This window comes from Paracoccus bogoriensis (assembly GCF_019431455.1).
Taxonomy (GTDB): domain Bacteria; phylum Pseudomonadota; class Alphaproteobacteria; order Rhodobacterales; family Rhodobacteraceae; genus Paracoccus; species Paracoccus bogoriensis.
This window is the reverse complement of record NZ_JAHYSR010000014.1, coordinates 1-55,356: the sequence shown is the minus strand read 5'-3', so window position 1 is coordinate 55,356 and position 55,356 is coordinate 1. Positions and strand designations below refer to the sequence as shown.

The window sequence follows — 55,356 nt, the reverse complement described above, 5'->3', positions numbered from 1 at the left end:
CCCTGGCGATGCGGCTGTTCCATCTGGGGCTGGACACGCATGTGGTAGGAGACATGACCGTTCCACCAATTGGCCCGGGGGATCTGCTGCTGGTCAGCGCAGGACCCGGGCATTTCGGCACCGTGGCCTCGCTGGCAGCGACAGCGCGCGAGGCAGGGGCGCAGGTCGCCTGCCTGACCGCGCAACCACAAGGCACGGTGCCGCGTGCCGCAGATCTGGTCGTGCATCTACCCGCACAGACCATGGCCGATGATGCGGGCGCGGGTTCGATCCTGCCGATGGGTTCGCTCTACGAGGTGCTGATGCTGCTCTTTTCCGAACTTCTGGTTCTGGACCTGCGCGACCGTCTTGGCATCACCCCTGATGCCATGCGCGCGCGCCACACGAATCTGGAGTGACCATGCCCGACTGGACCCGACGCTTCAGCCTGACCGGTAAGCGCGCCCTGATCACAGGCGCATCCTCGGGGATCGGCCGCGCCATTGCCGAGGTCTTTGCCGATGCAGGGGCCGATATCGTGGCCCAGGGCCGCGACGCCGCCCGGCTGGAGGATCTGGCCAGGACCATCCGCCGCGCGGGCCGATCCTGCGATCTGGTGACGGGCGATCTGGCCGATGATGCGGCGGGCGTGGCGCATCGCGCGCTGGCCACGGGACGGATCGACATTCTGGTCAACAGCGCGGGCATCGCGCTGACCGGCCCCGTGATCGGCTATGACGCGGCCGATTGGCAGCGCACGCTGGCCGTGAACCTGACCGCGCCCTTCATCCTGTCGCAAGCTGTGCTTCCCGGGATGATCGAAAGGCGCATGGGCAAGATCATCAACATTTCCAGCCAGACCGGGGTGATCGCCCTGCCCGATCATGCGGCCTATGCGGCCTCGAAAGGGGGGCTGAATGCGCTGACCAAGGCGCTGATGACCGAGGCCGCGCCCTATAACGTGCAGGTCAATGCGATCTGCCCGACCGTCGTGCTGACCGAGATGGGCGAGGCGCTGTGGTCCGCGCCCGAACGGCGAGACCCGTTCATCGCACGCACGCCGCTTGGCCGCTTCGGCCAGCCGGTCGAGATCGCGGACATGGCCCTGTATCTGGCCTCTGGCGCGTCCGATCTGGTGAACGGCGCAGTGATGATGATCGAGGGCGGCTATTCCAGCATCTAGAACGGGGGGAATGATGAACGCACTGGGCGGAAAGACCGTGGCCATCACCGGGGCGGCCTCGGGGATCGGGCTGGCCTGCGCGCGCGCCTGCCTTGCGGCGGGGGCCGAGGTGGCGCTGATCGACCGGGCGGGCGACAGGCTGGCGGCGCTTTGCGACGAACTGGGTCCGGGCGCGCATGGGGTAGTCACCGATGTGACCGACCCCGCCAGCGTCGATGCGATGCTGCCGCAGATTCTGGCCGCGACCGGGCGGCTGGACGTGTTCCACGCCAATGCGGGCGCCTATGTGGGCGGCGCGGTGCTGACCGGCGATCCCGATGCCTGGGACCGGGTGCTGAACCTCAACATCAACGCGGCCTTCCGAACGATCCGCGCGGTGCTGCCGCATATGGTGGTGCAAGGGTCGGGCGACGTGATCCTGACCAGCTCCATCGCGGGCGTCGTGCCGGTGGTGTGGGAGCCGGTCTATACCGCCTCGAAACACGCGATCCAGGCCTTCACGCATACGCTGCGGCGACAGATGTCGAGCCACGGCGTCAGGGTGGGCGCGGTGCTGCCCGGCCCGGTCGTGACCGCGCTTCTGGACGACTGGCCCAAGGCCAAGATGGATCAGGCCCTGGCCGAGGGCAGCCTGATGCAGCCCGAAGAGGTCGCCGATTGCGTCGTCTTCATGCTGACGCGGCCGCGCAACGTGGTGATCCGCGATCTGGTGATCCTGCCCAACGCGGTGGATCTGTGATGGCCGGGCCTCTGTTCATCGGCGTCGATGTCGGCACCGGCAGCGCGCGGGCGGGGCTGTTCGACCAGACCGGCACGCTGCTGGCCAGCCACAAGACCCCCTTTCCCATCTGGCGCGAGGGCGGCGATATCGTCGAGCAGTCCAGCGCCGCGATCTGGACCGCCGTTTGCGCCAGCGTCCGGCAGACCGTGGCGGGAACCGACCCGGCGCGCGTCGCGGGGATCGGCTTCGACGCGGCCTGCTCGCTGGTGGTGCTGGACCGCGCCGGGCAGCCCATGGCCATCGGCCCCTCGGGCGATCCGGCGCGTAACGTGATCGTCTGGATGGATCACCGCGCGACCGACCAGGCCGAGCGGATCAACGCGACCGGCCATCCGGTGCTGGACTATGTCGGCGGGCGCATCTCGCCCGAGATGCAGACGCCGAAACTTCTGTGGCTGGCCGAAACCATGCCAGAGGCATTTGCACGCGCCGGGCATTTCCTGGACCTGGCCGATTTTCTGACCTGGGCCGCAACGGGCAGTCTGGCCCGCTCGGCCTGCACGGTGACGTGCAAGTGGACCTATCTGGCCCATGAGCAGCGTTGGGACGCAAGCTACTTCCACCAGATCGGGCTGGGCGCGCTGGCCAGCGAGGATTTCGCCCGCATCGGCCAGACGATTGTGCAGCCCGGCACGCCGCTTGGCGCAGGCCTGACCCCCGAGGCCGCAGCGGAAATGGGGCTGCGGCCCGGCACGCCGGTCGGCGCGGGACTGATCGACGCTCATGCGGGCGGCATCGCAACCGTGGGGGCGGCACGCGATGCCGGCCCCGAGGCCGTGATGGCCTATGTCTTCGGCACCTCGGCCTGCACGATGGCGTCGTCGCCGCAGCCGCATTTCGTGCCGGGCATCTGGGGGCCCTATCATTCCGCGATGATCCCCGGCCTCTGGCTGTCCGAGGGCGGCCAGTCCGCGGCGGGCGAGGCCATCGCCCAGATCATCGCGACCCACCCCGCAAGCGCACAGATCAGGACCGGAGGCGGCTCGATCCAGGACCACCTTCTGTCGCGGCTTCAGGCGCTGTGTCCCGATGTCAGCCAGGCAGTCGATCTGGCGGGCAGCCGCATGGTCGTGCCGGATTTCCTGGGCAACCGCGCGCCTCATGCCGATCCCCATGCCGGCGCGGTCCTGTCCGGCCTGGGCATGGATCGGGGCCAAGGCGATCTGCTGGGGTTTTACGTCGCGGGGCTCTACGGCATCGGCTACGGGCTGCGCCAGATCATCGAGGCGCAGGCCGCACAGGGCGTGACGCCCCACCTTGTCGCCATCAGCGGCGGTGCAGGGGCAAGCGACGCGGTCAAGCAATTGCTGGCCGACGCCAGCGGCCTGCCGGTCATGGATACGGACTGCCCCGAGCCGGTGCTGCTGGGCGCCGCGATGCTGGGGGCGGTCACGTCGGGCCATGCCGCGACGCTTGGTGACGCGATGGCCGCGATGTCGCGCGAAAGGGCGCGCTTTCACCCCGCCGGGGGGCGGATCGCGGCGCTTCACGACCGCCGCGCGCGCGCCTTCGCCTTGCTGCAACAGGCCGACCGTGTGGCTCGCGGCCTGACCGGGGCCGCGCCCGCGTGATCGCGATTGCAAGAACAGGGATCAATGGCCGTCGCCAGTTTCACAGCAAGACGCAAAACGGCATGACGCAGCGCCACCAAAGCGGGTGATTGCCTGAACGCGCGGTCGGATGGTCGCAAGCACCGCGCCCTTGGCTTGCACCCTTCCGACGACCACAGGGCCAGAAGGACCGAAGCCCCCCGCAAGACCGGGAAAGGCGACCTGTCTGACGGGCGGGTCCAGCCGGCGCTTGGCCAAGGGCCATCCGCTTGCGGTCGGCGGGCGGCTCTCTGCCCCGCTGCCGGATCATCTGCGACCGCGTGCGGTCTTTCAGATCGCAGCCCTCTCACCCAAAGGCTCCGGCCGCGACGCTGGAACCATCTGACAGGATCTGGCAGAACCGATCAGAACACGTAAACCGGGGTGCCGATGGGAACGCGGTCATAGAGGCTCATGACCGCCTCGTTCCGCATTCTGAGACAGCCATTCGAGACTGCACGCCCGATCGAGCCCGGCTCGGTCGTGCCGTGGATGCGGATGGCGGTGTCCTGCCCGCGGTCGTTATAGAGATACAGCGCCCGCGCGCCCAACGGGTTCTGCGGCCCGCCCGGCATACCATCCTTGTATTTCTCGTAGGCGGCGGGGTTGCGGGCGATCATCTCGGGCGTGGGACGCCAGCTGGGCCATTCGACCTTGCGCCCGATCGTGGCCTTGCCCTTCCAGACCAGTTCGTCACGGCCTACGGCAACACCGTAGCGAATCGCCCGGCCCGGCGCGATCACGTGATACAGAAAGAAGTCCCGACTGACGACGACAATGCTGCCCACCTCGAAATCGTCGCGGATGGCGACCTCGGTCGGGGCATAGGGGTCGGCTGCCTGCGCCCATGCGACCGAAGGCAGGGCCAGCAGGGGCAGAGTGGACAACAACATCTGACGGCGGTTCATGGCGGTATCCCGTATCATTCCCTGCGGTCAGGATAACCGCTAAAGGGCGACGCGCGCAACTTGTGGCGCTGATGGCGCTTGACGCGAAGCCATCCGAGGCACATCTCAGGGTGATGTGTTGTGCAGCCCCCCGGAACGCGCACCGCAACGCGCCCCGCCGCGAGGCGCCGCGCCCCCGGCATCTGTGCCGCGGGTGCGGTGATCGCGCCTGCCGCTGCCTGCGCCCGGCCAGCCACCCCCAGACGCAGGCGCCGCGCCGGCCCAGGCCCGACCGGCACCCGCCGCGCGCCGCCTTCCCGCCCCGCGCCGCGCCCGCGCATCCGCAGGCCCCGCCCGCCGCCTGAGAAAAACTGCCCTTCCCGGCCCTTCTCAGCGGACATCACCATGACCCAGACCGACATCATCGACCTTCCCCTGCGCGGCATCTCCTGCGGGGGCTGCGCCGCGCGCGCGACCAGGGCGTTGGCCGCCCTGCCCGGCGTGATCGAACCCAATGTGAACCCCATGACCCGGCACGCCCAGCTACGGCTGGACGGGGCGACCCTGGCGCAAGTGCAGGACGCGCTGACCCGAGCGGGCTATCCCGCCGAACTGACCACCACCCGGATCAAGATCGAGGGCATGACTTGCGGCGCCTGTGCCGCGCGCATCCAGCGCGCCCTGCAATCTCGCCCCGACATCGCCGAAGCGCAGGTGAACCTGGCCACACGCGCGGCAACGATCAGCCACGCGCCCTCGGTCGGTGCGGAGGATCTGGCCGACATGATCACGCGGCTTGGCTATCCCGCGCGCCCCGCAGGCACCGACGCGGCCAAGGCCCCCGTGCACGACACCGAGGCGCGCACCTTGCGCGCCGATGCGCTGCGGGCCGGGCTGCTGACCCTGCCGGTCTTCGTGCTGGAAATGGGCGGCCATGCGGTCCCGGCCTTCCACCACTGGCTGCACGGGCTTGTCGGCCACCAAAAACTGTGGCTGGTCCAGATGGCGCTGACGGCTGCTGTTCTGGCGGGGCCGGGACGACGCTTCTTCACCACGGGTATCCCGGCCCTGCTGCGCGGCGCGCCCGAGATGAACAGCCTGGTGGCACTTGGTGCGGGCACGGCGTTCCTGTTCTCGTCGGTCGTGACACTGGCGCCGGGGCTGGTGCCCGAAGCCTCGCGCCATGTCTGGTTCGAGGCCGCCGCCGTCATCGCCACGCTGATCCTGACCGGCCGCTACCTGGAGGCCCGCGCGCGCGGCAAGGCGGGCGAGGCGATCCGCCGCCTGATCGCACTGGCACCTGATCAGGCCCGCCTGATCCGCGACGGCAAGTCGGTTCTGGTGCCGACCGCATCCCTGCGGCCCGGCGATCTGGTCTTGCTGCAACCGGGCGAACGTGTGGCGCTGGACGGAACCGTGACCGAGGGTCAGGGCCATATCGACGAATCCATGCTGACCGGCGAGCCTCTGCCCGTGCTGAAATCGCCCGGCGACAAGGTCACGGGCGGCACGCTGAACGGCGGCTCGGCCCTGACCTACCGGGTCGAGGCGACGGGCGCCGATACGGTGCTGTCGCGGATCGTGGCGATGGTGGAATCCGCGCAGGCCACCCGCCTGCCTGTTCAGGCGCTGGTTGACCGGGTGACGCGCATCTTCGTGCCGGTCATCATCGCGCTGTCGGCGTTGACGCTGGCCTTGTGGCTGGCCTTCGGACCTGGCCTGGCCGAGGCCGTCACGGCGGCGGTCGCCGTCCTGATCATCGCCTGTCCCTGCGCGATGGGGCTGGCCGTGCCGGTCTCGGTGATGGTCGGCAGCGGGCGCGGTGCGGAACTGGGCGTCCTGTTCCGGCGCGGCGATGCGCTGCAAAAACTGGCCTCGGCCCGCGTGATCGGCTTCGACAAGACCGGCACGCTGACCTTGGGCCGCCCCTCGGTAAGCGGCATCTGGACCAGAGGCCTGACCGAGGATCACGCGCTGGCGCTGATGGCCGCAGCGGAGGCGCAATCCGAACACCCCCTCGCCCGCGCGATCCTGCACGAGGCCGAGGCGCGCGCCTTGTCCCTGCCGCGCGCCACAAGCGTCAGGGCCGAGGCCGGGCGCGGCCTGACGGCCGAAGTCGATGGCCTCTCGCTGCTGATCGGCAACGAGACGGCGCTGACCGAGGCGGGCATTGCCGCCGCCCCCGCCTTGATGGACCAGGCCGAGGCTGTAGCCCGCGCGGGCGCGACACCGGTGCACCTGGCGATCAATGGCCGCCATGTCGCCAGCCTTGCCCTGTCGGACAGGCTGCGCCCGGATGCCAAGACAACCGTCGCCGCCCTTCGCGCGATGGGCCTGCGGGTCGTGATGCTGTCAGGCGACGTGCCCGCCACCGCGCAAGCCGTGGGCGCGGAACTGGGGCTGGACGAGGTCAAGGCCGGCCTTTCGCCGCAGCAGAAGCTGCAAGAGATCCGCGCCATGGGTGCAGGCACGGTCTTTGTGGGCGACGGGATCAACGATGCCCCGGCCCTGGCCGCCGCCGAGACTGGGCTGGCCATCGGCAGCGGCACCGACATCGCCATCGAGGCGGCGGATGCCGTGCTGATCTCTGGCGAATCGGCGGGGGTGGTCCGGGCGCTTCGGCTGTCGCGGGCGGTGATGCGCAACATCCGGCAGAACCTGTTCTGGGCCTTTGCCTACAATACCGCGCTGATCCCGGTGGCGATGGGCGTTCTGGTCCCCTTCGGAGGCCCGGCTCTTTCGCCCATGCTGGGGGCGGGGGCGATGGCGCTGTCCTCGGTCAGCGTGATCGGCAACGCACTGCGCCTGCGCCGCGCGGGCTAATGGGAACAGGCGGGCCCGGCACCGGCCGGACCCGCGGGCGTGACTTCAGTGGCTCTTGTGTTCGCCCTCGGCATGGCTGTGGCCGTGATCGTGAGCCTCGCTGTCACCGTGGCCGTGACCCTGGCCATGGCCGCCACCCATGCGCTGATTATCGACGACGGCCTCGATTTCCTCGGTGCCGCATTCGCCGAAATCCAGCGAAAGGCGCACGATGTCGCCATCCGCCAGAGGCTGCGTCAAACCCAGCAGCATCACATGATCGCCGCCCCGGTCCAGCAGCCTCGTTTCGCCAGCGGGGATCAGGAATCCCTCTTCGACTTCGACCATCTTCATCACCCCATCCTCGTGCAGATGGGTGTGCAGCTCGACCCGTTCGGCCGCATCCGAAGCGGCCGAGACCAGAGTGCAATCGACCTCGCGATGATTTTCCAGTTCCATGAAGACCGCTCCGGTCATCGGATTGGCGCTGCGGGCATAGGCGTCGTTCACATGCATCCCGTCATGGGCCAGCGCGGCAAAGGGAACAAGAGCGATCGCGCCCGCGAAAAAGGCAAGTTTCGTCATGTTGGTATCCTTGATCTGTCAGGGTTTTCCGTTCGGGGCTCAAGCCCCGGCGGGCGGTCCCCTGACCCGCACCGGGCGCGTCGCGGCGGCGGCGAGGGAGCCAAGCGCGGCGGGCGGTATCGGTTGCGGCATGGCCGCGCGGTCGGGCACGGCCGCATAGGGCGGGGCGGCGGCGGCCATCAGCGACAGCGCCATGTCCGGGCAAAGATGCGCGCTGCTTCGGTCAGGATCGGCAGGCAGCCGCGTCACGACAACGTCCTGGCCGGTGCAAAGCACGACCTCACCGCCGATCCGCGCTGTCCCGCGGGCCGAACCCAGCCCAATGCTGGTCAGCGCGACAATCAGAATCAGAAATGCGGCAAGCGGACGAGACATGCGGCCGGTCTAGCGCGATGCGCGGCCCGCGTCACCAGTCATTGCGTCGCGCGAACGACAAGACCCCGCCAGGGGCGGGGTCGGGTCGGTTCAAGCCGTCGGGGTAATCAGGCCTGCGCAGTCTCGGCCTTGGCCAGTTCGCGCTTGATCTTGAGCGCGCGGTCCGACAGGTCGCTGTCCTTGGCTTTCGCCAGGTAGGCGTCCAGCCCGCCACGGTGATCGACCGAACGCAGCGCGGCGGCCGAGATGCGCAGCGAATAGCCGCGGCCCAGCTTTTCCGACATCAGCGTGACATCGTTCAGGTTCGGCAGGAACCGGCGGCGGGTCTTGTTGTTGGCATGGCTGACATTATTGCCGGTCATCGGGCCTTTGCCGGTCAGTTCGCAGACGCGCGACATGGTATTGTTCCTTCGTCTCAGCTATGCGGGAGGACCGGCGGGGTCCGTCCCAATGTGAAAGGGCGCCGCGAGGCAGCGCCCGGAATTCCGTTCGCGGGTGAATACAGCCAAGCCGGGGGCCTCGTCAACCCTTGGCGGACAGATTCGCCGCCCACTCGGCTTCCAGCGCGATCAGCCTCTGCTTGCGCCAAAGGCCCCCCGCATAGCCCTGCATCCGCCCATCCGCCCCGATCACCCGGTGGCAGGGCACGACCAGCGCCAGCCGGTTGGCGGCATTGGCCGCCGCGACCGCGCGCACCGCACGCGGGGCGCCGATGGCGCGGGCCAGATCACCGTAGCTGCGCGTCTCGCCGGGCGGGATCCGGCGCAGTTCCTGCCAGACCTTGCGTTGAAAATCAGTGCCATGCAGCTTCACCGGAAGATCGGCCGCCTCCCGGCGCCCCGACAGATAATCGACCAGAACGACCTCGGCCCGGTCGGTGAGCGGCGTCCGCCCCAGTCCGACCTGCCCGCCCAGAAGGGCCGAAATCCGCGCCAGCCCCGCCGGCAGCGCCTTGCGCTCGACGAATTCCAGAAGATGCAAGTGGGTGTCGTCGGCAATCACGATCATCGCGCCCAGGGGCGTGTCGATCCAGTCGGCCAGCGCGCCGCCCTGTTCCCGCATCTGTTGGGGGGCGTGGCCGAACAGGCGCCGGAACGCCGCCCGGAACCCCGAGGCCGATTCGAAGCCCGCATCCAGCTGCGCCTCGATCACCGGCGCGCCCTGTTTCAGCATCGTCACCCCCTGACGCAGCCTTTCCGCGCGCGCCATGGCCAGAAAGCTCTGACCGAAGCGGCGGCGGAACAGCCGCCTGACGGTCGAGGGGTCGTGCCCGCGCGCGACCAGATCGCGCTCGGACCAGCGGCGACCCGGCTCGGCCTTCAGCGCGGCCAGCAGATCGGCCACGACCGGCGCCCCCTCGTCCAACGGATCGCAGCGGCGGCAGGGGCGAAAGCCCTGCGCCAGCGCGATTGCCGGATCATCGAACCAGCGGCAATTCTCGGGGTGCGGCTTGCGCGCAGGGCAGGTCAGCCGGCACAGGATCCCGGTGGTCGCCACCCCCACCCAGACACGCCCATCATAGGCGGGATCGCGTGCCAGAAGCGCCGCATAAAGGCTGTCGTGATCGGTCAAGTCGCGCATGGTGCCTCCTGTCACTCCGATCATGGCCGATTCGGCGGGACGGCGGGCGTCAGGATCGGGCAGCGCATTCACGCGGGCACGCGCGGGCCGTCCAGCCAGTCCAGCATGGTCTGGACGGCGGCGCCGGGCAGGACGGCACCCCGCGCGACCTCCTGCCCGAGGGCCGCGATACGCGCGCGGGCCTCGGGGGTTTCGATCCGCGCCAGCAGGGCGGCGCGCAGCTCTGCCTCGAACCATTGGCGGGACTGGGCGGCGCGGTTGGCGTTGAAATGCCCCTCGGCCCGCCGCCATTCGGCCAAGGACTGCATCTGCGCCCAGGCATCGGCCAGCCCGTCGCCCGTAGCGGCCGAGACGGGCAGCGCCTTGGGAAAGCCCGGCGCATCCTGCGGGCGCTTGCGCAGCAGCCGCAGCGCGCCGGCGTAATCGGCCACCGTCCGGCGCGCGGGCGACAGAAGCTCTCCGTCCGCCTTGTTCACCAGGATCAGGTCGGCGCTTTCCATGATGCCGCGTTTGACGCCCTGCAATTCGTCGCCGCCCGCAGGTGCCAGCAGCAGAACGAACAGGTCGGTCATGTCGGCCACAAGCGTCTCGGACTGGCCGACGCCGACGGTTTCGACCAGGATCACGTCGTGACCCGCCGCCTCGCACAGCCGGATCGCCTCGCGCGTGCGCCGCCCGACCCCGCCAAGCGTCGCCCCGGATGGCGAGGGCCGGATATAGGCCGCAGGATCGCGCGACAGCAGGTCCATCCGCGTCTTGTCGCCCAGGATCGACCCGCCGGACCGGGTCGAGGACGGATCGACCGCCAGCACCGCCACGCGCAGCCCCTGCCCGGTCAGCATCAGCCCGAACCGCTCGATAAAGGTCGATTTGCCGACGCCTGGCGTCCCCGACAGCCCGATCCGCAAGGCCTGCCGTTCGGGCAGCGCCGCCAGCAGGGCCTGCGCGCGGTCGCGATGGTCGGGGCGCGTGGATTCGATCAGCGTGATCGCACGCGACAGGGCACGGCGGTCGCCCTTGCAAAGCGGGTCAAGCAGGTCGTCCGTCATCGGCCCTCTCATCGCTGGCGCCCGCCCCAGGGGCGCGATCCAAGATTGGACCAGTGGCGCGGTGCGGGCAATCCCTCGCGCCTGCCGAGACTTGCAACGAGCACGACGCATTCCCATTTCGGGGATCAATTCCGCAGGATCGCCGCGATGCCTTGTCCTGACCCTGTCCCGACGCCGAATCGCCGCGCGCTGCTTTTCGGCGCGGGGCTGATCCTGGCGGCGTGGCCCGCGCTGGCCCGTGTCGAGGCGCGTGGCGGCTTGGAACTGCTAGCCGTCACCTCGGGCGATTGCCCGGCCTCGACGGCATGGCTGGCCGAGACCGCGCCCGGTCTGGCGCGACCCAGCGCGGGGATGCCGTCCCTGCTGCTGGTCGATCTGGACGGCCCCTACCCTGATGGGCTGCTGCTGGACGCTCTGCCCCGCATGACGCCGACCTTCATCCTTCTGCGACAAGGGGCGGAATTGGGCCGGTTCGATGGTTATCAGGGAAAAGACCATTTTCACGCGACACTGAAAGCCTTACTGAAACAGACAGGCCAGACCGCGCATGGTGTGCGGCCATGACAAGGGTGATCGACATGATGGAGATATCCGGGGCGGCCGGTTCTATCGACGACGCACAGCCTGCGACGGGCGAGCGCGAGATTGCCGAGATGATGGAGCGCGCCGCAGAAGCCAGCGCCTTCATGAAGGCTCTGGCGCATGAGGGGCGCATGATGATCCTGTGCCACCTTTCAGGGGGCGAAAAGACCGTAAGCGAGCTGGAAACGCTGCTGGGCCAGCGTCAGGCTGCGGTCAGCCAGCAGCTTGCGCGGCTGCGGGCCGAGGGGCTGGTCGAGTGCCGCCGTGACGGCAAGGCGCGTTACTACTCGGTCGCGGACCCACGCGCGGCCGAGGTGGTCGGCCTGATGTATCGGCTGTTCTGCGCGCGCTGATGGCCCTGCAGACGCAGCCGCCGCGTCAATCCGGGCAGGCATCAGGGCCGGGCTTTCTGTCCGGCCCTTCATGCGCTAGGCAGGCGTCACCGATGACCCGAGCCGTAAAGGTGCCCCATGCATGACATTCGTGCGATCCGCGAAAATCCCGATGCCTTCGAACAGGCGCTGAACCGGCGCGGCCTGTCGGGCCTGACCGCGCGGATCCTGTCGCTGGATGCCGAACGCCGCGCCCGGATCAGCGCCGCCGAGACAGCCCAGGCCGACCAGAACCGCGCCAGCAAGGAAGTCGGTGCAGCAAGGGCACGCGGCGACAATGCCGAATTCGAGCGCCTCCGCGCGCTGGTCGCCGAGAAAAAGGCCGACATCGCCCGGATGAGCGCCGAGGCCGAGGCGCTTGACGCCGAGCTGCGCGATCTGTTGCTGGGTATTCCCAACCTGCCTCTGGACCATGTCCCGGACGGCGACGACGAGAACGGCAATGTCGAGCTTCGCCGTTGGGGCACCCCTCGGGCAATGGACTTCACCCCGGTCGAACATTTCGAGATCCCTGGCGCCCGCATGGGCCTGGATTTCGAGACCGGCGCCAAGCTGTCGGGCAGCCGCTTCGTCGTGCTCAAGGGCGCGGTTGCGCGCATCCACCGGGCGCTGGCGCAGTTCATGCTGGACCTGCATGTCGATCAGCACGGGCTTGAGGAGACCTGGACACCGGTTCTTGTCCTCGAAGAAATGATGATCGGCACCGGCCAGCTGCCGAAATTCGGCGAGGACAGCTATCAGACGCGCGAGGGCTTCTGGTTGATCCCGACTTCCGAGGTGACTCTGACCAATACCGTGAACGGCGATCTGCTGGATCACGCCGCCCTGCCACGCCGCATGGTCGCCCACAGCCAATGCTTCCGGTCCGAGGCCGGCAGCGCAGGCCGTGACACAACGGGCATGTTGCGTCAGCACCAGTTCGAGAAAGTCGAGATGGTCTCGATCACCGATGCCCGGTCGGGGCTGGCCGAACACGAGCGCATGACCCGCTGCGCCGAGGCCGTGCTCGAAGCCCTGGGCCTGCCTTATCGCACCGTCGTCCTGTGCACCGGCGACATGGGCGCAGGCGCGCGCATCACCCATGACATCGAGGTCTGGCTGCCCGGCCAGAACCGCTATCGCGAGATCAGCAGCGTCAGCTATTGCGGCGATTATCAGGCGCGGCGCATGAACGCCCGCTACCGCCCCGAGGGCGGCGGCAAGCCCGAATTCGTTCACACGCTGAACGGCTCGGGACTGGCGGTGGGCCGCACGCTGATCGCCGTGCTGGAAAACGGCCAGCAGGCGGACGGCTCGGTGACGCTGCCGGCGGCGCTGTCGCGCTATCTGGGCGGCGCGACCCGGCTGACAAGCGAGGGCGCGTTGACCTGAGACAAACCGCGCCATGGCGCAACCTGCCGGGGCGACGGCGCGTTCGGGGGTATGGCACGGTTCCGAACCATTCTGTATGGCGGCGCATCAGCGCTTTTCCTCGTGTCGGGGATGTCGCAGACTGTGCTGCTGGCAGAGCGCTGGCCGGGACCAGAGGCCTCGGTGATCCGCGCCTATCTGGCGCCCGACAGCGGCCTGATGTGGGCGCTGCTCTTGGCGATATGGGCGATGGTGGCGCTGGACCTGGTCGGCCAATGGACCGAGCCATCGCAGATTGCGGGCGTCACCCTGCCTGTGACTGCGGCGCTGGTCCTCGCGGCGGTCCTGCCCTGGATCGCTTTGGGGCAGCCCGTGCTTCTGCTGCTGGGATTGACGGCCGCGACCCTTGCCGCGCTGGCCGCGGCCAGGCGTGCGGTGGGGCGGCACCGACCCGCCATCGGCTTTCTGGCGGGCTGGCTGACGGCATTGACCTCGGCGGCCTTGGCCATGGCGGTGGCGGGGCTGACACCGCTGAGCATGGGGGAAGCGGCTGCGCTGGCGGTCTTGCCCGCGGCGGCTTTCGGGGCTGCGGCGCAGACCTGGATCGGACCGGCGATCGGCTATTCGGCCGCCCTGATCTGGGCCTTCTGCGCGCTGGCAGTCAGCACGATGGGCACCGATCCGAGGACCGCAATTGCGGCGACGCTGGGCATCGCCGCCATGACGGTGGTTCTGGTGCGCGCGGCGTCCTGAATGTCAGCCCTTGGGGCGCTGGCGATTCTTGTGCTTGGACAGCGCGCCCGACTGGTTGATCTTGGCGGCCTTGGCCTTGTAGGGGTTGTTGACCCCCTGATCGCGAAAGGTCAGCCGGATCGGCGTTCCCGGCAGGTCGAAATCCGCGCGCAGGCCGTTGATCAGATAGCGCTGGTAGCTTTCGGGGATCTGGTCCACATGCGTGGCCTTGACGATGAAGGCCGGCGGCCGCGTCTTCACCTGCGTGATGTAGCGCAGCCGGATCCGGCGCCCGCCCGGCGCGGGGGGCGGGTGGCTTTCGGTCATCACGCTCAGCCACTGGTTCAGCCGCGCGGTCGAGATGCGGCGGTTCCAGACCTCGTGTGCCTTCAGCACTGCTGCGTGCAGCCGGTCGAGCCCCTTGCCTGTCCGGGCCGAGACGGTGACAAGCGGCGCGCCCTTCAGCTGCGGCAGCAGGCGCTCGAAACTGGCGCGCAGCTCGTTCAGCTTCTGGGGCTTGTCCTCCTCCAGATCCCACTTGTTCGCGGCAATGACGACGGCGCGGCCCTCGGTCTCGGCGTAATCGGCGATCCGCAGGTCTTGCTGCTCGAACGGGATGTTCACGTCCAGCAGGACGACGACCACCTCGGCAAAGCGCACGGCGCGCAGACCGTCGGCCACGGAAAGCTTTTCCACCTTGTCCGTGACCTTGGCGCGCTTGCGCATCCCGGCCGTGTCGAAGATCCGCATGGGCGTGCCCATGAATTCGGTCGTGACGCTGATCGAATCGCGGGTGATCCCGGCCTCGGGACCGGTCAGCAGGCGATCCTCGCCCAGGATCTTGTTGATCAGCGTGGATTTGCCCGCATTGGGCCGGCCGATCACCGCCAATTGCAGCGGACGCTGCGCAGAAGGGCGCCAATCATCCGCGCCCTCGCCGGTTTCGGCATCGGCTTCGGACAGGTCCACATCCGTTTGAGCGGCAATGGGCGCGGGACGCTCGGCCTCGATCCGGTCGGCCAGCGGCGCCAGCGCGGCATAAAGATCGTCCATCCCCTCACCATGTTCGGCCGAGATGCGCAGCGGCTCACCCAGGCCCAGGCTGTAGGCCTCCAGCGCACCGGATTCGCCGGCGCGGCCCTCGGCCTTGTTGGCGGCCAGAATGACATGCCTGGCGCGGCGGCGCAGGATGTCGGCAAAATATTCGTCGGCCGCAGTCACGCCAACCCGCGCGTCGATCACGAACAGGCAGATGTCGGCCTCGTCCACAGCGCGTTCGGTCAGGCGCCGCATCCGGCCCTGCAGGCTGTCATCCTCGGCCATTTCCAGACCGGCGCTGTCGATCACGACGAACCGCAGATCACCCAGCCGGGCCGCGCCCTCGCGCAGGTCGCGCGTGACGCCGGGCTGATCATCAACCAGCGCCAGACGCTTGCCGACAAGCCGGTTGAACAGGGTGGACTTGCCGACATTGGGCCGGCCGACGATGGCAAGTGTGAAGCTCATCTGAACGCATGCAACTGGCCGTTGCGCGCAACGACATACAGGGTTTGACCGGCAACGACCGGTGCGGCGGCGGCTCCGCCGGGGATCTCGGCCTGCGCGACCAACGTGCCCGAAGCCGGGTCGAAGATGCGCAGAAGCCCGTCGCTGGAGGCGACGAACAGGCGTCCCCCCGCAAGGATCGGGCCATAATGGGCGTGAATGCGGTCCTGACGGCGCACCCTTTCGGTTGTGTAATAGGGCATGGCGCGGCGCCAGATCACGCCGCCGGTCGCGGCGTCCAGACGGATCAGTTCGGCTTGGTCATTGACGGCAAAGACCGACCCGCCAGCCACCACGACCGGGCTGTTGGCCCCATCGCGCGCGGACCATTCGGTCAGACCCGTGGCCAGATCGACCGCCTGGATGCGGCCTGCCGAGGTGCCCGCATAGACGCGGCCGCCCTGGATGACCGGATCGCCGGTCATGTCGCGGATCACGGCGATGCTGCGGCCCGGACGGGTGCCCGCGACCTGGGTGTTCCAGTTCGTCACGCCGCTGTCGCGGTCCACGGCCAGCAATTCGCCCGATGAGAGCGGAAAGATCACCTGCCCGCCCTGCACGGCAGGAACCGAGACGCCCATGACGCCCGACCCCGATTGCGTGCCGCCGGTCTGCCACAGCACGCGGCCATCCGCAGCGCGCACGGCCCAGCCGACATTGTTGCGGGCAACGACATAGACCACACCATTCTGAACCGCAGGGCCGCCGCCGATGGGTGCACCGACGCGCTGGCGCCAGAGAATCCCGCCCGAGGCGGCATCCAGCGCGACAAGTTCGCCAAAGCCCGTGGTGACATAGACGCGCCCGGCCTCATAGGCCAAACCCCCGCCCGAGGCGCTGTCGCGCGCCTCAAGCGCGGGGGTAACATCGGTCGTCCAGACCCGGCCGCCATTCAAGGCGGTCGCGGTGACGCCCGCGCGGCTGTCCAGCGTATAGATCAGCCCGCCGCCGACGATCGGATCGGCCACGATGCGATGGCGGCGGGTATCGCCCTGGCCGACCGGCGCCGACCAGATGCGGCTGGTCCCCTGCCCCAGCGCCACATGGCCCGGCTGATGGGCCGCATTGCCCGCTCGATGCGTCCATTCGGCATTGACCGATGGCGCAGCCAGGTTCAGCGCAGTCGTGGTAACGCCCGCCGGCCCGTCATAGGCAGGCCCGTCGGCCGAGATCACGGCCAGCGGGTCAAGCCTTTCGCCCTGCAGGATCACGTCGCGGTCGCCGCAGGCCGCCAGGGACAGACCCGTCAGCAGCAGCACGGAATATCGCAGATTGGGGCTCATGCCTCGGGCTCTCCCTTCCTTGGATGTCGGGCGGCGGCGCGGCTCAGTTCACGACGCCCGAAGGCATGGCAAGCTGCGGCTCGGCTTCGCTGCCAAGGGCGATCATCATCTCGGACAGGCGGCGGCGCAAGGCTTCGGTAAGACCGTCCTTCTGCTGAATCTGCCGGATCAGGGTCAGCGCATCCTCGATCCGCTCCGCCCCGATCAGGGCCACGGCTTTCTGCTCCAGCGCCAGCAACTCGAACGGCGCACCCGCGCGCGACAGATGGGTCAGCATCGCGTCGCGTTCCGAGGCATCCATCTCGGGCCCGGCCAGCATCACCAGCTTCAGCTGCGCCAGTTCCGACAGCGCCCCGCCCTCGGCCGAAGTCTCGCGCAGCGTGGCGATGGCACCCTCGCGGTCGCCCGCCTCGACCTGGGCCGAGGCCGCCAGCAGGCGCGCAAGCGTTGCGCGCCCTTCCCGGCCCGCGGGATCGACGGCCAGCAGGGCGGCAGGGTCGCCGCTATCCTCGGCGGCAAGGATCGCGTTGCCCCAGGCTTCGGCACTGCTGCGTTCCTGCGCGCGGCTGTATTCGCGCCAGCCCGCGCCGCCCACGATCAGCAGGATGACGACGATGCCGATCCAGCCATAACGGCGAAAGACGCCGTAAAGCCGGTCGCGGCGCAGTTCCTCGGTGACCTCGTCGATGAAGCTGTCGTTCTGGTTGGCCATGGCCGCCTTCGTGCGGGAAATCTCGGTTTTCAGGCCGTCTTATACCGCGTGCAGGCGAAATGCCAATGCCGCAGGATGCCCGCGCCATGACGATCGCTTGTCCGCCCGACATCTGCACCATGAGAAAGGCCCGCCCCTGAAAGGCGGACCTTGCGTGTCGCACGTGGGAATTCAGAGGCGCGAGGCCACGTTTTCCCAGTTCACCAGCCTGTCGAGGAAGTTCTCCAGGTATTTCGGCCGTGCATTGCGGAAGTCGATGTAATAGCTGTGTTCCCACACGTCGCAGCCCAGCAGCGCGGTCTGGCCGAAGCAGAGCGGGTTCACGCCGTTTTCGGTCTTGGTGATCTTCAGCCCGCCATCGCTGTCCTTGACCAGCCAGGCCCAGCCCGAACCGAACTGACCGACGCCGGCCTCGGTGAACTTCTTCTTGAAGTCCTCGACCGAACCGAAGCTGTCCTTGATCGCGGCTTCCAGTTCCGACGGCATGGCACCGGGCTTCGGCGTCATCATTTCCCAGAACTGGGTATGGTTCCAGTGCTGGCTGGCATTGTTGAAGATGCCGTTCTGCGCAACCGCGCCGGGCTGATAGGTGCCCTTGACGATGTCCTCGAGCGACTTGCCTTCCCATTCGGTGCCCTGGACCAGCTCGTTCAGCTTGTCCACATAGGCCTTGTGATGCTTGTCATGGTGGAATTCCAGCGTCTCGCGCGACATGCCGCCTTCGGCCAGCGCGTCGTGGGAATAGGGAAGATCGGGAAGCGTGAATGCCATGATCCGGTCCTTTCAAGGGGTTGGAATCGTTGCCGGGCGCACAGTCCCGCATTGACGAGGCCAAGGCAAGGGGGTGGCCCGCATCGGCCCGGCTCAACGCCGAGAACCGGCCAGAGTTCCTTGTGGCAAGCGGTCGAGAGAGCTTTCCGCCCCCCTCCTGGCCTGCGGCCAATTACACCCCCCGAGGATATTTGATCCAAGGCACATCCTAGCGGGGTGCAAGGCCGGTGCCGGGTCGCGCCGCCTCGGAGAGGATGAGGCCGAGGTAATCGGCCGTGGAGCGGAAGCCGATCACCCTGAGTCCGCCGGGGATGCGCCAGAAGGCGGCGGCCGTCTGCGCGGCGCGGCTGCGGCGCAGCGTGCCGGGCGCAAGGCGGGGCAGATCGACGGGGGCCAGCTTGGCGATCACGTCATCGGCACGGGGGCCGGTGACATCGAAAACCGCACGGGCATCCGACATGTCCGCCACCAGCGCATGTTCGCCCGTCAGCGCCTGGTCGAGGCTTTGCATGGCCTGGGCCTTGTCCGCCTGCGGCAGGATCAGCAGAAGCTCATCAGGCGACATCCATCCCAGGCTGCGCACACCGTCCGTGGTAATGCCGGTCGGGCCGGGGATGGGAAGGCCCGTGGCCTCGGCCAGGGCGTCGCCCGCGCGGGTAAGATCGGCGCGGATCGTGATCATGGCCAGCCCCTCGATACGGGCGACCTGTGCGAGGATCTCAGCCATTCAGGCGGCTCCCTTCCTTGTCATAGAAGACCGGATCGCAGATGCGGCCCTGCATCACATCGCCCGAAGGCATCGGGAAATCCAGCACCTCACCCATGCGCGAAGGCCCATGCCGGACCAGCGCCATCGCGATCGGCTTGCCCAGCGTCGGGGAATGATAGCTGGAGGTGATGCGGCCCTGCACATTGCGCTGGCCGTTGGCGTTCCTGCCCGGAGCCACGGCATGGGCGCCATCGGGGATGACCTTGTTCGACAGGCTTTCGATGCCGACCAGTTTCCAGCGGTTGGCATCGGTCATGTGCGGCCTCTGTTGCGCGCGTTTGCCGATATAGTCGGGCTTCTTCTTCGAGATTGCCCAGTCAAGCCCCAGATCCTGCGGGATGATGGTGCCGTCAGTCTCGTCCCCGATCATGATGAAGCCCTTTTCGGCACGCATCACATGCATCGCCTCGGTCCCGTAGGCCGTGATGCCGAGATCACGCCCTTCGCGGTGCAGGATCTGCCACAATTCAAGCCCGCGCCCGGCCGGAACGGCGATTTCGTAGCTGAGCTCCCCCGAGAAGCTGATGCGGAAGATGCAGGCGGGGATGCCGGCCAGTTCACCTTCGGCCCAATGCATGAAAGGCAGCGCGGCAAGGTCGATTGTGCCGGGCAGCCGTTCCAGCAGCGCGCGGGCCTTGGGGCCTGCCACCGCAATCTGGGCGAATTGCTCGGTCAGGTTTGCGGTATAGACCTTCCAATCCCACCATTCGCATTGCAGCCAATCCTCCATATGGCCGTGGATGCGCTCGGCCCCACCGGTGGTCGTGTGGCAGAGCCAGCTATCCTCGGACAGGCGCGCGACGACACCGTCATCCATCAGGAAGCCGTTTTCGTTGCACATCAGGCCATAGCGGCATTTGCCGACCGGCAATGTGGACATCATGTTCGTGTAGAGCATGTCCAGGAAACGCCCGGCATCCGGGCCCTTGACGAGGATCTTGCCAAGCGTCGAGGCGTCCAGCGTGCCGACCCCGCCGCGCACGGCCAGGATCTCACGGTTGACGGCGGCGTGGCGATCCTCGGCGCCCTGCGGATAGCAATAGGGGCGGCGCCACTGGCCCACGGGTTCGAAGCTGGCGCCGTGGGTCTCGTGCCAGCCGTGGATCGGGGTCTTGCGCAGGGGCTGGAAGGCCTCTCCCCTGGCCTCGGCGGCGATGGTGGCAAGCGTCAGTGGCGTATAGGGCGGGCGGAAGGTCGTGGTGCCGGTCTGCGGGATCGGCTGGTCCAGCGCTGCCGACAGGATCGCCAGACCGTTGATGTTGCTGACCTTGCCCTGATCCGTCGCCATGCCCAGCGTGGTGTAGCGCTTGGTATGTTCGACCGAGGCATAGCCTTCGCGCGCGGCCAGCTCGACATCGCTGACCTTCACGTCGTTCTGGAAATCCAGCCACATCTTGGCGCGCAGCCTGTAGGGCGCGCGGGCGGGCATGACCCAGACGGGCATGGTCGCGCCCTCGGGCTGTTCCAGACCGCCCGCGCAGGCCAGATCGCCATTGGCCGCGCCCGTGACGGTGACGTTGCCCTTGCCGTCCGCGCCCAGAGGCGGGCGGTCGGGATCGGGACGGAACATCGCGGCCTGATCGTCCCAGAGCAGCTTGCCGCCGCAATGGGACCACAGATGCACGACCGGCGACCAGCCGCCCGACATGGCGATCACGTCGCAGGCGATGGTTTCCAGCACGCGGCCATCGCCGGACTGGTCGCAGAGGGCGGCGGCCTCGACATGCTTGCCGCCCTTGACCTTGGCGATGCCGGTGCCGGTCAGCACGCGGATGCCCGCCGCACGTGCCGCCTGCGGCAGGGCACCGTCGGCCAGAGGGCGCGCGTCGATGATCGCGGGCACGTCAAGGCCCGCCGCGCGGGCCGCCAGGGCGGTGCGGTAGGCGTCGTCATTGTTGGTGACGACAAGGATGCTCTGGCCCGGCGCGACGCCGTAATCGATGATGAAGTCGCGCACCGCGCTGGCCAGCATCACGCCGGGCACGTCGTTGCAGGCAAAGGACAGCGGCCGTTCCAGCGCGCCGGTTGCGGTGACCACATGGCCCGCCCGGATGCGCCACAGGCGTTGGCGCGGCAGCCCCGCATTCGGGTCGTGATCGGCGATGGCCTCGCGCGCGATCAGGTAGCCATGGTCGTAAAGCCCTGTGGCCATCGTGTTGCGCCGCAGGGTGACGTTCGCGCGGCCCGACAAGTCGGCCAGCAGCGCGTCGATCGCGGCCTGACCGCCCGGATGGTCGGTCGGCGTGCGCCCACCCCAATGCGGGGCCTGTTCCAGAACGATCACCCGCTGGCCGGAAGCCGCCGCATCGCGCGCGGCCGTCAGGCCAGCGATGCCGCCGCCCACGACGACCAGATCGGCGAAGGCATAGGCCTGTTCGTAACGGTCGGGATCGGCGTCGGTCGGGGCGGCGCCAAGCCCCGCGCTGCGCCGGATCACCGGCTCGAACAGGTGCTTCCAGAAGGGGCGCGGATGGATGAAGGTCTTGTAGTAGAAACCCGCCGGAAACAGCGGCGACAGCCAGTCATTCACCGCCATCAGGTCGTTATCCAGGCTGGGCCAGCAATTCTGGCTGCGTGTCACCATGCCGGCAACAAGGGGCGTCGTGGTCGCGCGCTGGTTCGGCTCGAATCGGCCACCCTGCCCCAGCGACAGCAGCGCGTTGGGTTCCTCGGCGCCCGAGGCGATGGGGCCGCGCGGGCGGTGATACTTGAAGGAACGGCCCATCAGCATCTGGCCGTTGGCCAGCAGGGCCGAAGCCAGCGTGTCGCCGGCCACCCCGCGCAGATGGCGGCCATCGAAACGGAACGGAAGCTGGAAGGCGCGGTCGATCAGGCGGCCGCCCTGGGCCAGGCGGAACGGAGGCGTGCGGGTCATTCGGCGGGGCTTTCGGCTTGGGCGTGCTGGACTGTCCAGTCGGGTTGCCAATCGGGGCGGTGGGCGCGGATCGCATCGACGATCTCGGCGGGTGGATAGGGGTTCTGGGCCTTGTAGGTGCCGAAGACCTGAAGGCTGGCGGTGCAGCGCGCGGCCAGAAACCACTTGCCGCAGCCATAGGCGTGGCGCCAGCGTTCGAAATGCACGCCCTTGGGATTCTTGCGCGCGAACAGATAGGCCTCGAAATCCTCGTCGCTGCCATCCGGGCCGACGCGCTTCAGATGCGCTTCGCCGCCTGGATGAAGCTCGGTTTCCTCGGCTTGGACGCCGCAATAGGGGCAGGTCAGAATCAGCATGGGCGCGTCCTTGATCGGCTGGAGGGCAGGCATGTGAAAGCGCCCGGATGGCGGAACCACCCGGGACGCATGGAAGCATGTTGCGGCCGGGCGCCCGAAGGCACCCTTCTGTCTTGCAGGGCTGCGTCAGTTCGCCGGGGCGGGCGCGGCCGCAGGATCGCCTGCGGGCGCGGACTCGACACCTGCGCCCGGCGTGCCGTCTGCGGGCGCGGCATCAGGAGAGGCGTCGATGATGACAGTGTCACCGCCGGGCGCGGCCGGATCCGCCGCAGGTGCCGTCGTCGCTGCAGGCGAGGTCGTGTCAACCGTCCCGGTGCCAGTGTCGCGGCCGGACATGAAGAAAAACAGCAGTGCAACGACGACGACAATGCCGCCAATGATGAAATAAAGCGCGTTGTTGTTGCGATCAGCCATGATGGTCCCCTTCGGTCAGTCGATCGACCTATCAAGGCCGCATAGCCGTTGAAAGTTCCCGTGAAAAACGCCATCAGCAAGGCTCCGCCACGTCACCGCGCCCCGTCAATGCGCAACGCCCGCGGCCACGGATTCGTCGATGAAACGCCCCTCGCGGAAACGGTTCAGCCCGAATTCGGCGGCCAGAGGGCCGGGCGTGCCCTTGGCAATCAGTTCCGCCATGGCCCAGCCCGACCCGGGGATCGCCTTGAACCCGCCGGTGCCCCAACCGCAATTGACGAAGATCCCGCCCACCGGGGTGGCCGACAGGATCGGCGAACGGTCGCCCGTCATGTCAACGATCCCGCCCCATTGCCGTAGCATCTTGAGCCGCGAGATCATCGGGAAGGTCTCGATCAGGGCGCGGACGGTTTCCTCGACATGGTGCCATGACCCGCGCTGCGTGAAGTTGTTGAAGCCATCGGTGCCGCCACCGATCACCATCTCTCCCTTGTCGGATTGCGACATGTAGCCATGAACCGTGTTCGCCATCACGACGACATCCATGCAGGGCTTGATGGGCTCGGACACCAGCGCCTGCAGCGCGACGCTTTCGATGGGCAGGCGGAAGCCCGCCATCTCGGCCAACTGGCTGGAATGGCCGGCCACGACGATGGCCAGTTTCTCGCAGCCGATCCGACCCTTCGAGGTATTGACGGCGCGGACCTGGCCGCACTCGGTCTCGATCCCGATGACCTCGCAATTCTGGATGATGTGCATACCCATGTCGCTGCAAGCGCGAGCGTAGCCCCAGGCAACCGCGTCGTGCCGCGCCGTGCCGCCCCGCGCCTGGTAAAGCCCCCCCAGGACCGGGTAGCGCGGGCCGTCAAGATTGATGATCGGCACCAGCTCCTTGACGCGCGCCGGCTCGATCCACTCGGTCGCGACGCCCTGCAGGTTGTTGGCATGGACCGTCCGGCGATAGCCGCGGACCTCGTGTTCCGTCTGGGCCAGCATGATCAGTCCGCGCGGGCTGAACATGATGTTGTAGTTCAGCTCCTGGCTGAGTGTCTCGTAAAGGCTGCGCGCCTTTTCATAAAGCGCAGCCGAGGGATCTTGCAGATAATTCGACCGGATGATCGTCGTGTTCCGGCCTGTATTGCCGCCGCCCAGCCAGCCCTTTTCCAGCACCGCGACATCGGTGATGCCGAAATTCCGGCCAAGATAATAGGCCGTTGCCAGACCATGCCCGCCCGCACCGATGACGATCACCTTGTAACGCCCCCGGGGCTCGGGGCTGGCCCAGGCGCGCTTCCAGCCGCTGTGCTGACGCAGAGCCTCGCGGGCGATGGCAAAGACGGAATAACGACCGGAGCGGGGCGCGTCAGAGGGCATGGCAACTCCTGCTGTGACTTGGGGCAGAATGTCCAGGGCTGCGCCCCCGCTCAACACGCGTTGCGGCAGATCGTGGCGAAATGCGACCTCTCGGCCTCCTCGCCAGAAGCCTCGGCAACCGCCCGCGGCCTGAAGGCGTTCGGCGCCAAAGCAACCGGAAAGGATGACCATGACCCGCCCCTATCCGACCGAACAGAGCATCCTGCGCTTTTCCATCGCCATGACATTCCTGCTGGCCCTGATCGGGATCGGATTCGGACTGGCCAGCGGGGCGTCCTCGATCATCTTCGACGGGATCTATTCGCTGATCGACGCCAGCATGACCACGGTTGCGCTGGTCGTGTCGATGCTGATTACCGCGACCATGGCCGAGCGCCGGCAGGCTTGGCTGGCGCACCGGTTCACGATGGGGTTCTGGCATCTGGAACCCATCGTGCTGGGCGTCAATGGCGTGTTGCTGACGGGGGCGGCGCTCTATGCGCTGGTGACGGCGGTGAACAGCCTGCTGAGCGGCGGCCGCGATCTGGATTTCGGGCAGGCAATGATTTACGCCTCGCTTGTGCTGATCGTGGCGATCGCCATGGCGATCCGCAACCGGCGCGCGAACCGGCGTATCAGATCAGGCTTCGTCGCGTTGGATGTGAAGGGCTGGACCATGTCGGCGGGGCTGAGCGGGGCGCTTCTGGCGGCTTTCGTCTTCGGCTGGCTGATCCAGGGAACGACGCTGGAACCGCTGTCGCCCTATGTGGACCCCGCGATTCTGGCGCTGGTCTGTCTGGTGCTGCTGCCCCTGCCGATCCCCGACATCCGGCGCGCTCTGTCCGATATCCTGCTGATCACGCCGCCCGAGATGAAAGCGCAGATCGACAAGGTCGCCGCCGAGACCGTCGCCCGGCACGGTTTCGTGGACTACCGCGCCTATGTCGCCCGTGTCGGGCGGGGTCGTCAGATCGAGTTGTTCTTCATCGTCCCCGCCGGAGCCCCCGCCCGCACATTGGAGGAATGGGACGCCATCCGCGACGAGATCGGCGAGGCGATCGGCGGCGAAAGCCCCGACCGCTGGCTGACCATCGCCTTTACCACGGACCCCGAATGGGCCGATTGACCGCGCCGGTCCGGCTTCCCACATCAACGTCATCCGCACAGGAGCGACCATGACCCTGCCCATCGACCCCAAGGCGCCGCTGCAAGCCGAACTGGACCGGTTGGCCGCATTGCAATTGCAAAGCCGTGGCCTGCTGATGCGCGGGGTCGAGGCCGTGGGCCGCCTGACCGAAGGCGCCGCGACCACGGCACTCGGCCTGTCACCCATCGCACTGGAAAAGGTGCTGGAAAGCGCCTTCACCCAGCTTTACGACCTCTCGGGCCGGACCGAGCGGATCAGCGTTGTCCGCGACGCGCCGCTGATCGCCAACCGTGCGGCGGCGGTGATTTCGGGCGCGACGGGGGGCTGGTTCGGGCTGGCGGGGATCGTGCCGGACCTGATCGCCTCGACCACGGTGATCTTCAATGCGATCCAGAAGGTCGCGCGCCAGCACGGTTTCGACACGACCGACCCGCAGGTGCGGCTGGAATGTCTGTCGGTCTTTCAATACGGCGAACCCGGCGAGACGGGCGACGCCGCCGCCAAGTCGTTCCTTGCCAACCGCGTCCTGACCAACGGTCAGGCGGTCTCGGCGCTGATCTCGCGCTTTGCCAGCGGTTTTGCCTCGAAGCTGACAAGCAAGCTGGGGGCGCAGGCGGTGCCGGTCCTGGGGGCGGCGACGGGCGCCGCGATCAACTACGCCTTTATCAACTACTACGAGCGTGTGGCGCAGGTCCATTTTCGTCTGCTGCGGCTGGCCAAAGACCACCCGACAATGGACATTCCCGCTGAATATGCCGCAGCCCTGCGCCGCGCCCGCAGCAAACCGCGCGGTCTGGCGGCCAGTCTGAGGCGCATCACCGACCCGGCGCGAAAGGCTCAGAACGGCACGTCGTCCCCGCCTGCGGGCTGAACATAGGACGCCTTGACGTTCTTCAACCCCGCGTCGAACTGAACGGTCAGCGTATCCTCGGCGATGCCCATGATCCGGCCCTCGCCAAATCGGGCATGGACCACCATGTCGCCAACCGAAAAACGGGCCGCAGGCGTTGCGTCGATCGTGACCGGAACGCGGCCCACAGGCGACTGGCGTTCGGAGGCGCGGGCCTGCATCCGCTTCCAGCCTGGAGAATTGTAAACATCGGCCCTGGCCGCACGGTCATGCATCTGCGCGCCGCCCGCCGATGCCATCGCCGCGCCGTAGCCGCCGCCATAGAGGCCGGGCGGCGTCAGCACCTCGACATGGTCCCGGGGCAATTCATCGACAAAGCGCGAGGGCATCGCGCTTTGCCATTGCCCATACATCCGCCGGTTGCCCGCAAAGCTGATCGTCGCAAGCCGCTCGGCTCGGGTAATTCCGACATAGGCCAGCCGCCGTTCCTCCTCCAGCCCTCGGGTGCCCTGCTCATCCATGGCGCGCTGGTTGGGAAACAGTCCTTCCTCCCATCCCGGCAGAAAGACAATGGGGAATTCCAGCCCCTTGGCTGCGTGCAGGGTCATGATGCTCACCTGCTCGACCTGATCGCCCTCGTCGCGGTCCATGACCAGCGCGACATGCTCCAGAAAGCCCTGAAGGTTCTCGAACTCCTCCAGCGCCTTCACCAGTTCCTTGAGGTGGTCCAGACGCCCCGGCGCATCGGGCGACTTGTCGTTCTGCCACATCGCGGTATAGCCGGATTCGTCCAGAATCCGCTCGGCCAGTTCGACATGGCCGGCCCCGTCGCGCACGGCCATATGCGACCGCCCCATCAGACCCACGAAATCGCGCAGATTGGCACCGCCCTTGCCGCCCAGATGCCCCTCGTCCACGGCCAGCTTCGCCGCCGCCAGCAAGGACAGGCCGTGCTCGCGCGCCAGCCGCTGGATCGTCTGCACCGCCTTGTCGCCCAGCCCGCGCTTGGGCGTGTTCACCACCCGCTCGAAGGCCAGATCGTCCTCGGGGCTGACCGCCAGCCGGAAATAGGCCATGGCGTCGCGGATTTCCTGCCGTTCGTAGAAGCGGGGGCCGCCGATGACACGATAGGGCAGTCCGATCGTCATGAAGCGATCCTCGAAGGCCCGCATCTGGTGGCTGGCGCGGACAAGGATCGCAATGTCGTTCAGACTGACCCGACCAAAAGCAGCGCGGTGCCCGCCCTGAAAGGCCTCGATCTCGTCCCCGATCCAGCGCGCCTCGGCCTCGCTGTCCCAATGGCCGATCAGGCGCACCTTCTCGCCCGGTTCGGCATCGGTCCACAGCGTCTTGCCAAGCCGCCCCCGGTTGGCCGCGATCAGCCCCGAGGCCGCCCCCAGGATCTGCGGGGTCGAGCGATAGTTCTGTTCCAGCCGGATCACCTCGGCGCCCGGAAAATCCTTCTCGAAGCGCAGGATGTTGCCGACCTCGGCACCGCGCCAGCCATAGATCGACTGGTCGTCATCGCCCACGCAGCAGATGTTGCGATGGCCCTGCGCCAACAGCCGCAGCCACATGTATTGCGCGATGTTGGTGTCCTGATATTCGTCCACCAGGATATAGCGGAACCGCTCCTGCCACTGGCGCAGCACGTCGGGATGGGCCTGGAACAGCGTCACGCAATGCATCAGCAGATCGCCGAAATCCACGGCGTTCAGGGTCAACAGGCGTTCCTGGTAGGCAGCGTAAAGGATGCCGCCCTGCCCATCGAACGCCTCCCCCTCGCCGCGCGGCAGGCTGGCGGGCGTCAGGCAACGGTTTTTCCAGCCGTCGATCAGGTGCGCCAATTGCCGGGCGGGCCAGCGCTTTTCGTCGATGTTCTCGGCCGCGATCAACTGCTTCAGCAAGCGAATCTGATCGTCCGTATCGAGGATCGTGAACGAGGGCCTCAGATGCACGCGCCCGTTGCCGATCAGTTCGGCATGGCGGCGCAGGATCTTGACGCTGATGCTGTGAAAGGTGCCAAGCCAAGGCATCCCCTCGACCGCCTGCCCCAGAAGCCGGGCAATGCGGTCCTTCATCTCGCGCGCGGCCTTGTTGGTAAAGGTCACGGCCAGCACCTGCGAAGGCCGGGCGCGGCCGATCATCAGCAGATGCGCAATCCGCGTGGTCAGCGCGCGGGTCTTGCCCGTCCCCGCCCCTGCCAGCATCAGGACCGGCCCGTCCAGCGCCTCGACCGCCGCCCGTTGCGAGGCGTTCAGTCCCGCCAGATAGGGGGCAGGCCGCGCCGCGATGGCACGGCGCGACAGCGGCATAGCCGCCAGATCGTCGGAATCGTCCAGATGCTCCATTTGGCCACCATAAGCGCGCAGCCCCGTCAAGGAAAGCCTGATGTTCCTTTTGTGTTCTAAAACCGTCCCCACGACGGAGGGTGCGTCAGGGGGTCCGGGGGGCGAAGCGCCCCCGGCGGGGGGTGCGGGGGGCTGGCCCCCCGCCGTCGCGGGACGCAATCAGGTGCGCAGGCCCGCGAAGGTCATCGGATCCAGCGAGACCTGGGCAAAGGTCGGCCCCCGCGTCAGCAAGCTGACCGCGTCATGCGAATGCAGCGATTCCTGATGGCTCGCCACGACACGGAAATCGCCCACGCGGCTGTCGGTCATCAACTGCCCCGCAAAGGCGCGCACGGCATCCTCGACAAAGATCGGATGCGCGGCGTTCAGTTCGGCAAAGGCCTGCTCGTCCTCGCGCTTGACCATGACCTGCGTCTCGGTCGGCACGGCGCGGCGGCACAATTCGACCACATCCTCAATCCACAGCCGCTCGGGCCCCGCCATCACCAGCGAGATCCGCGCGATCGAGCGCTGCGAATGCGGCGTGGCAAGCCTTCCGCGCACCTGACGCGCGTGTTCGGACAATTCCAGCGAACAGGGACAGGTCGAGGAATAGACGTAATCCAGATGCATGTTGCGCAGGCGCTGGCCGTTCTGCTCGACCACTTCCAGCGCGACGTCGTAATACTGCCAGCCCGACAGGCCCGAGCGCAGGCTGTCCACCTTCATCGGATACGAGAACTTCATCTGGATGCGGGCATCCAGCGCGTCCAGATCGGCCTTGTAGGTCTCCAGCGCGGCTTCCAGCACCGACAGGCTGAACAGCGTTTCGGAATGGCCATAGAAGGACCGCATGATCCGGGACATGTTGATGCCCTTGCGGTCGGCCTCCAGGCTGACGCTGCCGGTGACGCTGGTCTCCAGCGTGATCTCGCCCCCGGCACCGCCCGCATCGGGGCGTGTCAGATAGCGGATCGGCAGCCGGAAGTTCGAGATCCCGACATGCTGGATGGGCGCATGGGCGCCCACGATCAGGCTGGCCGGGCCGTTCTGCAGGTCGGGCAGGCTGTCCTTGTAGGCCTGATCGACAGTGAAACCGTCGTCATATTGGCGGGCAAGGGCAGGATAGGCGGGGGTCAGGGGACGGATCTCGGTCATGGTGCCTCCGGCTTTCTCGGGTTGATATAGATCAACCGCGGCCGTTGATAAGGGCTGTCGCACGAAACAATGTCATGTGAGCGCGCGACATGATGATGCACTCAGCCAAGCGCCTGCACCAGATCGTCGATCAGGTCGCGGGCATCCTCCAATCCCACGGACAGGCGCACAAGGCCGGGCGTGATGCCCAGATGAGCCTTGTCGGCATCCGACAGGCGCTGATGCGTCGTCGTCGCCGGATGCGTGGCAATGGATTTCGCATCGCCCAGATTGTTCGAGATGCGGATGATCCGCAACCGGTTCAGCACAGCAAAGGCGGCATCCTTGCCACCCGCGACCTCGAAGGCGATCATCGTGCCGCCAGACCCCATCTGCGCCATGGCAAGCTGATGCTGGGGATGGTCAGGCAGGCCCGGATAGATCACCCGGCTCAGCCGCGGATGGCCATGCAGCGCCGCCGCCACCGCAGCCGCGCTTTCGGCCTGGGCGCGCACGCGCAGGTCCATCGTTTGCAACCCGTTCAGCATGATCCAGGCGTGAAAGGGGCTGATCGCGCCACCCGTATGCTTCAGATAAGGCTCGACCACCTCGCGCACGAAATGCCGTGTGCCGCAGATCACCCCAGCCAGCGCGCGCCCACCGCCATCCATATGCTTGGTCGCGGAATAGACGACGACATCGGCGCCCTGCTCGACCGCACGCGAAAAGACGGGCGTGGCAAAGACGTTGTCCACGACGACCGTCGCCCCTGCTGCATGGGCCAGATCGGCCACGGCACGCAGGTCGATCACCTCAAGCGTGGGATTCGAGACGGTTTCAAAGAACACCGCCCGCGTACCGGGACGGATCGCGGTGCGCCACTGTTCCAGATCGGTGCCATCGACATAACTGACCTCGACCCCGAACCTTGCAAGAAGCTCCAGCACGTAAAGGCAGGATCCGAACAGCGCCCGCGCGGCGACGACGTGATCGCCGGGCTTGCACATGGCGAACAACGCACCGTTGACCGCGGCCATGCCGCTGGCCGTGGCAAAGGCGTCCTCGGTCCCTTCCAGCGCGGCGATCCGGTCCTCGAACATGCGGCTGGTGGGATTGCCATAGCGGGCATAGATGAATTCGTCCGGTCCCGCGTGGTGGAAACGCGCCTCGGCGGCTTCGGCGCTGTCATAGACGAAGCCCTGGGTCAGAAAGATCGCCTCGGCCATCTCGCCATACTGGCTGCGCCGGCTGCCGTGATGGACCGCCTGGGTGCGGGGATGGGGCGTCTTGTCGTTCGCTGCGCTCATGGGCGGACTCCTGCTGCGGATTGCCGGTTACAGGGCGTGTTCGTCCATGGCAAGACCGCCGGCCCCAGGGCCATCCCTTCGCCCCGGTCCGAGCGTCAGCGACCGGCGCGCGGCGTGCAGGTGTTGATACCCAAAAGCGTGTAGAGCGGGCAGAACCGCACCACTCCGGTCGCCAGAGGCACGATGCCCAGCAGATAGAGCCAACGCAGCTCGGCCCCGCTGTTCAGCACAAAGCCGGCCAGCAAGGCCAGCCCCAGAACCAGACGCAGGATGCGGTCCAAACCGCCGACATTGCAGGTCATGGTCATCCTCCACGATACATTCGTCCGCAGGAATGTATCATGAGGCCTCCGTCCCGGCTACAGATAATCGCTGCGTTGCAGCCCGTATTTCGCCATTTTCTCGTTCAGCGTCCGGCGTGGCAGGCACAATTCCTCCATCACGGCGGCAATGCTGCCCTTGTGGCGGCGCATCGTGTTGTCGATCAGCATCTTCTCGAAGCTCTCGACATATTCCTTGAGCGGCTTGCCTTCTGTCGTGGTCGCCTCGGGCGTCTCGTCGCCATCCGCCATCAGAAGCGATGCGATCGAGCCGGACCCCCGCCGGTTCTGCAGCACGGCACGTTCCGCCACATTGATGAGCTGGCGGATATTGCCCGGCCAGGGCGCCTGCAGAAGCTGGGCGGCCTCCTGCGCGCCGACCTGCGGGGGCTCGCAGCCGTATTCCTCGCTGAACTGCTCGGTCATGCGGGTGAAGAGAAGCAGGATGTCCTCGCCCCGCGCGCGCAGCGGGGGCAGCGTGATCTTCAGCGCGGAGAGGCGGTAGAACAGGTCCGGACGCAGCGAATCCTCGGCCCGGCGCCCCTCGCCCCGCGCATTCGAAATGGCGATGATCCGCGTCTCGGCGGGCGTGCCCTGATCGCTGATGAAGGCCAGAAGCCGCGCCTGCAAGGGCTCGGACAGCGCCTCGACATCCTCGAGGCACAGCGTGCCGCCCCGCGCCTCTTCGACGGCGGGCAGCCCGTCATCGAGCGGGCCGAACAGCCGCGCGGCCAGCGTCTCGTCGTCATAGGCCGCGCAGGAAATCGGCACGAACTTCTTCGAGGCGCGCGGGCCGACCGCGTGCAGGGCGTGTGCCACCAGTGTCTTGCCGGTGCCGGTCTCGCCGTCGATCATGACATGGCCGTCGGCCTGGCCCAGATCCAGGATGTCCTCGCGCAGGCGCTCCATCACGGGGCTGGTGCCGATCAGCTTGGACATGACCTGCTGGCCCTCGGACAGGTCACGGCGCAGGGCGCGGTTGTCCAGCGTCATGCGCCGCATCTGCGTGGCCTTCTTGGCCAGTTGCGTCATGCGGTCGGGGTTGAAGGGCTTCTCCATGAAATCCATCGCGCCGATGCGCATGGCCTCGACCGCCATGGGCACGTCGCCATGGCCGGTGATCATGATGACGGGCAGGCTGCTGTCCAGGCCCATCAGCCGCTTCAGGAAGGCCATACCGTCCATGCCGGGCATACGGATGTCGCTGACCACGACGCCGGGCCAGTCGGGGCCGATCACCTTCAGCGCATCTTCGGCGCTGGCGAAGGTCTCGGTGTCGAAGCCCGACAGGACCAGCCATTGGCTGATCGATTCGCGCATGTCCGGTTCGTCATCCACGATGGCGATCTTCAGCTTGCGGGACATCTGCGATCCTCTCTTCCTGCTCTATTCCGCCGCCAGCGGTTGCCGGGATCGGTCCGGCCCATATAGCGGCAACTCGACGCGGAACACCGCGCCGCCTCCGGTTTCATTATGCGCGGTCAGCCGACCCCCGAAATCCGCCACGATCGAGGAGGATATCGCAAGGCCCAGGCCGGTCCCCTCGCCCGGTTGCTTGGTCGTCCAGAAGGGTTCAAACAGTTTTTCCAGGTCAGAAACACCCGGTCCGTTATCGCGCACCGACACATAGGCGTGAGCGCCGGCCTCGACGCTGATCTCGATTCGCGCGTCGCGCCGGTCGCGCAACGCATCGACGGCATTGCGAAGCAGGTTGATCAGCACCTGTTCCAGCCGGATGCGGTCGGCCAGCACCATCACCCGCTCGCGCGGGACGTTGCGGATGATGCGGATGGGGCGGGTGCGAAGCTGCGGCTCCATCATGGTCAGCGCGCTGCTCAGCGCGGCACGCAGATCCACCGGCTCGAAGGCCTCGCCGCCCTTGCGGGCATAGGATTTCAACTGCCGCGTGATCGCGCCCATCCGGTCGATCAGGTCGTCGATGCGCTGGAAACTGGACAGGGCTTCCTCGGGGCGGCCCCGCTGCAACAAGAGCCGCGCGCCCGCCAGATAGGTCTTCATCGCCGCCAGAGGCTGGTTCAGCTCGTGGCTGACGCCCGCCGACATCTCGCCCAGAGCCGCCAGTTTCGAAGATTGCTGCATGGTCTGTTCAGCCACGCGCAGTTCCTTCTGCACGCGCTCGCGTTCGGCGATCTCGCGGGTCAGGCGAGCGTTCAGGGCACGCAGATCGGCCGATTCGCGCATATAGGCTTGCGATTGCAGCCGCGCGCGCCGCGACAGCATCCAGAAGGCGCCCGCCAGCAGGATCGCAAAGCCCATGATCTGCAAGGCAAGGATCGCGTTCACGCGCTCGCGCACCGAGGAATAGGCGGTGAAGCTGATCATCCGCCAGCCGCGAAAGGGCACCCGCGCCTCGGACCGCATCACGGCGCGGCCCAGCAGATAGGCGTCGGCGGGCTGGCTGGTCCAGTCGGCCGTCACCTGAAAGGCCCGCTGGATGGCCGAGGGCGCGGACCTGACCGCCAGCGCCTCGGACAGGGTCAGGCCGCGCCAGCGCGGTTCGGTTGTCAGGATGATGTGACCTTCGCTGTCGGTCACCGCAACGGCGTCCGAGATCCCCGCCCAGGACCGTTCCAGCCGCGTCAGATCGGCGCCGACCACGATCACGCCAAGCGTGCGCCCATCGGCCACGACCGCGCGGGAATAGCTGAAATCATAGGCGCCCGATGCCTGTTCCGAGACGGTGAAGACCGTATCGCGCGACCGCAGCGCCTCGACGAAATAGGGGGCGGCGGACATGTTGGCGCCGATCTGGTAGCGGTCGGTCGAGCCGACCACCCTGCCCGACCCGTCCAGAAGCCGGATCGAGGCCGCGCCGATTTCCTTTTGCGCGGTCATCAGCCGCGCCGATGTGGTCGAGAAATCGTTGCCCGTCAGCGCCCCGATCAGCGCCGGATCGCGCGCCAGCAGCAGCGGCACGACGGAATTGCGCTGCAATTCCGACATCAGGTTGCCGCTATACAGCGCCAGACGCAGTTCCGACCGGACGCGGGTGGTCTCCGAGAAGCGCTCGGTCAGCCAGGCATTGGTAAACCAGATCGAGGCGCCCGCCGCCGCCAGCAGCAGCACGAGCCCCGCGCGCAGCCACAGCGCCGACCAGCGCCGCCCGTTGCGCAAGTCAGAGCTGTCGCCCTCGATATCTTCGCCAATCTCCAAGCGCCGGTCCATCCGATCACGCATACCGCGCCAGCCTTGTCGCGGTGCGGTAGAATTGTCGCAATCTACGACCAACCCGCCCCGCGCTCAAGCCGCAGGGCGCGGCGCCGGCCTCAAGCCAGCGCGAGGCGCCCGACCAGCCCTGCGAACAGGGCCGCGCCATCCGTGCCACCCAGGGCCGGATCGGCTGCGCGTTCGGGATGGGGCATCATGCCGAGAACACGGCGATTGGCCGACAACACGCCCGCGATATCCGCGACCGAGCCATTGATGGCCGGCGCATAGGTGAAGGCGATGCGGTCCTGATCGCGCAACGCGGTCAACCCTTCGGCGTCGATCTGATAATTGCCGTCATGATGGGCGACCGGCACGCTGATCTGCTGGCCGGTCCGATACCCGGCGGTAAAGACGTTGTCAGCGGTCTCGACCCGCAGGGTGGCGGGTTTGCACAGGAAGGTCAGTCCCGCATTGCGCATCAGCGCGCCGGGCAGCAGGCCGAGTTCGGTCAGAACCTGAAAGCCGTTGCAGATGCCCAGCATATAGCCGCCCCGTTCGGCATGGGCGCGCAGGGCGGGGGCAATGGGCGAATGCGCCGCGATGGCTCCGCAACGCAGATAGTCGCCATAGGAAAAACCACCCGGAACCGCGACCAGATCCAGCCCTTGGGGCAGACTGGTGTCCTTGTGCCAGACGCGCTGCACATCGGCGCCCGCCTGCTTCAGCGCAACCGCCAGGTCGCGGTCGCAATTCGATCCGGGGAAAGTGACGACAGCGGCTTTCATCTGCGGCTCCTGTGCTGGGATAGGCGGGCCATAGCGCAGCCAGGCCGCCGAAGAAAGGGGGCGCTGCCGCCCTGCGCTTGTCGAACCCACATTCAGGCGATGCCCCGGTGGCGAAGGGCAAAAGCGGAAGGAGCCGGACGATTGCCCGGCCCCCGTCTGCCCGGCCCCCGTCCCGATCAGGCCAGAGCCTTGTTCAGGTATTCGTCCACCTTTTCCAGGTAGCCCATCGTGGTCAGCCATTTCTGGTCGGGGCCCACCAGCAGGGCAAGATCCTTGGTCATGTGGCCGTCTTCCACGGCGCGCACAGTGACCTTTTCCAAGGTCTGGGCAAAGTTCATCAGCGCGGCGTTATCGTCCAGCTTGGCCCGGTGCTTCAGGCCGCCCGTCCAGGCAAAGATCGACGCGATCGAGTTGGTCGAGGTCGCGTTGCCCTTCTGATGCTCGCGGTAATGGCGCGTGACGGTGCCATGGGCGGCTTCCGATTCCACGATCTTTCCGTCCGGCGTCATCAGCACCGAGGTCATCAGCCCGAGGCTGCCGAAACCCTGCGCAACGGTGTCCGACTGCACGTCGCCGTCATAGTTCTTGCAGGCCCAGACATAGCCGCCCGACCATTTCATCGCCGATGCCACCATGTCGTCGATCAGGCGATGCTCGTAGTGGATGCCGGCCTTCTTGAACTTGTCCTCGAATTCGGTCTCGTAGATCTCCTGGAAGATGTCCTTGAAGCGGCCGTCATAGGCCTTCAGGATCGTATTCTTGGTGGACAGATAGACCGGATAGCCCCGCGACAGGCCGTAATTCATCGAGGCGCGCGCGAAATCGCGGATCGAATCGTCCAGGTTGTACATCGCCATGGCGACCCCGGCCGAGGGCGACTGGAACACTTCATGCTCGATCGTCTCGCCATCTTCGCCGACGAACTTGATCGTCAGCTTGCCCTTGCCCGGAAACCGGAAGTCGGTGGCGCGATACTGGTCGCCGAAGGCGTGGCGGCCGACAACGATGGGCTGGGTCCAGCCCGGCACCAGACGCGGCACGTTCTTGCAGATGATCGGCTCGCGGAAGATCACGCCACCCAGAATGTTGCGAATCGTCCCATTGGGCGAACGCCACATCTTCTTGAGGCCGAATTCCTCGACGCGCGCCTCATCGGGGGTGATGGTGGCGCATTTGACGCCGACGCCGTAGCGCTTGATCGCCTCGGCGGCGTCCACGGTGATCTGGTCATCGGTGCGGTCGCGCTCTTCGATTCCCAGGTCGTAATATTTCAGGTCGATATCCAGATAGGGGAGGATCAGCTTCTGCTTGATGAAGTCCCAGATGATCCGGGTCATTTCATCGCCGTCGAGCTCGACGACGGGGTTTTCGACCTTGATCTTCGACATGACAGCCCCCTTGGCGTTGGATTTCGATGCCCTCCCATAGCGCGGTCCGCCAATGATGAAAAGGCGGTATGCGATTGTATGCAGTCCGACCCTGACGGGGCTGTCGGGGCCCGGCGGCGAGTGATCTGTCTTTTTAGACAGGTGTCGGGAATTGTCGCCGGAATATTCTTGCAGTTGCCGTGATACGCCTGTAACTGATCCGTTTATCAGCGGTTTATTGATCAATAAGTCAGCGGTGTTTGACGAGCGCGAGGTTAACCATGTCAACGACTGTGAACTGGCTCTGGATCGGGAATCAGCCCCAAGCCAACAGCAACATCAACACCCCCCCCCACGACCGCGGACGCATCGCAATTCATCGGCACCGTTGCCACCGGCAGAAGCCAGATCGCGCCCGTTGCGCTGAGCGGCGTCACCCGCGCGATCCGGGTTGACGGCAGGAATACCGATGCCTTCGCCACGACCTATAATGGCGATCGCAGCGGAGCCAGCCCGATGAGCTATGTCAGCCCGTCGAACGGCAATCAGGTATCAACCGTGATCGCGGGCTTCTATCAGACACGCTACCGGCTGACCCTGCCCGATGGCAGCACCACCGAACAGAGTGGCGTGCTGATCCAGATGGGGAACGGCGATGTCTTCATGCGCCCGGCCCTCGACACGCTGCCGGCCTGGGCAGGAATCACCGAGCTGCAATCCATCGAGGTTCTGTCGATCAGCCCCTACGGGGCAAACGTCTATGCCGCGACGATTTCGTTCCAGCCGTCGATCTTCGATCTGGAGATCATCTGCTTTGCCTCCGGCACCATGATCCGCACGCCGCAGGGCGATGTCGCGGTCGAGGATCTGCGCCCCGGCATGATGGTCATGACCCGCGACGCGGGCGCTCAACCGCTGCGTTGGTGCGGCGCCTCCCATGTCCCGGCGGCGGTCCTGCGGGCCGAGGACCGTCTGCGCCCGATCCGCATCGAGGCCGGCGCGCTCGGTGATGGGATGCCCTCGGCAACGCTGCGCGTGTCGCCGCAGCACCGGGTTCTGGTCTCCTCGGCCATCGCCCAGCGGATGTTCGGCACGGCGGAACTGCTGGTTCCGGCCAAGCACCTGACCGACCTGCCGGGCGTGTCGGTGGATGACGATCTGTCCGGCGTCACCTATCACCACCTGATGCTGGATGCGCATCACATCCTGACCTCGAACGGGGCGCCGACGGAATCGCTCTACCCCGGACGCCAGGCCCTGCAGGCCATCGGCCCCGATGCCGTGGCCGAGATCGAGACCCTGTTCCCCGGTTTGCTGAACGCCGCCCCCGCGCCGGCCCGAACGCTGGCGCGCGGCCACAAGGTCCGCAAGCTGGCCGCACGCCACGCCGCCAACGACCACGCCCTGGTCGGCTGACGGGCTCCCGCGCCGGCCGGGTCAGGCCGGCGCGAAATGCCGCCGCAGACGGTCATCCAGCCAGGCCCAGAGCGGCCTGGATGCTGCCTGAACCGCAGGCCCCACGCGCTCCTGCACCTGGATCAGGCCCACATCGAATTCCGCCCATCCCCGGCCGCCGCCCATCAGGTTCAGAAAGGCGGGCTGGAAGCGGTCCAGACCCTTGGCAAAGACGGCCTCGGGCGTGCGGCCGGCCTCGAATTCCTGCCACAAGGCCATCAGCGCCCGCCCTTGCCCCGCAGGCAACAGCCCGAACAGGCGTCGCGCGGCCCGCTCTTCGGCGGCGCGCCGTTCGGGTGCGCCATGCGCCAACCCGCCCGCCGAATGCAAAGGCACATCTCCCACGTCGATCTCGACCAGATCGTGGATCAGTGCCATGCGGATCACGCGCCCGATATCCACCGACCGAGCCAGGCCAGCCAACACAAGCGCGAAAAGCGCCAGATGCCAGCTATGTTCGGCGGTGTTCTCGCGGCGACTGCCATCGGCCAGCCGGTTGGCGCGCATCACGGATTTCAGCCGATCCGCCTCGGCCAGAAAGGCCAGCCGCCGGGCCAGATCGCCCTGCCCGATTTCGCGCCCCTCCAGCATATGCCGGGCGGCTTCTGCGACCTCGGGCCATTCCACGGCCAGCCGCGCCGCGCGCCCGCGATCCAGATTGTCGCGAACGATCCTGACATGATCGGGCAAGGGCCGCGCGGCCTGCAGGACCTGGAACAGCGGCTGCACATGGTCCATGCGCTTGGCGAAGCGCGCATCCGGAGTGTCGGCTGCCTCGAACTCCGCCCACAGCGCATGGAGCGCCGCCCCACCATCCGGCAGACCAAAGAGCCGCTCCGCCGCCTGCGCCTCGGCCTGGGCCACGCAGGCGCTGTCATGGGCCTGATGGATCGGGTGATCGCCCGCATCAATCTCGACCAGATCATGCAGCAGGATCATGGCCAGCGCGCGGTCACTGGCCCCAAAGACCAGCCCGTAAAGCGCGACATGCCAACTGTGCTCGGCACTGTTTTCGGGTCGCGACAGATCCATCAGCACATTCGCGCGATCGACCGATTTCAGCCGGTCTGCCTCGTGCATGAATGCCATTGCCCCGTCCAGCACGGCCCTGTCCTTTGCCTTGGTTCGAATCCCGGGGGTCCGGGGCAGCGCCCCGGCGCCCTCGGCTCAGCGCGTTGATTCGGTCAGGCGGCGGCGCACATAGGATTGCACCAGCTCGATCATCGGCTTCATATGGGCCTCGTCGTCGCGAAAGAAGTGATCCGCGCCCTCGATCTCCTCATGGGTGATCGTGATCCCCTTCTGCTCACGCAGCTTCGCGACCAGATTCTGCGTGTCCTTGGGCGGCGCAACGCGGTCAGCCGTGCCGTTCACGATCAGCCCCGACGACGGGCAGGGCGCCAGAAAGCTGAAATCGTACATGTTCGCCGGAGGCGCTACACTGACAAAGCCGGTGATCTCGGGCCGGCGCATCAGAAGCTGCATCCCGATCCAGGCACCGAAGCTGAAGCCCGCCACCCAGCAATGCTTGGAATTGGGGTTCATCGCCTGCAGATAATCCAACGCCGAGGCCGCATCGGAAAGCTCGCCGATGCCTTGGTCGAACTCGCCCTGGCTGCGGCCGACGCCCCGGAAATTGAAGCGCATCACCGTGAAGCCCAGTCGGTGAAAGGCGTAGTGCAGGTTATAGACGACCCGGTTGTTCATCGTCCCGCCATATTGCGGATGAGGGTGCAGGACGATGGCGATGGGGGCGTCAGGCTTGCCGGGCTGGGGGTGATAGCGGCCTTCGAGACGGCCTTCGGGGCCGGGGAAAATCAGCTCTGGCATGGTCTTCCTTTACAGGGCGGTCCGAGTTTCTTGACGCACCGGCGCGGGGCTTCTAGACGGGTGCCTTGGGCAAGCCTGCGGCCAGCACGAGAAACCTTCAAGGCCGGGCATAGCGTGCCTTAGCCAAGCGCGTCAACACGGGCGGACAGGAATGCCGCTCTGCAGCGACTGCGCCAGCCAAATCGGGAGGACGGGATGAAACTTTCCACCAAAGGCCGTTACGCGATCATCGCGCTGGTCGATCTGGCCATCGCCAGAAACGACGAACTGACCGCGCTGTCCGAGATTTCGCGCCGCCAGGACATCTCGCTGCCCTATCTCGAACAGCTTTTCGTGCGCCTGCGCCGGGCGGGGCTGGTGGCCTCGGTCCGGGGTCCGGGCGGCGGCTACCGGCTGGCACGCGCGCCCGAAACGATTCGGGTGGCCGAGATCCTCGAAGCCGTGGACGAGACGGTCAGCGCCATGCATGTGGGCGCAGGCGCCTCGGGGGGCGTGTCGGGCACGCGCGCGCAGACGCTGTCGAACAGGCTGTGGGAAAGTCTCTCGGCGCATGTCTATGTGTTCCTGCACAACCACACGCTGGCCGATGTGGCCAGGAACCAGCTTCTGCCCTGCCCGGCCTTGCCGCAGATCCTGAAGGTCGTGGACGAATAAGAGCCTGCAACCCTCAGGCGCGGGGCAGGGTCAGACGCCCTGCGCGCGGCCCACCCGCTGGTTATAGACAAAGCCGCTGATCGAATAGGGGCGGCCCAGGGTTCCGGGCACGCTTTCGACCCGCACCATCGACCAGTCATTGCGCGGCGAGACATCCACGACGCGCTGGCGCAGGGTGACGCGGTTGCGTTCCCAATTCGCATGGTCGATTCGGATTTCGCGCGGGCTCACCACCTCCGAGACGACGGCCAAGTGCCCGACGCGCAGATTGCGCCCGGCCGAGAACACCATCACCGCGCCGACCTGCGGTTCCTTGCCGCGCGCATAAACGCCCTGCGCCGCGTTCCACCATGTTCCGGCATTGCCGCGAAGATCGATCCCGCTCAGATCCCGCGCGAAGGGAACGCACCAGACGCGCTGGCCCTGCGCCCGCCTGGCGGCGGCCTGGCTGATGGCCATTTCCTGACGCTGTGGCAGCAGGCTCATCGACTGACCCGCATGGGTGCCGGGGGCCGACTGGCCCGCATCGGGGGTCGCGCAGGCGGCGACACCAAGCAGAAGTATCGCGGCCAAGGCGGCGCGCAAGGCGGTCATCCGGGTCTTGAAAGGCGTCATTTACGGCGCTTGTTCTATGTCTGGATCGCTGTCGCCGCGACCTTGGCCCGAGGGCCGGCCATTCGCCAAGCCCGGGCTCAACCCATGCGCAACTTTCCGCCAATGCCTGAAATTCGTGGGAACTTTTCCGCCGATCCTTTCGCCGGAGGCGCTGTCAAGAGCCTTGACGCTGCGACCAGACCTGCTGCGCTCGGGGAAACAGGTCGAAAACGCGCTCTTTCGGGCGGCAGAGGATCGCGCCATGCGAGGCCAGAACGACCGGACGCTCGATCAGGATGGGGTGTGCGACCATGGCGGCGATCAGCGCATCCTCGGACAGGCCCGGATCGGCCAGCCCCAGTTCGGCAAAGGGCGTTCCCTTGCGCCGGATCAGACCCCGCGCATCCAGACCCAGCCGTGCCAGCACGTCGCGCAATTCCGTCCCTGACGGGGGATCGGCAATATAATCGCGCACTACCGGCGCAAGCCCCGCATCGCGCAAGACCCCCAGCACCCAACGCGAGGTCGAACAGGTCTGCTTGTGCCAGATCACCGGATTGCCCATCCGGGCGACCTACCCCTTCGCGTCAGGAATGGGAAGCGCGCTCGAAGCCTTGATCTCCTCCATCGACAGAAGCGCGGTGACGTTGTGAATCTTCACCTCACCGATCAGCGACTGGTAAAAGCGGTCATAGGCCCGCGCATTCCTGACCTGCACCTTGAGGATATAGTCGATGTCGCCCGCCAGCCGATGCGCCTCGACGACCTCAGGGCGCTCGCGCAGCGCGCGCAGAAAGCGCGCGGCCCAGTCGCGGTCATGTTCGCTGGTGCGGATCAGGACGAAGAAGCAGGCCTCCAGCCCCAATGCCTCGGGGTCGAGGATGGCGACCTGCCGCCGGATCACGCCCGCCTCGCGCAGCTTGCGGATCCGGTTCCAGACGGGGGTCTTGGACGCGCCCACCCGGTCCGCGATCTGGTCCAGCGACAGGCTGGCATCCTGTTGCAGCAGGGACAGGATTTTGCGGTCCACAATGTCCAACCGGACGGGCGTTCGGTCCGAGGCCGCTTCTGAGGGATTTTGTTCCGACATGACGCTACTCATACTGATTTCATCCTTATTTTGCGCAGTCACTCGCCAGAATCCAGAACAAAATTCTATATAAGGGCGACAAATACGAGGTCTGCATCATGAGCAAAGCCTTCACCCCGACGGCCGCCCGACCCGGTGTCATCACCGCCAATGACCTGCGCGAAGGGCATAATGTCTGGATGTGCGAGGATGGCTGGACCCCGGACCCTGCCCGCGCCACGATCTTCGAGGACGAAGCGATTGCGGAACTGGCGCTGCTCAGGGCGATCGCACAGGCCGATCAGGTCGTCGGCCCCTATCTGGTCGAGGCCCGTCGCGGCCCGAACGGTCCCGAGCCCGTGCATTTCCGCGAAGCCTTCCGCCAGCGCGGGCCGTCCAACTATTTCCACGGCATTCAGGCAAAGGATAGCGCCCATGTTTGATGTCCGCCCCGTTGAAACCGACTATGTGCGCCACCGAGCGGCCCAGTTCCGCGCCCAGGTCGAACGGCGCCTGAACGGCAGCCTGACGGAAGAGGAATTCCGCCCCCTGCGCCTGATGAACGGCGTCTATCTGCAGCTACATGCCTATATGCTGCGGGTTGCGATCCCCTATGGCACGATCAGCCCCGACCAGATGCGAACGTTGGCCCATCTGGCCGAGACCTATGACAAGGGATACGGCCACTGGACCACGCGCCAGAACATCCAGTTCAACTGGCCCAGGCTGGTGGACATCCCCGACATGCTGGACGCGTTGGCCGAGGTCGGGATGCATGCGATCCAGACCAGCGGCAACACGATCCGCAACGTCACCACCGACGCCTTCGCGGGTGCCGCGGCGGATGAGGTGGCAGACCCGCGACCCTATGCCGAATTGCTGCGCAGTTGGTCCACCGACCATGCCGAATTCCAGTTCCTGCCGCGCAAGTTCAAGATCGCCATTTCCGGGGGCAAGAAGGACCGCGCCGTGATTGCCGCCCATGATATCGGGCTGCGGCTGGTCGAACGCGACGGCCGGACGGGCTTCGAGGTCTGGATCGGCGGCGGCCTCGGGCGAACGCCGCTTCTGGGTCAGGTCGTCCGCGACTTCCTGCCCGAGGAGGATCTGCTGCCTTACGTCGAGGCGATCATCGCGACCTACAACCTGTCTGGCCGCCGCGACAACAAATACAAGGCGCGCATCAAGATCACGGTTCTGGAGCGCGGCCTCGACACGATGCGCGCCGAAATCGAGGAAGAGTTCAAGGCCCGTCGGCGTGATTTTCACGGCGCCGACCGCGAGGCGCTGGCGATCTTCAAGGACCGCTTCCGGGCACCCAGTTTCCGTGACGCGCCCGTGGACGGCTACGAGACCGCGCGCGCCGCGAACCCGGCCTTTCGCAGCTGGACCGACACCAACCTGCACCCGCACCGCGTGGACGGCTATGCCAGCGTTGTCGTGACCTTCAAGGCACCTGGTCAGACGCCGGGCGATGCCACCGCGGACCAGATGCGCCTGCTGGCCGATCTGGCCGAAAGATACGGCCATCACGACCTGCGCGTGACGCACGACCAGAACGTCGCGCTACCGCATGTCCACAAATCCGACCTGCCCGCGCTCTATGACGCGCTGAAGGCGGCGGGCCTCGCCACCGCCAATGCGGGCCTGACCAGCGACATCATCGCCTGCCCCGGCATGGATTATTGCGCGCTTGCGACCGCACGATCCATTCCCGTCGCCAAGGCGATCGCGGACCATTTCCGCACCGAGGGACTGGAAGAAGAGATCGGCAACCTGAACATCCGCATCTCGGGCTGCATCAATGCCTGCGGACATCACCATCTGGGCCATATCGGCATCCTGGGCCTGGACCGGGCGGGGGTCGAGAACTACCAGATCACGCTTGGCGGCGACGCCTATGACATCCCGGCCATCGGCGAACGCACAGGCGCGGGCTTCCCGGCCGAAGAGGTCGTGCCCGCCCTCGACCGCCTACTGCGCGCCTATCTGGAGCTGCGGCAGGACGCGTCCGAACGTTTCATCGACGCCTATCGCAGGCTTGGCCCCGCGCCGTTCAAGGCCGCGCTTTACCCGGCGCAGGTCGATGTTTGACAGCGATCTGGACACGCGCGCCGCGCGGTTGAACGACCGCTATCGCCACCATGCGGCGATCGAGGTTCTGCGCCGCGCGGTGACCGACCCCGACTTGGGGCGGGTGGCGCTGGTCTCGTCCTTCGGGGCGGAATCGGTGGTGCTGCTGCATATGGTCAGCCGGGTCGCGCCGGGCCTGCCGGTGCTGTTCATCGACACGCAGATGCTGTTCCCCGAGACCCTGGCCTATCAGCGCGAGGTCTCGGCCAAGCTGGGCCTGACCGATGTGCAGGTCATCATGGCCAGCGCATCCGAGATTGCCGCGCACGATCCGGACGGCACACTGCACAGAGTCAACGCCGACGCCTGCTGCGATATCCGCAAGACCATGCCGCTGGAGCGGGCCTTGTCGGGCTATGATGCCTGGATCACCGGCCGCAAGCGGTTCCAGAACGGACATCGCGCCGCGCTGGAATTCTTCGAGCCCGAACCGCCCGCGCGGCTGCGCGTGAACCCGCTTGCGCATTGGCGCCCCGAGGACGTGCAGGATTACATGATCGAGAACCGCCTGCCGCGGCATCCGCTGGTGGCGCAGGGCTACCCCTCGATCGGCTGCGCGCCCTGCACCTCGCCCGTGGCACCGGGCGAAGACCCGCGGTCGGGCCGCTGGCGGGGGCTGGAGAAATCCGAATGCGGCATCCACTTCATTGGCGGACGCATGGTCCGCGGAAAGGTCTCGGCATGAACGAGCAGTCGAACAGCCAGCCCGTCCTGGCCCGCGATGACGGTTTCCACCCGATCGAGGATCAGCCCGCGCTAATCCTTGCGCCCGACACGCCCCCGGCCTCGCTGGCCGATCACCTGGACCTGCCGCTGATCGGCATAGCCTTTCCCGTCTTTCATGACGGGCGCGGCTTCACCTTGGCCCGGCGGCTGCGCGAACTGGGCTACAAGGGTCGCCTGCGCGCGACCGGCCGGCTGATCGCGGACCAATATGCCATGGCCCGCCGCGTGGGCTTTGACGAAGTCGAGGTCGCCCCGGACATCGCCGCCCGCCAGCCCCAAGCCCAGTGGCTGGCGCGCGCCGACTGGAAGGCCTGGGACCATCGGGCGCAGCTTGCAGGCTGAGACTTTCGTCCCGCCGCCCCATCGACTAGAAGACCCGAAGGAATTGACAATGACGCTGGATCTGCCCGTGACCCAAGCCGCGCCCGAGACCGCCGCCCCGAAGACGCTGCCCGATGCACAGACCGTCACGGCGGTGAAGCACTGGACCGACAGACTGTTCTCGTTCCGCGTGACGCGGCCGGCCAGCCTGCGCTTTCGCTCGGGCGAATTCGTGATGATCGGCCTGCCGGACGAGAACGGCAAGCCGATCCTGCGCGCCTATTCCATCGCCTCGCCGAATTGGGACGATGAGCTGGAATTCTATTCCATCAAGGTGCCGGACGGGCCGCTGACCTCGCGCCTGCAACATATCCAGCCGGGCGATCAGATCATCCTGCGCCCGAAACCCGTGGGAACGCTGGTTCTCGACGCGCTGCTGCCCGGCAAGCGGCTGTGGTTCCTGGCCACCGGCACAGGCATCGCGCCCTTTGCCAGCCTGATGCGCGACCCCGAGACCTATGAGCGATTCGAGCAGGTCATCATGATGCATACCTGCCGCACCGCGGACGAGCTGAATTACGGCCGCGAACTGGTCGAGAACCTGCGCCACGACCCCCTGCTGACCGAGATCCATGGCGACGGCTTCGCGGAACGGCTGCTGTATTACCCGACCACCACGCGCGAGAAATCGCCGCTGATGGGGCGGATCACGGAGAATCTGTCCTCGGGCAAGGTGCTGGCCGATCTGGGCCTGCCACCGATCGACCCGGCCGAGGATCGCGCGATGATCTGCGGCAGCCTGGCCTTCAATGTCGATGTGAAGGCGGTGCTTGAGGGTTTCGGCATGAACGAAGGGGCGAATTCCGACCCGCGCGAATTCGTGGTCGAGAAGGCCTTTGTGGGCGAGGGAATCTGATCCGACCAGGTTCAAGGGGCTCTGCCCCTCGGCCCCTGCGGGGCCTCACCCCGGGGTATTTCGGCAACGAAGAAGAGGCAGGCTGCGGCCCTGCCTCTTTTTTGCTGGTTCAGAAGAAGGCCTGAAGCCCGGTGATCGCGCGACCGAGAATGAGGGCATGGATATCATGCGTGCCCTCATAGGTGTTCACGGTTTCCAGATTCGCCACGTGGCGCATGACCTGGTATTCCTCGGAAATGCCATTGCCACCATGCATGTCGCGGGCAAGCCGCGCGATATCCAGCGCCTTGCCGCAATTGTTGCGCTTGACGATCGAGATCATCTCGGGGGCCGCGTCGCCTTCGTCCAGCAGTCGGCCCACGCGCAGCGAAGCCTGGAGGCCAAGCGCGATGTCGGTCAGCATGTTGGCGAGCTTGAGCTGGTGCAGCTGGGTCTGGGCCAGAGGCTTGCCGAACTGATGGCGGTCCAGACCGTATTGGCGCGCGGCGTGCAGGCAGAATTCGGCCGCGCCCATCGCCCCCCAGCTGATGCCGTAGCGCGCACGGTTGAGGCAGCCGAAGGGGCCCTTGAGGCCCTCGATATTCGGCAGGAGCGCGTCTTCGCCGACCTCGACGCCGTCCATCACGATCTCGCCCGTTATCGAGGCGCGCAGCGACAGCTTGCCGCCGATCCTGGGCGCTGACAGGCCGGTGAGGCCCTTGTCGAGGATGAAGCCGCGGATCTTGCCGCCATGCGCCTCGGACTTGGCCCAGACGACGAAGACATCCGCGATGGGCGAGTTCGAGATCCACATCTTCGACCCCGAAATCCGGTAGCCGTCGGCGGTCTTCTTCGCCACGGTCTTCATGCCCGCCGGGTCCGATCCGGCATCGGGTTCGGTCAGCCCGAAACAGCCGATCCATTCGCCCGAGGCCAGTTTCGGCAGATATTTCAGGCGCTGTTCCTCGCTGCCATAGGCGTAGATCGGATACATCACCAGCGAGGATTGCACCGACATCATGCTGCGATAGCCGCTATCCACCCGCTCGACCTCGCGGGCGACGAGGCCATAGGCGACGTAGGACGCGCCGATGCCGCCATATTCCTCGGGGATGGTGATACCCAGGAGACCCATCTCGCCCATCTCGCGGAAGATGGCGGGATCGGTCGTCTCGTCGCGATAGGCGGCGATGACACGCGGTTGCAGCTTGTCCTGGGCATAGGCACGGGCTGCGTCGCGCAGCATCCGTTCTTCCTCGGTCAGCTGGTCGGACAGGCGGAACGGATCTTCCCAGTCGAAGCGCGCCAGATCCGGGCGGTCCTTGGGCTTGAGATGTTGCAGCATGTCCGGTCCTCCTCGGTGGTCAGGGACAGGATTAGGGCGCTTGCAGCAGCAGCGCAATGGCGCGCTTGGTCACGCCCTCACGGATCGGTCACGCCGAATTGGGGAACCGATATTCTAAATGGCTGTTAAACCGTAAGGAATATGTTCCGCAAGGTAGGAGAATTCCCATGCGACGGATCATCCACAACACGACGGCCGTTGCGGCCTGCCTTTCGCTGCTGGTGCCGCAACTGGCCATGGCCGAATGGCGGCTGCCCGATGCAGAGGCGGCGGCCCGTGCCGAACGGCACGCCGAAACGCGCGCTGACGAGGCCGCAGCCTTGGCCGCCGAGCGCGAGGCGGGGCTGGGAGCGGACGACCTGGCCTGCGCCGACGGCACCGAGCGGCCATGCGCGGACGGCGTTGCGCTGGTGACGCCGGGCGGTCTTGAGGTCGCGCTATCGGAAAGCGGCCAGATCGTGTTGGCCGAGGGCGACGATTTCCATAGTTTGCCTCAGGATGGCGCCGATCTGAATGGCGAGGGCGGAGCCGAGGCCGTGACAGCGGAGCCTGCTACTGAGCCCGAGGGAGAGCCTGAGCATCAGGCCGAGGTCGAAAGAGTGGCTGAGCCCGAGCCGCAGCCCGAGCCGGCACCGGAGACTGCAGACACTGCGGACACCGACGAGACGGTGGACAGCGCCGAAGCAGGCGGCACCTTGGGCGAGGCCCTGAGCCGCATCACCGACACCGCTGCCGAAGAACTGCCGCGCCGCGACGAGATGGCCGATGCGCTGGCCGAAACCGCGCGCGAGCAGGAACAGAACATCACCGATCTGGCAGAGTCGCTGGCTGAGGCGCTCGGCGGCCAAGGCCAAAGCGATGACCGGCTGCGTCTGGCCACCGGGCAGGTCCAGCGCGACCGGGCCGAGGTTCTGCCCGGCCTCGCCCGGGTGCTGAACGAAGAGGTCGAGGCGGGGTTGACGGTCTCGTCGCTGACCTGCATCGGCGGTGGGACCGCCCCCTGCGAGGGCCGCGCGCAGACGCCTCGGGGCGTGGTGATCGAGATGAATGACCAGGGCGAATACCGCCTCGCCCCCGCGAATGCGCAGATGTATCGCGTCCAGGATGGCGAGATGGTGCTGCGCGCCGCCGAGGAAGGCAGTGAAGTGACCGAGGCCGCGCGCGAAGCCGCCGAAGCCGCTGCACCCAGCTCGGCCCTGGCACTCGAAGCCGCCGAGGGCAGCGGAGAGGTGATTGAACAGCAAGTGACCGAAGAAACCGCCCGATCCTCATCGGAGGATTTCCAGACCAACCTGGGCGACGCCCTGTCGGGTCAGGCCACGCAAGCGGGCGGTTCGGGCCGTGACAACGACCTGGCGCGGGCGCTGCTGCTGGGTCTGGGGGCGGTCGCGGTCGGCTCGGTTCTGGCCAACAACCGCCAGGTTGCGCTGAGTGCGCCCGACCGGGTCGTCGTGACGCGCCCCGATGGCAGCCAGGAGGTCATCCGCGACGATGTGGCGCTGCTGCGTCAGCCCGGCTCGACCGTGACGACCGAGAATTTCGATGACGGCTCGTCGCGCACCATCGTCACCCGACCCGATGGCAGCCGGGTCGTCACGATCCGCGACGCGAACCTGCAGGTGCTGCGGCGCACGCTGATTTCGGCCGATGGCACGACGACGACGCTGATCAACGAATCCGATGTGCAGCCGGTCGATCTGGCCACCCTGCCCGCCCCCGCACCGGTGCCGCCGCAGACCGGGATGAGCGAGGATGAACTGCGCGCCGCTCTGCAGCGCGAGGCGAATGTGGATCGGCGTTTCACCCTGTCGCAGATCCGCAACATCCCCGAAGTGCGCGCCCTGGTCCCGCCGATCAATATCGACGCGATCACCTTCGACACGGGCTCGGCCGCGATCCGGCCTGATCAGGCCCAACAACTTGCCACGCTTGGCCGGATCATCCAGGAACAGATCCGCGCCAATCCGCGCGAGATCTTCCTGATCGAAGGTCACACGGATACAGTCGGCTCAGAGGCTTATAACCTGGCCCTGTCCGACCGCCGCGCGGAATCCGTGGCGCTGGCGCTGACCGAATATTTCGACGTGCCGCCGGAAAATCTCGTCACGCAGGGTTATGGCGAAAACTTCCTGCTGATCCGCGCCGAGGGCGATATCCGCGAGAACCGCCGCGCCTCGGTCCGGCGCATCACGGACCTGCTGGCGCAATAAGCGACACCTCCAGACGACAAGGCCCCGCTATGGCGGGGCCTTTTTCGCTCAGGTGCTGACTGCCTCGTCCATTGTGAGAAAACCACCGGACTGGCGCTGCCAAAGCCGCGCGTAAAGCCCGCCTTGGGCCAGCAACTCGGCATGGCTGCCCTGCTCGATGATACGACCCTGATCCATCACGATCAGCCGGTCCATCGCAGCGATGGTCGAAAGCCGGTGGGCAATGGCGATGACGGTCTTGCCCTGCATCAGTGTTTCCAGCCGGGACTGGATCGCCGCTTCGACCTCGCTGTCCAGCGCGCTGGTCGCCTCGTCCAGGATCAGGATGGGGGCGTCCTTCAGCGCCACCCTTGCAATGGCGATGCGCTGGCGCTGACCGCCCGACAGCTTGACCCCGCGTTCGCCGACATGCGCGTCCAGCCCGCGCCGGCCGTGGCTGTCCGACAATGCAGGCACGAAGCCGTCAGCCTCGGCCATGCGCAGGGCCTGCGCGATCTGTTCGTCGGTCGCGTCGGGGCGGCCATAGGCGATATTCTCGCGCACCGAGCGATGCAGAAGCGAACTGTCCTGCGTCACCACCCCAATGGCGGCGCGCAAACTGTCCTGCGTGACGCGCGAAATGTCCTGCCCGTCGATGGTGATGCGCCCGGATTCGATGTCGTGAAAGCGCAAGAGCAGGTTGATCAGCGTGGACTTCCCCGCGCCCGACCGGCCGACAAGGCCCACACGCTCGCCCGGTCGGATATCCAGCGTCAGGTTGTCCAGCACCGGCATCGGCCGCCCGCCCTGCGGACCGCGATAGCGAAAGGTAACGTTATCGAAGCGCACCGCCCCCGGCCCCGGCACCAGAGGCCGCGCGTCGGGCGCGTCGCGCACCTCGCGCGGCAGGGCCAGGCTGGAGATGCCATCGCGGACCGTGCCGATATTCTCGAAAAGCGCCGCGAATTCCCAGATGATCCAGTGCGACATGTTGTTCAGCCGCATTGCCAGCGGCACGGCGATGGCGACCGCCCCCACCGCGATCATGTCCTGCGACCAGAGCCAAAGCCCCAGCCCTGCCACCGAGGCCAGCAACGTCACGTTCAGCGCGTTCAACGCGATGTCCTGGATGGCCGACAGGCGCATCTGGCGATAGACGGTGCCCAGGAAGCGGTCCATCCCTTCGTGCATCCAGCGTTCTTCACGGTCGGAATGCGAAAACAGCTTGACGGTCGCGATGTTGGTATAGCTGTCCACGATGCGTCCGGTCATGGCGCTGCGGGCATCGGCCTGCTGCTGGGCCACGCGGCCAAGGCGCGGCACGATCTGCCACAGAAGGATGCCGTAGCCGATCACCCAAAGCAGGAAGGGCAGCGCCAGCCGCCAATCCTGGCTGGCCGCCAAGGCCAGAGCGCCCAGAAAGTAGATCAGCACATAGCTGCCCACGTCCATGACCTTCATCGCGACTTCGCGCACGGCCAGCGCGGTCTGCATCAGCCGCTGCGCGATGCGGCCTGCGAACTCGTCCTGAAAATAGCCGATGGACTGGCGCAGCAGGTAGCGATGGGCCTGCCAACGGATCCGCTGCGGGAAATTGCCCATCAGGGACTGATGCAGGATCAGCGAGCTGAACAGGTTGAGGGCCGGCATGACCAGCAGCAACACGACCGCCATCAGCGCGACGCGCGCGCCCTCCTGCGCCCAGAACTGCTCGCGTGGCGTGTCCGACAATCGGTCAATCAGCTCGCCCAGCCAGGCAAACAGCATGACCTCGATCAGCGCGATGGCCGCCGAGCCAAGCGCCAGCAGCACCAGCCAGGGCAGCGCGCCGCGGCTGTAATGCAGCACGAAGCGCCACAGGCTGCGTGGCGGCATCGTGGGCAGTTCGGCAGGGTAAGGGTCGATGCGTCTCTCGAACCAGGCAAACATGGTCCTGCCTTTCCCTTGGCATGATCTGCGGTTTCTTCCTGGGCCCAGGGCGCCAGTGCTGGCCTGCAAGGCGGACAGAGTCAAGTCGTCCCGGCGAAATCCGGCCCGCGTGCGTTCTTCCCGGGAACATGGCGGCCGGCCGCGTGTTGTTCCCTCGACTGAACCGACAATGCCCAGGAGGCCGACATGAGCATGAACAACCTGCAGGATCTTTATCTGGACCAGCTTCAAGACCTTTATTCGGCCTGCGACCAGTCTCGCCCGGTCACGGCGGAAATGGCCCGCATCGCCACCGACCCCGAACTGAAGGCCGCGCTGGAAGCCGGCGCCCAGGGGATCGAGCGCGGCAAGGGCGTCCTGGCCGAACTGTGCCAACGCCATAGCGTGGCCCCGGATGGCGAGCATTGCAAGGGCATGGAAGGCCTTGTGGCCGAGGCCCGCAAGCACGCGCTGGAGGCCGATATTGCCGATGACGACACCCGCGATGCGGCGATCATCACGCAATACCAGCGCCTGACCCATTACGCGATTGCGGGCTATGGCTGCGTGGCGGCCTTTGCCAAACGGCTGGGGCACCAGGACGACGCGGCGGCCCTGGCCGAATGTCTCGAGAACACCCGGGGCGGGGACATCCACATGTCGCGCATCGCTGAAGGCGGCGTGAACAAGGCCGCCGCCCAGGCCTGACCCCGGATCTGACGCCGAAACGGCCCGGCAGAGCACTCTGCCGGGCCGTTTCTTTTCCGCGCGTCAGAGATTGCCCGCCGACATCTCGCGCGCGATGTGATCGGCCTGACGGATCGCCAGAGCCACGATGGTCAGGGTCGGATTCTCCGCCGCGCCAGTGGTGAACTGACTGCCATCGCTGACGAACAGGTTCGGGATGTCATGCGACTGCCCCCACCGGTTCACGACACCATCCTCGGGCCGCTCGGACATGCGGTTCGTGCCCAGGTTATGGGTCGAGGGATAGGGCGGCGTCGGCAGCGTCCGCGTGGCCCCCATCGCCCGATAGATTGCCTGCCCCTGCCGATAGGCATGATTGCGCATGGCGATGTCGTTCGGATGGTCGCTGAAATGCACATTCGCGACCTTGAGACCGAAACGGTCCTCGACATCGGACAGGGTGACGCGGTTCGTCGATTGCGGCATGTCTTCGCCGACGATCCACATGCCCGCCATGTTCTCGTAGTGATCCAGGGCAGAGGTAAATTCGCGACCCCATGCACCGGGATCCAGGAAGGCCGCCATGAAGGGCAGGCCCAGAGCCAGGGTTTCAAGCTCGTAGCCGCCGACGAAGCCGCGCGACGGATCATGCCGCGCCTCGTCCTGGATGATCCCCGCCATCGTCGTGCCGCGCCACATCCGCACCGGCTTTTCAAAGATCGCATAGACCGAGCCGGTCGTGTGGCGCATGTAGTTGCGACCCACCTGACCGCTGCTGTTGGCCAAGCCATCCGGGAACATGCTGCTGGCGCTGTTCAGCAGCAGACGCGGGCTTTCGAAGCTGTTGCCCGCCAGCGCCACGATCCGCGCGGCCTGGAAATGCAGATTGCCGTCGCGGTCGAAATACTCGACCCCCGTCACGCGGCCCTGGTTGTCATGCAGGATGCGCGCGACATGGGAATGCTCGCGCACCTCCAGATTGCCGGTCGCCTCGCCGCGCGGAATGTCGGTATAAGCGGCCGACCATTTCGCGCCCCATTTGCAGCCCTGAAAGCAGAAACCTGTTTGCTGGCAGGCAGGGCGCTCGTCGTTGTCCACGCTGTTGATGGCCATGCGGCCGGTCGAGACCTGTTTGTAGCCCAGCGCCTTGGCGCCCGCCTCGAAAACCTTGTAATTGTTGTTTCCGGGCAGGCCGGGAAAGTTGCCGGTGCGTGTCACGCCCAGCTTTGCCTCGGCCTTTTCATACCAGGGCGCCATCTCGGCAGCGTCGATAGGCCAGTCCAGCAGGCTTGCGCCTTCCACCGCGCCATAGGTGGTCAAGGCCTTCCATTCGTGGTCCTGAAAGCGCAGCGAGGCGCCGGCCCAGTGCGTCGTGGTGCCGCCCACGGCCTTGACGATCCAGGCGGGAAGCCCGCTGAAATCCCTGGCAACGCGCCAGTCGCCGCTGGTCGTGCGCGGGTCGGTCCAGGCCAATTGTCCGAAACTGTCCCATTCGTCGTTGATGTAATCTTCGGGGAGATAACGGCCCCCGGCCTCCAGCGCGACAACCTTGACGCCCTGTCTGGCCAGTTCATAGGCCAGAACCCCGCCGCCCGCGCCGGTGCCGATGATGACGACCACGCTGTCATCGGTCAGTTCGAATCTCGCAGCATTTGCCATGATCGCCCCCTTACAGCCAGTCGATGTCGTCGAAGCCGCGGTCGATGTAACCGCCCTGCGAGAAGCTCTCGCCCTCGTAGCCGAAGATCGGCCAGACTTCTTTCTGATTGTAGAGCCCCGTCACCAGCCCACCGCGCACCGTCTGGAAAAAGACGCTGTCTTCGATGCTGCGCAGGATGGCAACGCGCTCGGCCTCCCATCCGGCGGCCAGGTAATTGTCGAAACCCGCCTCGCGGGCTGCGGCGTCCAGCATTTCGATGCCTTCGGCGACCATCGCCCGATGTTCGGCGCTGTCATAACCCTTGATCGCGATGGCGTAGAAGCGGTCGCCCACACGGTCATGGGGATAGATGTCGCGCGCCATCTGCAACAGCGTCGCCATCTGATGTTCGGTGATTGCCGTCACCTCGACGGCCCAAGCCGCGTCAGGGGCCGCGATGAAGCCCGCCCCTGCCACAGCCAGCCCCCCGGCCGCCACGGCACGCGACAACAGCGCACGCCGGGTCAGCCCCTGTTTTCTCAACCGAGACATGGCTCCTCCTCCCTGTCCTGTCACAGCGCGGCACCCTCCCAAGCGCCGCGCGGGTTGTCACTTGTAGCGGCCCTGCCGCTGCAAGACCTCAATCTCGTATCCGTCGGGATCCTTGATGAAGAAGAAGCGTGCGATCACCTCGCCACCGGGCGCAAAATCGACCAGCTTGCGCGGCTCGAACCCCTCGGAAATCAGGCGCGCATGAGTCGCATCGACATCATCCACCGAAAAGGCAACATGCCCGTAGCCGTCGCCCAGGTCGTAGGGCTCGGTCCGGCCCTTGTTCACCGTCAGCTCCAGCTCTGTATCGCTTTCGTCATTGGCCAGATAGATCAGCGTGAACTTGTCAAAGTCCAACCGTTCGGCAACCTTCAGCCCGAAGCAGCGGCCGTAGAAATCGACCGACCTTGCTTCGTCCAGAACCCGAATCATCGAGTGGATGTATTTCGCCATCATCGCCCTCCGCTCTATCGTTTCGACAGGCTAGGCCAGGCGGCGGCGCGATGGGTAGTATCAGGCTACTACAGGCCCAATTTTACGATCACTCGGCCGCAATGGCCTGCGCTTGCAGATGCCGCCCCGCGCCCAGGTGGATCGTGCAGGCGCAACGCAGCAGCGACGTGAAGTTCCTGGCTTCGCCATGCAGTTCCAGCACCTCGGCATGCAGTTTCGAGATGAAGGCCGGCGTGCTGATCCCTTCGCGCGCGGCAATGTCGTCCAGGATCTCCCAAAACGCGCGCTCCAGCCGGATCGAGGTGGATTGCCCGTTCAGGCGAAGACGGCGGGTGACGGTTTCATAACGCTCCGGGCGCTGTCCGGCGAAGATCTGGCACATCGGCTTGACCCCTGACCTTGGTCATCATGCGCCAAGTGTGCGCCACAAGAGACGATCGGGTCAATCCACCGGTCGGCAGATCGGATGTCACCGCCGCAACGCAAGAGGGCCGCCCTTTCGGACGGCCCTCTGTTTCATGTCGCGCGGATCACTCGATGATCTTCG

Annotated in this window: 54 protein-coding genes (1 of these 54 only partly in view); 20 read left to right on the top strand and 34 right to left on the bottom strand. The window is 66.6% G+C overall.

Annotated features, from left to right (window positions below; translation table 11 throughout):
- The 4 genes in view from KY389_RS08715 to KY389_RS08700 are tightly spaced (at most 10 nt apart) and all read left to right on the top strand, a layout consistent with a single transcriptional unit that may run on beyond the window.
- Positions 1 to 398: the 3' portion of an SIS domain-containing protein gene (locus KY389_RS08715; protein ID WP_219830513.1), read on the top strand. Its footprint begins 151 nt before the window's first position; only the last 398 of its 549 coding nucleotides appear in the window; its start codon lies beyond the left edge, outside the window; its stop codon occupies positions 396 to 398.
- 2 nt (positions 399 to 400) lie between these two features.
- Positions 401 to 1,162 (top strand): SDR family NAD(P)-dependent oxidoreductase, encoded by a 762-nt coding sequence (locus KY389_RS08710; RefSeq protein ID WP_219830512.1) that lies wholly within the window; start codon positions 401 to 403, stop codon positions 1,160 to 1,162.
- A gap of 10 nt (positions 1,163 to 1,172) precedes the next feature.
- Complete coding sequence (locus tag KY389_RS08705) at positions 1,173 to 1,901, top strand: SDR family oxidoreductase (RefSeq protein ID WP_219830511.1); 729 nt, start codon at positions 1,173 to 1,175, stop codon at positions 1,899 to 1,901.
- A complete protein-coding gene (locus KY389_RS08700) occupies positions 1,901 to 3,514 on the top strand; it encodes an FGGY-family carbohydrate kinase (protein WP_219830510.1) in 1,614 nt (537 codons plus the stop codon). Before KY389_RS08705 ends, KY389_RS08700 begins: the two co-directional genes overlap by 1 nt.
- Before the next feature lie 383 nt (positions 3,515 to 3,897).
- On the opposite strand, the gene KY389_RS08695 is transcribed toward KY389_RS08700, so the two are convergent.
- Positions 3,898 to 4,440, bottom strand: a complete 543-nt coding sequence (locus KY389_RS08695) for a L,D-transpeptidase (RefSeq protein WP_219830509.1) — start codon at positions 4,438 to 4,440, stop codon at positions 3,898 to 3,900.
- Between the two features lie 384 nt (positions 4,441 to 4,824).
- Here KY389_RS08695 and KY389_RS08690 point away from each other — a divergent pair, with 384 nt between their 5' ends.
- On the top strand, positions 4,825 to 7,242 hold the full coding sequence (locus KY389_RS08690; protein WP_219830508.1) for a heavy metal translocating P-type ATPase: 2,418 nt from the start codon (positions 4,825 to 4,827) through the stop codon (positions 7,240 to 7,242).
- Positions 7,243 to 7,287: 45 nt separating this feature from the next.
- Here KY389_RS08690 and KY389_RS08685 read toward each other — a convergent pair whose 3' ends face one another.
- The 5 genes from KY389_RS08685 to meaB all read right to left on the bottom strand — a co-directional run bounded on the left by KY389_RS08685 (position 7,288) and on the right by meaB (position 10,811).
- A complete protein-coding gene (locus tag KY389_RS08685) occupies positions 7,288 to 7,806 on the bottom strand; it encodes a copper chaperone PCu(A)C (protein WP_219830507.1) in 519 nt (172 codons plus the stop codon).
- A 39-nt stretch (positions 7,807 to 7,845) separates the two neighbouring features.
- Positions 7,846 to 8,181 carry a hypothetical protein gene (locus KY389_RS08680; RefSeq protein ID WP_219830506.1) on the bottom strand — a complete coding sequence of 112 codons (336 nt, stop codon included), beginning with the start codon at positions 8,179 to 8,181 and terminating at the stop codon, positions 7,846 to 7,848.
- Between the two features lie 107 nt (positions 8,182 to 8,288).
- Positions 8,289 to 8,579 (bottom strand): 50S ribosomal protein L28, encoded by a 291-nt coding sequence (gene rpmB, locus KY389_RS08675; protein WP_219830505.1) that lies wholly within the window; start codon positions 8,577 to 8,579, stop codon positions 8,289 to 8,291.
- Positions 8,580 to 8,703: 124 nt separating this feature from the next.
- On the bottom strand, positions 8,704 to 9,762 hold the full coding sequence (locus tag KY389_RS08670) for a bifunctional transcriptional activator/DNA repair enzyme AdaA (protein WP_219830504.1): 1,059 nt from the start codon (positions 9,760 to 9,762) through the stop codon (positions 8,704 to 8,706).
- A gap of 68 nt (positions 9,763 to 9,830) precedes the next feature.
- Positions 9,831 to 10,811, bottom strand: a complete 981-nt coding sequence (meaB, locus tag KY389_RS08665) for a methylmalonyl Co-A mutase-associated GTPase MeaB (protein WP_219830503.1) — start codon at positions 10,809 to 10,811, stop codon at positions 9,831 to 9,833.
- Between the two features lie 147 nt (positions 10,812 to 10,958).
- Here meaB and KY389_RS08660 point away from each other — a divergent pair, with 147 nt between their 5' ends.
- The 4 genes from KY389_RS08660 (at position 10,959) to KY389_RS08645 (ending at position 13,888) form a co-directional block, all read left to right on the top strand.
- Positions 10,959 to 11,375: a thioredoxin domain-containing protein gene (locus KY389_RS08660; protein WP_219830502.1), complete on the top strand. Its 417-nt coding sequence runs from the start codon at positions 10,959 to 10,961 to the stop codon at positions 11,373 to 11,375.
- A 14-nt stretch (positions 11,376 to 11,389) separates the two neighbouring features.
- Positions 11,390 to 11,746: an ArsR/SmtB family transcription factor gene (locus KY389_RS08655; protein ID WP_425517159.1), complete on the top strand. Its 357-nt coding sequence runs from the start codon at positions 11,390 to 11,392 to the stop codon at positions 11,744 to 11,746.
- Positions 11,747 to 11,863: 117 nt separating this feature from the next.
- Positions 11,864 to 13,156 (top strand): serine--tRNA ligase, encoded by a 1,293-nt coding sequence (gene serS / locus KY389_RS08650; protein ID WP_219830501.1) that lies wholly within the window; start codon positions 11,864 to 11,866, stop codon positions 13,154 to 13,156.
- A 51-nt stretch (positions 13,157 to 13,207) separates the two neighbouring features.
- Positions 13,208 to 13,888 carry a hypothetical protein gene (locus tag KY389_RS08645; protein WP_219830500.1) on the top strand — a complete coding sequence of 227 codons (681 nt, stop codon included), beginning with the start codon at positions 13,208 to 13,210 and terminating at the stop codon, positions 13,886 to 13,888.
- A 3-nt stretch (positions 13,889 to 13,891) separates the two neighbouring features.
- Here the strand turns inward: KY389_RS08645 and der are convergent, their stop codons facing one another.
- The 9 genes from der to KY389_RS08600 all read right to left on the bottom strand — a co-directional run bounded on the left by der (position 13,892) and on the right by KY389_RS08600 (position 23,966).
- Positions 13,892 to 15,373 (bottom strand): ribosome biogenesis GTPase Der, encoded by a 1,482-nt coding sequence (gene der, locus KY389_RS08640; RefSeq protein WP_219830499.1) that lies wholly within the window; start codon positions 15,371 to 15,373, stop codon positions 13,892 to 13,894.
- Entirely contained in the window at positions 15,370 to 16,695 is a 1,326-nt protein-coding gene (locus tag KY389_RS08635; RefSeq protein WP_219830498.1) for an outer membrane protein assembly factor BamB family protein, read from the bottom strand. Before KY389_RS08635 ends, der begins: the two co-directional genes overlap by 4 nt.
- Positions 16,696 to 16,738: 43 nt before the next feature.
- Positions 16,739 to 17,407: a tetratricopeptide repeat protein gene (locus tag KY389_RS08630; RefSeq protein WP_219830497.1), complete on the bottom strand. Its 669-nt coding sequence runs from the start codon at positions 17,405 to 17,407 to the stop codon at positions 16,739 to 16,741.
- A 171-nt stretch (positions 17,408 to 17,578) separates the two neighbouring features.
- Complete coding sequence (locus KY389_RS08625) at positions 17,579 to 18,178, bottom strand: superoxide dismutase (RefSeq protein WP_219830496.1); 600 nt, start codon at positions 18,176 to 18,178, stop codon at positions 17,579 to 17,581.
- Positions 18,179 to 18,386: 208 nt separating this feature from the next.
- Complete coding sequence (locus tag KY389_RS08620) at positions 18,387 to 18,905, bottom strand: sarcosine oxidase subunit gamma (RefSeq protein ID WP_219830495.1); 519 nt, start codon at positions 18,903 to 18,905, stop codon at positions 18,387 to 18,389.
- The gene (locus KY389_RS08615) at positions 18,898 to 21,822 is read right to left on the bottom strand and encodes a sarcosine oxidase subunit alpha family protein (RefSeq protein WP_219830494.1); all 2,925 of its coding nucleotides are present in this window, start codon (positions 21,820 to 21,822) and stop codon (positions 18,898 to 18,900) included. The genes KY389_RS08620 and KY389_RS08615 overlap by 8 nt, the downstream gene beginning before the upstream one ends.
- Positions 21,819 to 22,178, bottom strand: coding sequence for a sarcosine oxidase subunit delta (locus tag KY389_RS08610; protein WP_219830493.1), 360 nt, complete (start codon positions 22,176 to 22,178; stop codon positions 21,819 to 21,821). Before KY389_RS08610 ends, KY389_RS08615 begins: the two co-directional genes overlap by 4 nt.
- Before the next feature lie 126 nt (positions 22,179 to 22,304).
- Positions 22,305 to 22,592 carry a hypothetical protein gene (locus KY389_RS08605; protein ID WP_219830492.1) on the bottom strand — a complete coding sequence of 96 codons (288 nt, stop codon included), beginning with the start codon at positions 22,590 to 22,592 and terminating at the stop codon, positions 22,305 to 22,307.
- A 105-nt stretch (positions 22,593 to 22,697) separates the two neighbouring features.
- Positions 22,698 to 23,966 (bottom strand): sarcosine oxidase subunit beta family protein, encoded by a 1,269-nt coding sequence (locus KY389_RS08600; RefSeq protein ID WP_219830491.1) that lies wholly within the window; start codon positions 23,964 to 23,966, stop codon positions 22,698 to 22,700.
- A gap of 169 nt (positions 23,967 to 24,135) precedes the next feature.
- On the opposite strand from KY389_RS08600, the gene KY389_RS08595 reads away from it, so the two are divergent.
- Together KY389_RS08595 and KY389_RS08590 are read left to right on the top strand one after the other, a co-directional pair.
- Entirely contained in the window at positions 24,136 to 25,071 is a 936-nt protein-coding gene (locus KY389_RS08595) for a cation diffusion facilitator family transporter (RefSeq protein WP_219830490.1), read from the top strand.
- 49 nt (positions 25,072 to 25,120) lie between these two features.
- A complete protein-coding gene (locus KY389_RS08590; RefSeq protein ID WP_219830489.1) occupies positions 25,121 to 25,963 on the top strand; it encodes an EcsC family protein in 843 nt (280 codons plus the stop codon).
- Here KY389_RS08590 and KY389_RS08585 read toward each other — a convergent pair.
- The 8 genes from KY389_RS08585 to KY389_RS08550 all read right to left on the bottom strand — a co-directional run bounded on the left by KY389_RS08585 (position 25,930) and on the right by KY389_RS08550 (position 36,380).
- Positions 25,930 to 28,293, bottom strand: a complete 2,364-nt coding sequence (locus tag KY389_RS08585) for an ATP-dependent helicase (RefSeq protein WP_219830488.1) — start codon at positions 28,291 to 28,293, stop codon at positions 25,930 to 25,932. The genes KY389_RS08590 and KY389_RS08585 overlap by 34 nt on opposite strands.
- Positions 28,294 to 28,452: 159 nt before the next feature.
- Positions 28,453 to 29,430: a GTP cyclohydrolase FolE2 gene (gene folE2 / locus KY389_RS08580; protein ID WP_219830487.1), complete on the bottom strand. Its 978-nt coding sequence runs from the start codon at positions 29,428 to 29,430 to the stop codon at positions 28,453 to 28,455.
- 101 nt (positions 29,431 to 29,531) lie between these two features.
- A complete protein-coding gene (gene metZ / locus KY389_RS08575; RefSeq protein WP_219830486.1) occupies positions 29,532 to 30,716 on the bottom strand; it encodes an O-succinylhomoserine sulfhydrylase in 1,185 nt (394 codons plus the stop codon).
- Positions 30,717 to 30,811: 95 nt separating this feature from the next.
- Positions 30,812 to 31,018: a YgaP family membrane protein gene (locus KY389_RS08570; RefSeq protein ID WP_219830485.1), complete on the bottom strand. Its 207-nt coding sequence runs from the start codon at positions 31,016 to 31,018 to the stop codon at positions 30,812 to 30,814.
- A gap of 57 nt (positions 31,019 to 31,075) precedes the next feature.
- Positions 31,076 to 32,401 carry a sigma-54-dependent transcriptional regulator gene (locus KY389_RS08565; protein ID WP_219830484.1) on the bottom strand — a complete coding sequence of 442 codons (1,326 nt, stop codon included), beginning with the start codon at positions 32,399 to 32,401 and terminating at the stop codon, positions 31,076 to 31,078.
- Positions 32,402 to 32,422: 21 nt separating this feature from the next.
- Positions 32,423 to 34,204, bottom strand: coding sequence for a sensor histidine kinase (locus tag KY389_RS08560; protein WP_425517164.1), 1,782 nt, complete (start codon positions 34,202 to 34,204; stop codon positions 32,423 to 32,425).
- 119 nt (positions 34,205 to 34,323) lie between these two features.
- On the bottom strand, positions 34,324 to 34,992 hold the full coding sequence (gene purQ / locus KY389_RS08555) for a phosphoribosylformylglycinamidine synthase subunit PurQ (protein ID WP_219830483.1): 669 nt from the start codon (positions 34,990 to 34,992) through the stop codon (positions 34,324 to 34,326).
- 176 nt (positions 34,993 to 35,168) lie between these two features.
- Complete coding sequence (locus KY389_RS08550; protein ID WP_219830482.1) at positions 35,169 to 36,380, bottom strand: NADP-dependent isocitrate dehydrogenase; 1,212 nt, start codon at positions 36,378 to 36,380, stop codon at positions 35,169 to 35,171.
- 495 nt (positions 36,381 to 36,875) lie between these two features.
- Between KY389_RS08550 and KY389_RS08545 the strand changes: the two genes are divergently transcribed.
- A complete protein-coding gene (locus tag KY389_RS08545; protein ID WP_246588038.1) occupies positions 36,876 to 37,775 on the top strand; it encodes a Hint domain-containing protein in 900 nt (299 codons plus the stop codon).
- Positions 37,776 to 37,796: 21 nt separating this feature from the next.
- Here the strand turns inward: KY389_RS08545 and KY389_RS08540 are convergent, their stop codons facing one another.
- Positions 37,797 to 38,918, bottom strand: coding sequence for an HD domain-containing protein (locus KY389_RS08540; protein WP_343222931.1), 1,122 nt, complete (start codon positions 38,916 to 38,918; stop codon positions 37,797 to 37,799).
- A 63-nt stretch (positions 38,919 to 38,981) separates the two neighbouring features.
- Positions 38,982 to 39,644, bottom strand: coding sequence for an alpha/beta hydrolase (locus tag KY389_RS08535; protein ID WP_219830481.1), 663 nt, complete (start codon positions 39,642 to 39,644; stop codon positions 38,982 to 38,984).
- Between the two features lie 195 nt (positions 39,645 to 39,839).
- On the opposite strand from KY389_RS08535, the gene iscR reads away from it, so the two are divergent.
- On the top strand, positions 39,840 to 40,298 hold the full coding sequence (iscR, locus tag KY389_RS08530) for a Fe-S cluster assembly transcriptional regulator IscR (RefSeq protein WP_219830480.1): 459 nt from the start codon (positions 39,840 to 39,842) through the stop codon (positions 40,296 to 40,298).
- Positions 40,299 to 40,328: 30 nt separating this feature from the next.
- Here iscR and KY389_RS08525 read toward each other — a convergent pair whose 3' ends face one another.
- The 3 genes from KY389_RS08525 to KY389_RS08515 form a co-directional block, all read right to left on the bottom strand.
- Positions 40,329 to 40,913 (bottom strand): CHAP domain-containing protein, encoded by a 585-nt coding sequence (locus tag KY389_RS08525; RefSeq protein ID WP_246588037.1) that lies wholly within the window; start codon positions 40,911 to 40,913, stop codon positions 40,329 to 40,331.
- A gap of 154 nt (positions 40,914 to 41,067) precedes the next feature.
- Positions 41,068 to 41,457 carry an arsenate reductase (glutaredoxin) gene (gene arsC, locus KY389_RS08520; RefSeq protein ID WP_219830479.1) on the bottom strand — a complete coding sequence of 130 codons (390 nt, stop codon included), beginning with the start codon at positions 41,455 to 41,457 and terminating at the stop codon, positions 41,068 to 41,070.
- Between the two features lie 9 nt (positions 41,458 to 41,466).
- Entirely contained in the window at positions 41,467 to 41,982 is a 516-nt protein-coding gene (locus tag KY389_RS08515; RefSeq protein WP_219830529.1) for an Lrp/AsnC family transcriptional regulator, read from the bottom strand.
- 98 nt (positions 41,983 to 42,080) lie between these two features.
- On the opposite strand from KY389_RS08515, the gene KY389_RS08510 reads away from it, so the two are divergent.
- Genes KY389_RS08510 through KY389_RS08490 form a run of 5 tightly spaced genes read left to right on the top strand, consistent with a single transcriptional unit; the run spans position 42,081 to position 46,057 of the window.
- Positions 42,081 to 42,404: a DUF2849 domain-containing protein gene (locus KY389_RS08510; protein WP_219830478.1), complete on the top strand. Its 324-nt coding sequence runs from the start codon at positions 42,081 to 42,083 to the stop codon at positions 42,402 to 42,404.
- Positions 42,397 to 44,055, top strand: coding sequence for a nitrite/sulfite reductase (locus tag KY389_RS08505; protein WP_219830477.1), 1,659 nt, complete (start codon positions 42,397 to 42,399; stop codon positions 44,053 to 44,055). The genes KY389_RS08510 and KY389_RS08505 overlap by 8 nt, the downstream gene beginning before the upstream one ends.
- Positions 44,048 to 44,779 (top strand): phosphoadenylyl-sulfate reductase, encoded by a 732-nt coding sequence (locus KY389_RS08500; RefSeq protein ID WP_219830476.1) that lies wholly within the window; start codon positions 44,048 to 44,050, stop codon positions 44,777 to 44,779. Before KY389_RS08505 ends, KY389_RS08500 begins: the two co-directional genes overlap by 8 nt.
- Complete coding sequence (locus KY389_RS08495; protein ID WP_219830475.1) at positions 44,776 to 45,162, top strand: DUF934 domain-containing protein; 387 nt, start codon at positions 44,776 to 44,778, stop codon at positions 45,160 to 45,162. Before KY389_RS08500 ends, KY389_RS08495 begins: the two co-directional genes overlap by 4 nt.
- A gap of 49 nt (positions 45,163 to 45,211) precedes the next feature.
- The gene (locus tag KY389_RS08490) at positions 45,212 to 46,057 is read left to right on the top strand and encodes a ferredoxin--NADP reductase (RefSeq protein ID WP_219830474.1); all 846 of its coding nucleotides are present in this window, start codon (positions 45,212 to 45,214) and stop codon (positions 46,055 to 46,057) included.
- 109 nt (positions 46,058 to 46,166) lie between these two features.
- On the opposite strand, the gene KY389_RS08485 is transcribed toward KY389_RS08490, so the two are convergent.
- Entirely contained in the window at positions 46,167 to 47,381 is a 1,215-nt protein-coding gene (locus tag KY389_RS08485; protein WP_219830473.1) for an acyl-CoA dehydrogenase, read from the bottom strand.
- A gap of 167 nt (positions 47,382 to 47,548) precedes the next feature.
- Between KY389_RS08485 and KY389_RS08480 the strand changes: the two genes are divergently transcribed.
- On the top strand, positions 47,549 to 49,591 hold the full coding sequence (locus tag KY389_RS08480; protein ID WP_219830472.1) for an OmpA family protein: 2,043 nt from the start codon (positions 47,549 to 47,551) through the stop codon (positions 49,589 to 49,591).
- Positions 49,592 to 49,639: 48 nt separating this feature from the next.
- On the opposite strand, the gene KY389_RS08475 is transcribed toward KY389_RS08480, so the two are convergent.
- Positions 49,640 to 51,499 (bottom strand): ABC transporter ATP-binding protein, encoded by a 1,860-nt coding sequence (locus KY389_RS08475; RefSeq protein WP_219830471.1) that lies wholly within the window; start codon positions 51,497 to 51,499, stop codon positions 49,640 to 49,642.
- A gap of 186 nt (positions 51,500 to 51,685) precedes the next feature.
- Here KY389_RS08475 and KY389_RS08470 point away from each other — a divergent pair, with 186 nt between their 5' ends.
- Complete coding sequence (locus tag KY389_RS08470) at positions 51,686 to 52,186, top strand: YciE/YciF ferroxidase family protein (RefSeq protein WP_219830470.1); 501 nt, start codon at positions 51,686 to 51,688, stop codon at positions 52,184 to 52,186.
- A 63-nt stretch (positions 52,187 to 52,249) separates the two neighbouring features.
- Here the strand turns inward: KY389_RS08470 and KY389_RS08465 are convergent, their stop codons facing one another.
- From KY389_RS08465 to KY389_RS08450, 4 genes are all read right to left on the bottom strand, one after another.
- Positions 52,250 to 53,824: a GMC family oxidoreductase gene (locus KY389_RS08465; RefSeq protein WP_219830469.1), complete on the bottom strand. Its 1,575-nt coding sequence runs from the start codon at positions 53,822 to 53,824 to the stop codon at positions 52,250 to 52,252.
- 10 nt (positions 53,825 to 53,834) lie between these two features.
- Positions 53,835 to 54,356: a Twin-arginine translocation pathway signal gene (locus KY389_RS08460; protein ID WP_219830468.1), complete on the bottom strand. Its 522-nt coding sequence runs from the start codon at positions 54,354 to 54,356 to the stop codon at positions 53,835 to 53,837.
- Between the two features lie 57 nt (positions 54,357 to 54,413).
- Positions 54,414 to 54,809, bottom strand: coding sequence for a VOC family protein (locus KY389_RS08455; RefSeq protein ID WP_219830467.1), 396 nt, complete (start codon positions 54,807 to 54,809; stop codon positions 54,414 to 54,416).
- Between the two features lie 88 nt (positions 54,810 to 54,897).
- Entirely contained in the window at positions 54,898 to 55,191 is a 294-nt protein-coding gene (locus KY389_RS08450) for a ribbon-helix-helix domain-containing protein (RefSeq protein WP_219830466.1), read from the bottom strand.
- Positions 55,192 to 55,356 lie beyond the last annotated feature (165 nt).

Excerpts from the sequence above, each read along its gene's own strand:
- KY389_RS08710 (WP_219830512.1), top strand. The coding sequence starts at position 401 with ATGCCCGACTGGACCCGACGCTTCAGCCTGACCGGTAAGCGCGCCCTG.
- KY389_RS08705 (WP_219830511.1), top strand. The coding sequence starts at position 1,173 with ATGATGAACGCACTGGGCGGAAAGACCGTGGCCATCACCGGGGCGGCC.
- KY389_RS08700 (WP_219830510.1), top strand. The coding sequence starts at position 1,901 with ATGGCCGGGCCTCTGTTCATCGGCGTCGATGTCGGCACCGGCAGCGCG.
- KY389_RS08695 (WP_219830509.1), bottom strand. The coding sequence starts at position 4,440 with ATGAACCGCCGTCAGATGTTGTTGTCCACTCTGCCCCTGCTGGCCCTG.
- KY389_RS08690 (WP_219830508.1), top strand. The coding sequence starts at position 4,825 with ATGACCCAGACCGACATCATCGACCTTCCCCTGCGCGGCATCTCCTGC.
- KY389_RS08685 (WP_219830507.1), bottom strand. The coding sequence starts at position 7,806 with ATGACGAAACTTGCCTTTTTCGCGGGCGCGATCGCTCTTGTTCCCTTT.
- KY389_RS08680 (WP_219830506.1), bottom strand. The coding sequence starts at position 8,181 with ATGTCTCGTCCGCTTGCCGCATTTCTGATTCTGATTGTCGCGCTGACC.
- rpmB (WP_219830505.1), bottom strand. The coding sequence starts at position 8,579 with ATGTCGCGCGTCTGCGAACTGACCGGCAAAGGCCCGATGACCGGCAAT.
- KY389_RS08670 (WP_219830504.1), bottom strand. The coding sequence starts at position 9,762 with ATGCGCGACTTGACCGATCACGACAGCCTTTATGCGGCGCTTCTGGCA.
- meaB (WP_219830503.1), bottom strand. The coding sequence starts at position 10,811 with ATGACGGACGACCTGCTTGACCCGCTTTGCAAGGGCGACCGCCGTGCC.
- KY389_RS08660 (WP_219830502.1), top strand. The coding sequence starts at position 10,959 with ATGCCTTGTCCTGACCCTGTCCCGACGCCGAATCGCCGCGCGCTGCTT.
- KY389_RS08655 (WP_425517159.1), top strand. The coding sequence starts at position 11,390 with ATGATGGAGATATCCGGGGCGGCCGGTTCTATCGACGACGCACAGCCT.
- serS (WP_219830501.1), top strand. The coding sequence starts at position 11,864 with ATGCATGACATTCGTGCGATCCGCGAAAATCCCGATGCCTTCGAACAG.
- KY389_RS08645 (WP_219830500.1), top strand. The coding sequence starts at position 13,208 with ATGGCACGGTTCCGAACCATTCTGTATGGCGGCGCATCAGCGCTTTTC.
- der (WP_219830499.1), bottom strand. The coding sequence starts at position 15,373 with ATGAGCTTCACACTTGCCATCGTCGGCCGGCCCAATGTCGGCAAGTCC.
- KY389_RS08635 (WP_219830498.1), bottom strand. The coding sequence starts at position 16,695 with ATGAGCCCCAATCTGCGATATTCCGTGCTGCTGCTGACGGGTCTGTCC.
- KY389_RS08630 (WP_219830497.1), bottom strand. The coding sequence starts at position 17,407 with ATGGCCAACCAGAACGACAGCTTCATCGACGAGGTCACCGAGGAACTG.
- KY389_RS08625 (WP_219830496.1), bottom strand. The coding sequence starts at position 18,178 with ATGGCATTCACGCTTCCCGATCTTCCCTATTCCCACGACGCGCTGGCC.
- KY389_RS08620 (WP_219830495.1), bottom strand. The coding sequence starts at position 18,905 with ATGGCTGAGATCCTCGCACAGGTCGCCCGTATCGAGGGGCTGGCCATG.
- KY389_RS08615 (WP_219830494.1), bottom strand. The coding sequence starts at position 21,822 with ATGACCCGCACGCCTCCGTTCCGCCTGGCCCAGGGCGGCCGCCTGATC.
- KY389_RS08610 (WP_219830493.1), bottom strand. The coding sequence starts at position 22,178 with ATGCTGATTCTGACCTGCCCCTATTGCGGCGTCCAAGCCGAGGAAACC.
- KY389_RS08605 (WP_219830492.1), bottom strand. The coding sequence starts at position 22,592 with ATGGCTGATCGCAACAACAACGCGCTTTATTTCATCATTGGCGGCATT.
- KY389_RS08600 (WP_219830491.1), bottom strand. The coding sequence starts at position 23,966 with ATGCCCTCTGACGCGCCCCGCTCCGGTCGTTATTCCGTCTTTGCCATC.
- KY389_RS08595 (WP_219830490.1), top strand. The coding sequence starts at position 24,136 with ATGACCCGCCCCTATCCGACCGAACAGAGCATCCTGCGCTTTTCCATC.
- KY389_RS08590 (WP_219830489.1), top strand. The coding sequence starts at position 25,121 with ATGACCCTGCCCATCGACCCCAAGGCGCCGCTGCAAGCCGAACTGGAC.
- KY389_RS08585 (WP_219830488.1), bottom strand. The coding sequence starts at position 28,293 with ATGGAGCATCTGGACGATTCCGACGATCTGGCGGCTATGCCGCTGTCG.
- folE2 (WP_219830487.1), bottom strand. The coding sequence starts at position 29,430 with ATGACCGAGATCCGTCCCCTGACCCCCGCCTATCCTGCCCTTGCCCGC.
- metZ (WP_219830486.1), bottom strand. The coding sequence starts at position 30,716 with ATGAGCGCAGCGAACGACAAGACGCCCCATCCCCGCACCCAGGCGGTC.
- KY389_RS08570 (WP_219830485.1), bottom strand. The coding sequence starts at position 31,018 with ATGACCTGCAATGTCGGCGGTTTGGACCGCATCCTGCGTCTGGTTCTG.
- KY389_RS08565 (WP_219830484.1), bottom strand. The coding sequence starts at position 32,401 with ATGTCCCGCAAGCTGAAGATCGCCATCGTGGATGACGAACCGGACATG.
- purQ (WP_219830483.1), bottom strand. The coding sequence starts at position 34,992 with ATGAAAGCCGCTGTCGTCACTTTCCCCGGATCGAATTGCGACCGCGAC.
- KY389_RS08550 (WP_219830482.1), bottom strand. The coding sequence starts at position 36,380 with ATGTCGAAGATCAAGGTCGAAAACCCCGTCGTCGAGCTCGACGGCGAT.
- KY389_RS08545 (WP_246588038.1), top strand. The coding sequence starts at position 36,876 with ATGAGCTATGTCAGCCCGTCGAACGGCAATCAGGTATCAACCGTGATC.
- KY389_RS08535 (WP_219830481.1), bottom strand. The coding sequence starts at position 39,644 with ATGCCAGAGCTGATTTTCCCCGGCCCCGAAGGCCGTCTCGAAGGCCGC.
- iscR (WP_219830480.1), top strand. The coding sequence starts at position 39,840 with ATGAAACTTTCCACCAAAGGCCGTTACGCGATCATCGCGCTGGTCGAT.
- KY389_RS08525 (WP_246588037.1), bottom strand. The coding sequence starts at position 40,913 with ATGACGCCTTTCAAGACCCGGATGACCGCCTTGCGCGCCGCCTTGGCC.
- arsC (WP_219830479.1), bottom strand. The coding sequence starts at position 41,457 with ATGGGCAATCCGGTGATCTGGCACAAGCAGACCTGTTCGACCTCGCGT.
- KY389_RS08515 (WP_219830529.1), bottom strand. The coding sequence starts at position 41,982 with ATGTCGGAACAAAATCCCTCAGAAGCGGCCTCGGACCGAACGCCCGTC.
- KY389_RS08510 (WP_219830478.1), top strand. The coding sequence starts at position 42,081 with ATGAGCAAAGCCTTCACCCCGACGGCCGCCCGACCCGGTGTCATCACC.
- KY389_RS08505 (WP_219830477.1), top strand. The coding sequence starts at position 42,397 with ATGTTTGATGTCCGCCCCGTTGAAACCGACTATGTGCGCCACCGAGCG.
- KY389_RS08500 (WP_219830476.1), top strand. The coding sequence starts at position 44,048 with ATGTTTGACAGCGATCTGGACACGCGCGCCGCGCGGTTGAACGACCGC.
- KY389_RS08495 (WP_219830475.1), top strand. The coding sequence starts at position 44,776 with ATGAACGAGCAGTCGAACAGCCAGCCCGTCCTGGCCCGCGATGACGGT.
- KY389_RS08490 (WP_219830474.1), top strand. The coding sequence starts at position 45,212 with ATGACGCTGGATCTGCCCGTGACCCAAGCCGCGCCCGAGACCGCCGCC.
- KY389_RS08485 (WP_219830473.1), bottom strand. The coding sequence starts at position 47,381 with ATGCTGCAACATCTCAAGCCCAAGGACCGCCCGGATCTGGCGCGCTTC.
- KY389_RS08480 (WP_219830472.1), top strand. The coding sequence starts at position 47,549 with ATGCGACGGATCATCCACAACACGACGGCCGTTGCGGCCTGCCTTTCG.
- KY389_RS08475 (WP_219830471.1), bottom strand. The coding sequence starts at position 51,499 with ATGTTTGCCTGGTTCGAGAGACGCATCGACCCTTACCCTGCCGAACTG.
- KY389_RS08470 (WP_219830470.1), top strand. The coding sequence starts at position 51,686 with ATGAGCATGAACAACCTGCAGGATCTTTATCTGGACCAGCTTCAAGAC.
- KY389_RS08465 (WP_219830469.1), bottom strand. The coding sequence starts at position 53,824 with ATGGCAAATGCTGCGAGATTCGAACTGACCGATGACAGCGTGGTCGTC.
- KY389_RS08460 (WP_219830468.1), bottom strand. The coding sequence starts at position 54,356 with ATGTCTCGGTTGAGAAAACAGGGGCTGACCCGGCGTGCGCTGTTGTCG.
- KY389_RS08455 (WP_219830467.1), bottom strand. The coding sequence starts at position 54,809 with ATGGCGAAATACATCCACTCGATGATTCGGGTTCTGGACGAAGCAAGG.
- KY389_RS08450 (WP_219830466.1), bottom strand. The coding sequence starts at position 55,191 with ATGTGCCAGATCTTCGCCGGACAGCGCCCGGAGCGTTATGAAACCGTC.